Below are 57,671 nucleotides of genomic sequence, written 5' to 3' on the forward strand. Positions count from 1 at the left end.
AGCGGGGCTACCGAATTGGGCATGCGGGAGCTCAGCTTGCCGAAGGTCGTGAGGGCCTGTTGGTTCTCGCCGGCGGCCACCTGGGCGCGGGCAAGGAGTTCAAGCAGGGCCGGATCGTCCGGCGAGCCTGCCTGGGCTTCCTGGGCCAGCAGCAGCGCGCGCTTGGTGTCACCCGACTGCGCCAGCATCGCCACCAGCGCGGTGCGGATCGGCAGCGAGGTCGGCACGGCGGTCAGGCCCTTTTCGAGCAACGCCTGGATGTCCTTGTTCTGACCACCGGTCATGGCCTGGAGTTCGGCGTACTGCATGTAGCCCTGGGCCACCTTCGGGTTGGCGGCAACGAAGGTCTCGAAGCGCTTGCGGGCCGCATCGATGTTCTTGTCGGCCATGTCGAGGCGGGCAAGGTTGCTCACCGCCGGCAGGAAGTCCGGACGCAGTTCGAGCGCCTTTTCGAAGGCCTTGCGGGCACCGGCCGTATCCTTGCTGGCGAGCAGCACGCCGCCCTTCATGTTGTAGGTGACGGGATCGTTCGGCTTCTTCTTCTCGAGGGTCTGAACTGCGGCAACCGCCTTGGCCACTTCGTTGCGGCGCAGGTGGGCCATGATCAGGGTGATGTCGGCCTGGATGTTGTCCGGGTCGAGGGCAGACGCGGCTTCCAGATCCTGGAAGGCCTGGTCGGCTTCGCCGCCGACAAGGCGCGAGACGCCGAGACGGGTGCGGTACTGGGCGTTCTTCGGATCAGCCTGGGTGGCGCGCTGGAAATATTGCTCGGAACGGTTGAAGTCACCGTTCATCGCATAGACCTGACCGGCGAGGTTGAGCACGGCGACGTCCTCGACCTTGTCCTTCAGCAGCGGCTGGAGCGCTTCGAGGGCGCGGGACGGCTCACGCGTGCCGATGTAGGCGGTCACGAGCAGGCGGCGGGCCATCTGCAGATTGGGGGCGCGCTCGATGACCTTCTTGGCGTTTTCCTGGGCCTGGACGAAATCCTGGCGCTGCAGTTGCAGGGTGGTCGCCAGCAGGAGAGCCGGGATGTAGTCGGGGGCCACGCGCAGCACCTGCTGCACGCCGTCGTAGGCTTCCTTCGCCTTGCCGCTGCGCAGATTGATGTAGGACTGCAGGTAGACCGCCATCGGGTGACCGCCGAGGGCCTTGCGCATCTCGGTCACCTTGGCCTGGGCCAGGTCGACCTTGTTCTGGCGCAGCAGCACCGAGATGAGGTTCTGGTAAGCACCCACATCGGTGGGCTTGGCGGCAATCACCGCCTCGAAGGCCGGGATCGCTTCTTCGACGCGGCCCATGGTCAGCAGCAGGTCACCGCGCAGGGAGTGGGCTTCGGGCAGGGTCGGCGCATCCTTCAGCACCGCATCCACATCGACCAGCGCGCCGTCGAAGTCGCGGCCGATCGCCCGCAGGCGGGCCAGGCCCACACGGGCGAGCGGGTAGTTGGCCGATTCGCGCAGGGCCGAATTGAAGGCTTCGCGGGCCTCGTCGATCTTGCCCTTGCCGATCAGGTTGGTGCCCTGCATGGTGAGGATGGCAGCCCGGCTCTCGGGCTTCTCGAGCCGACGGTTGGCGAGCTCGGTGGCGATTTTGTCACCCTGGCCGGTGGCGACCAGCGCCTTGGCCAGCAGCGGCACGACTTCATCGGGCGAATAGCCGGCATCCAGCGCGCGGCTCAGTTCCTTTTCGGCACCGGCGTAGTCGCCCTGCTCGTAGTTGATCTTGCCCAGCAGGAAACGGGCTTCGCCGAGGTTGGCATCTTTCTGGAGCGCGTTCTTGAGCTGGATCGACGCCGCGTTACGATCGTTCTTGGCGATGTATTCCTTGGCGGACGTGACCATGGACTCGGTACTTGCACCGCATGCAGCCAGAAGGAAGGCGCAAAGGGTGCTGATGGCAGCATTCCGCACGGTACGGCGTTGATTTTGAACACGCATTAGCATGGTTCCTTGAGTCACGTTGAAGTCTCTTTCTTGATTCCGAACCGGTTCATCAGATCGTAGAGCGTCGGACGGCTGATTCCCAGCACCTCCGCCGCCCTGGCCACGTTGCCATTGACCCGGGCCATCACCCTCACCACCGCACGTCGTTCGGCTTCCTCGCGGACGACACGCAGGTTGAGGGCTTCCAGTTCTTCGTCGGGATTGACGTCAAGGCCGATGTCCTCGGCCGTGATGCAGTTGCCGTCGGCCATGATGACCGCGCGCTTGATCGCGTTCTCGAGCTCACGGATGTTACCCGGCCAGCGATGGGTTTCGATGCTGTGGACGGCGTCGTCCGTGAGGGTCATCGCACCACGCCCGTGATCGCCCGCGAAACGCTGGACGAAGGCGTGGGCCAGCAACACCGCGTCGCCGTCCCGGTCGCGCAGGGCCGGGATATCGACCACGATCTCGGCGAGGCGGTAGTAAAGGTCTTCCCGGAAACGGCCGGCCTGGATCAGGCCCTTCACGTCCTGGTGGGTGGCGCAGATGATGCGAACATCCACGGGGATTTCCTCGCGCCCGCCGATGCGCTCGATCACCCGCTCCTGCAGGAAGCGCAGCAGCTTGGCCTGCAGCGGCATCGGCAGATCGCCGATTTCGTCGAGGAACAGCGTGCCCTTGTTGGCCACTTCGATCTTGCCGAGGGTCTGCTTGACCGCGCCGGTGAAGGCGCCCTTCTCGTAGCCGAAGAGTTCGGATTCGAGGAGGTTTTCGGGAATCGCCGCACAGTTGATCGCCACGAAGCGCTCGTTGCGCCGGGGCGACAGCTCATGCAGGCCGCGGGCCAGCACTTCCTTGCCGGTTCCGCTTTCTCCCAGCAGCATGGCCGTGACGTTGGCGGAAGCCACGCGCTCGATGAGGCGGCACACCTTGAGCATGCCCGCGTCGCGGGTGATGAGACCCGACAGGGCGCTGCCCTGCTGGATCTTCAGGCGGCGGTTGTCCTGCTGCAGATCGTAGAGGCGCAGCGCGCGATCGAGGGTGAGCGCCAGCAGCTCGGGCTCGAAGGGCTTGGCGAAGAAATCGTAGGCACCCATGCCCACCGCACGCACGGCGTTCTCGCGGTCGTGCTGCCCGGTGAGGACAACCACCTTGGTGTCGGGGGCCAGCGCGAGGATTTCGCCCAGCAGCTTGAAGCCTTCCGTCACGTCGTCCGGCGCGGGCGGCAGACCCAGGTCCATCGTCACGACGGCAGGTTCGTAGCGCCTCAGCTGCGCAATGGCCTCTTCACGATTGTTGGCAACCACCGTCTCGTACTGATCGAAGGCCCAGCGCATCTGTTTCTGAAGCGCCGGATCATCCTCGACGATCAGCAAAGTCCTGCGTTTATCAGTCATATCCCTATTCTGCTACCGCTTTGTTACCGGCATTCTGAGCGTTCGCGGCAATGGGCAACCTGATCTCGAAGCAGGTTCCGACACCCACCTCGCTCTGAACGGTCAGATTGCCACCCAGTTCCTGAACATATTGGTGCGCCTCGTAGGCGCCAATCCCCATTCCGCTCGCCTTCGTTGTCTGGAATGGCTTGAAAAGCTGGTCCCGGATGAATGCGGTCGACATGCCCGACCCGGTATCCCGAACGGTGATGCACGCCTGATTACCCTCCTGGGATAGCCGTACTGACACACTACCATGCTCCAAAGTAGCGTCTAGGGCATTTTGCACGATATGCCCAAGGATACGTTCGAGTCGTTCGGAATGCGCAAAAACTGCCAGCTCCGGCGCCCCTTCCTCAAAGGTGGGGCACGGACGGAACATCCTTTTCGACTGGACGATGTGCTCGAGCAACCCCTTCAGCAAGACCGGCTTGCGCTGGTTGATCGGGGTCTTTTCCATCAGCTGGGCCATCAGCCCACGCATCCGCGATTCCACATGCCGGACGGTGTCGAGCATGTCGGCCTGGAACTCCGGATTGTCCTTGTGTCGCTCGGCATTGCGAAGCATCAGCGACATCTGTGCAACAAGATTCTTCAGATCATGGACCACAAAGGCCGACATCCGGTTGAAGGCGTCGAACTTCTGGGCCTCGAGCAGGGCTTCGGTGGCCTGCATCCGGGCAAAATAGCTGGCGGCCTGCCGGCCCGCCATCTTGAGCAGATCCAGGACTTCCCAGTTCACATCCACCGGCGTGCGCGGGGTAAGCAGCACCACAAAGCCCACCAGCACGCCCGACGAGATCAGCGGCACGATCAGCCACATGTCGGCGAGCTCGGACGCCCACTCGGGCAGCGGCGCCGTCACATCGGGCGAGAAACCGCTGCGGGCCTCCTGCAGATTGACGATCCACTCGCGCTCCAGCATGAAGCGGGCAAAATCGGAATCCTCCCGCTCCTGCAGGCCATAGTGCGGCATGTTGAGCCGCGCCTGCTGGCTGAAGCAGCCGTTGGCATCCCGCAGCCACACGCCACCACCCGGGCTCTCGACCAGATCGGCCAGCGCCTTGACCACCGATTCGCCGAGGCTGAGCCCGTCCCCCGCCACCGACAGGGCCTGGGTCACGCCCAGCCACTCGGTGCGGTAGTCGTACCGGTAGGCGAAGAAATGCTTGGCGAGGAACACCCGCAGCCGGGCCCGGAAGGCCCCGGAGAAGAACACCACCCCCAGGAACAGCACGCCACCAAACAGCAGCGCCAGCTGCAGCGCCTCGCCCCACTCGCCGCCGAAGTAGCGCATGTAGTAGCCGGCACCGGCAATGATCAGCAGGTACAGGCCCGACCCGGCCAGCGCGGTGGAATGGAACACCACGTGCCGCGAGACCGAGATCCGGAAGGTCCATTCCGGATTGCGCGACGCCGATACCGCCACCAGCGGCAGCGCCAGGGCGTGGGCAAAGCCGCGTACCCCCCAGATCACCGGGTGGATGCGGCTGAACAGCAGCATTTCAGAGTACAGGTAGACGTCAAAGGCGAACAGCCCGCCCAGCGCCAGCACCAGCGGCTTGACGCCCCAGCGGGAGCGCTCGATGACCGCCCGGTAGAAGAGTTCCAGCAGCACCAGGCCGAACACCGCGGTCATCAGCGCCGTGGCGGCCCAGGTGCGCAGCGGCGTGCCGTACAGCGGCACACCCAGGGTGAAGCAGATCACGCCGATCGCCCCGAGGGTGACGATGGCCAGCATGCCCGGCTTGGGCCACGCCGGTAGCCCGGAGTCGGGCCCGTCACCCGACGCCTGGGACAGCATGCTCAGGAGGAAGCCGAACCACGCTGCCATGCGCAGCACGTCCAGCAGATTGGCCAGCTGGAACATCCAGACCCAGCCCGAGGTGGAAAACACCCAGTTCGCCACCGCCCACAGGGCACTGGCCACAACCGCCGCGATCAGCAGGATGCCCTGCCGGCCCCTGCGCCAGGCCACGCCGAGGTAAAGCGCAAACAGCCCGTGCAGCACCGCAGCAAAGGCGTAGCTCCACGCCGAGACCTGCGAAAGGATTGATTCCATCGAGCCTCAATAAAAGCAGACGCTCCCGGCAAGGGGAGCGTCCTGGGTTCAGACCATCCCCTGCCGGGGAACGCGACGCCTGACTGTTTTAGTGTGCACCGTCTCCGGTCAGCACAACCCGCACCGTCTCGAACAGGACCACGGTATCGAGGAACAGAGTGTGATTCTTGACGTAGTACAGATCGTACTGCAGCTTGTTGATCGCATCATCCACCGACGAACCGTACTGGTAACGGACCTGGGCCCAGCCGGTCACGCCCGGCTTGACGCAGTGGCGGACGGCGTAGAAGGGAATGTCGCGGGTGAGCTGATCGACAAAGAAGGGACGCTCCGGACGCGGGCCGACGAGACTCATGTCGCCTTTCAGCACATTGAACAGCTGCGGCAGTTCGTCAATGCGGCACTTGCGGATGAAACGGCCGACGCGGGTCACGCGGTCATCGTTGGCGGTCGCCCAGCGGGGCTTGCCATCACGCTCGGCATCCCGGCGCATGCTGCGGAACTTGGTCACCTTGAACAGGCGGCCACCCAGGCCGACACGCTCCTGGCGGTAGAACACCGGCGCGCCGTCCTCGATCACGATCAGGAGCGCCGCCAGCACCATCACCGGCGCCGCAAGCACCAGCAGCAGCAGCGACACGAAGATGTCGAACACCCGCTTGACCAGCGTGCGGCCCCAGCCCTGACGGAAGCCTTCGCCGTAGATCAGCCAGCTGGCACGCAGGGAATCGATGCGCACCTGACCACGCACACGCTCGAAGAAGCTGGAGAGGTCGAGCACCTTGATGCCGGCCATCTTGCAGTCGAGCAGCTCACGCAGCGGAATGGCACCACCGCGACGCTCCTTGACCGCCACGATGATCTCATTGACGCGCAGGTGATTGGCCGCGGCAAGCAGGTTGCCATCGAAATGGATGACCCGCTTCGGATCGATGCGAATCTCGTCGCCGGCGCCGGCAGGGTAGAAACCCACCACCTGAAGGCTGGAGTTGGCGGGATGGGTCAGCGCATGCTCGACGGCTGCGGCGTCAGACCCGGTCCCGATCACCATGATACGTTTCACAAAAACCCCTGCACCCGTCCGCCGGGCAGTGAAACCACGGACGGCGACCACGAAACCAAGAAGGGCGATCACGTTGAGTTCAAGCGCCTCATGTGCGAACTCGCCCCACGGAAGGACCTGAAATATACCGTAAGCCACAGGAACGCTCAGCACGATCGACATGCCGACACGCATCAGGGTCTGCCGGAAATCCGAGCCGAAACCCGCCCGATACAGGCCAAGGGCGCCGTTCAGGATCATCATGGTCACCGCGAAGGCAAAGGCCGACGGCACCACAGTCGCCACCAGGCCACCATCCACCCGGGCCTGCAGCACGAACACGACAACCACCGCCACAAAGAGCAACAAGGCGTCAAAGACCAGTCGCTGGATCGTGCTGGACGGAACGTAATGATTGAAGAGTTTGAGCATTCTGAGCACCGGCCGCCCTTGAAGGACAGCCTCCCATGCAAATTTGATCAAGCCGAGTGGCGGACAACTCAACCACAAGCCCCTACGAAAACCGCTTTTCCGAGCGGCCAGGAACGGCTACCGGACATGCCAGGCACGCGACGCATACTTGCAAAATGCGTGAAAATTCGTGCAGTCGAACGATAGCGCTTAAGTACCCTGCCTCCTGTGATGCCCGTCACAAGGGGGATGACTTCGCCGACCCGACGTTCTACCACAACAAAATATCACCATCGAGACACCCGCCCGATTTACGGTCGGAAACACATCCAAAATGAACCGGCCGGCAACGGCAGACAAGGCAGCGTCCCGCGCTTCCTCGCCCGACGACCCGGACCGGTTTCTGGCCGACGTTAAAGCCTGTCAGCACCAATTATTATAACGTCGTAATGCCCGCTTTAGGTACTCTGCCAGTTGTCTAAAATTGTCAAAGCTCGACCTGCGTACCGAACTCGACCACCCGGTTGGGCGGGATGCTGAAGAAGTCGGCGGCGCTGTGGGCGTTCCGGAACATCAGGATGAACAGCCGGTCCCGCCACAGGGTGAGCGGCGAGGTCTTGCGCGGAATCAGCGTCTCCCGTCCAAGAAAGAACGAGGACTCCATCAGCTCGAAGGGCAAGCCCTGATCGGCGCACATCGCCAGCGCCGCCGGAATGTCCGGGTCGTCCTTGAAGCCGTAGCGCACGAACACCCGATAGAAGCCGAAATCGAGCTCCTCCACCCGCACCCGCTCGCACACAGGCACGCACGGGATGTCCTCGGTCACCACATTCACCAGCACCACCCGGGCGTGCAGCACCTTGTTGTGGAGCAGATTGTGGAGGAGCGCCCGGGGCACGCCGTCCGGCGCAGTGGTCATGAACACGCCGGTGCCTGGCACGCGCAACGGGATATCGTGGAACATCGACTGGATGAACAGGGCCAGCGGCATGGTGTCCTGGCGCATCCGTTCAGCCAGCGCCTCGCGGCCGCGCTTCCAGGTCATCAGCAGCCCGTGCACGCCCAGGCCCATCGCCAGCGGAAACCACCCACCGTCGAAGATCTTCACGCTGTTGGCGCTGAAGAACGCAAAGTCGACGATGAAGAACAGGATCAGGAAGCTCACCGACGCCAGCCAGCCCCAGCGCCACAGGGCCCGCACCACCACGAAGGCGAGCAGGGTGTCGATCATCATCGTGAGCGTCACCGCGATGCCGTAGGCCGACGCCAGCGCGCTCGACGAATGGAAGCTGATCACCAGCGCCACCACCGCCCCCAGCAGCATCCAGTTCACGTTGGGCACGTAGATCTGGCCAATCTCCCGCTCGGAGGTGTGGATCACGTGCATCCGCGGGGAGTAGCCCAGCTGGATCGCCTGCTTGGTGAGGGAGAAGGCGCCGGAGATCACCGCCTGGGACGCGATGATCGTCGCCAGCGTGGCGAGGCCCACCATCGGCAGGATCAGCGCGTCGGGCACCAGATTGTAGAAGGGGTTCTTGACCGCAGTCGGGTCGTCGAGGATCAGCGCGCCCTGCCCCAGGTAATTGAGATACAGCGCCGGAAACACATAGCCGAACCACGCCACCTTGATAGGCCGGCGCCCGAAGTGGCCCATGTCGGCATACAGCGCCTCGCCGCCGGTGATCGCCAGCACCACCGCCCCCAGCGCCAGAAAACCGTGCCACTGGTTGTTGGCGAAGAAATCCATCGCATAGACCGGATTGATCGCCCGCAGCACGTCCGGGTGGCGGGTGATGTTGACCGCCCCGAGCACCCCGAGGGTGGTGAACCAGAACAGCATCACCGGCCCGAAAACCGCCCCGACCTTGGCCGTGCCCTTGCGCTGGATCACGAACAGCCCGGTGAGCACCGCCAGGGAGATCGGCAGCACGTAGGGCCGGAAGGCCGGCGTGGCCACTTCAAGGCCCTCGACCGCGGAGAGCACCGAGATGGCCGGCGTGATCACCCCGTCGCCATAGAACAGCGCCGCCCCGAACAAGCCCAGTGCCGCCATGCCCGCCCCGAGCCGGGGCGAGTTGTTGGTGCGCAGGGCCAGCGAGGTGAGCGCCATGATGCCGCCCTCGCCCCGGTTGTCGGCCCGCATGATGAACACCACGTACTTGAGCGACACCACGATGGTCAGCGCCCAGAAGACCAGCGACAGGATCCCGATCACGTTGTCCGGCGTCACCGGCACCGCGTGGGGGCCGTTGAAGACCTCCTTCATTGTGTACAGGGGGCTCGTGCCGATGTCCCCGAATACAACACCCATCGCCGCCAGCGCAACGGGCAACACCCGCTCCGGCTTGGCGTGGGTGTTTTGTCCTTCAGCAAGCACCGTGGACATCCAGACCTCCAGAAACTGCACGGGCCCGCCAGTCATGCACGGGCGCCAAATCCATCAGCAGAGACTGGTCGCCTCCGCGCGGACCGCGATACTACCGCATTGCAGCATTTGCGGGCGCCCTCCTTCGGGCACGGTATCTGCATGGTTCCGGGGGTCACGGAACGTCCCAGACGCACCCGAGCAGTTACAATGCAGCGATTGGCTGCCAGACACCCGCCTACCGTACTCAAACCGACCCGATGCGCATCGCACCTGGCATTCGCCCGCAACTGGGCATCGCCCTCGCCTATACGGTCTGCGGGCTCATCGCACTTCACCTTGCCATCCCGCCGGGCTACGTGGCGCCGCTGTTCCCGGCCGCCGGGGTCGCGCTCGCGGCGATGCTCATCTACGGCTACGGCATCTGGCCGGCAATTCTTGCCGGCTCGATCGTCACCAACATCTACGCGGGCTTTCATGCCGGGCTGCCCGACCGCAGCCTGCTGCTGCCGCTTTACGTCGGCGTCGGCGCCTCGCTCCAGGCCTTCGCAGGCACCTTCATGGCCCGGCGCTGGATCCGTTTTCCGATCACCCTCGACACCGCGGATTCCATCGTCCGCCTGCTGTTTGCCGCCGCGCCGCTGAGCTGCCTCGTGGGCGCCACCATCGGCGTGGCCGCGCTGGTCGTGCTGGGCGGATTACCCCCGGCTGAAGCCGCCTTCAGCTGGTGGAGCTGGTGGGCCGGCGACGCCATCGGAATCCTCATCGCCGCGCCGCTCACCTTCGTCTTCATCGGCACCCCGCGCAACGAATGGGCACCGCAGCCGGCTGCCCATCGCCCTGCCCCTGGGCATCGCCCTCGTCCTGCTGGTGGGGCTCGAGATCCAGGTTGCCCGGTGGGAACAACAGCGCCTGCAATCCCGCTTCGAGCGCGACGCCAGCCACCTCGCCAGCCTCGTCCGCACACGCTTTGCCGACTACCTGGACGTGCTCCAGGCCAGCGAGCGCGTGATGGTGGCCTCTCCCGCCATCGATACGCCCACTTTCGAACAACTCTCGTCCACCTGGCAGTCGCGCTACCCGGGGCTCCAGGCCATCGGCTGGATTGCCCTCACCCCCGCTGCCGGGGTTCCCGCCCTTGAACGCAGCGCCCGCACCTCGCCTGCCACCGCGGATTTCCGGGTTGTCGACCGGGACGGCCACAACCAGCTGGTCCCCCTCGCCCCGCGGGACGAATACTTCGTCATCCGCCACATCACCCCGCTCAGCCGCAACCGCCGCGCCCTGGGCGTCAACGTCAGCTCGATCCCCAACTCCTTCGACGCCGTCCAGCGCACCGTGGCCAGCGGCACCGCCGCCGCCACCCGCGCCTTCGAACTCACCCAGGAAACCGAGCACAAGCTCGGCGTGGTGATCTACCAGCGCACCCTCGCCCCCGGCAGCACGCTCCAGACCCCGCCGGCCGGCCTCGTGTTCGTCGCCCTGCGGCTCGAAGAGGCGGTCGAGAGCGTCCTCAGCCAGCAACCGGTGCCCGGGGTGGGCTACTGCCTCGAAGAAGTGACCATTGCCCAGCCCCGCGGCAAGCGCCTTGCCGGCCTTGCCCAGTGCCCCTCGGTGGGCCAGGCCGGCCCCGGCGGCATCCACACCTGGCAGGAAACCTTCGACTTCGCCGGCCAGACCTGGCGCCTCGGCTTTGCCCCCACACCGGCCTACGCCGCCCTCAACCGCGGCTGGGAAACCTGGACCCTGATCGCCATCGGCCTGGTGTCCACCGGCCTCCTCGGCGCCTTCCTCCTCGCCACCACCGGGCGTGCCCGACGCATCGAGGAGATGGTGGGCCAGCGCACCAGCGAGCTCGCCGACACCAGCCGGCGCCTCCAAGCCCAGCAGGCCATCCTCACCCACGCCGAGCGCATCGCCCGCCTCGGCTCATGGGAGGCCGACCCCATCACCGGCGCCAGCCACTGGTCGGCCGAGCTCTACCGGGTGCTCGGCATCCCCGCCGAGTGCGACAGCCAGCTCGGCGCCCTGCTCGACGCCGTGCTCCCGTCCGACCGCTCCACCCTTCGCGATGCCCTCCACCGGGTGGCCAACGGCCAGCCCAATGCCAGCCTCGACGTGCGCCTGCCCCCCGAAAACGGCGAGAGCCGCACCGTCCATTTCACCATCGAGGCCACCCCCAACCCCGCCGGCGGCACCCTGCTGCGGGGCACCGTGCAGGACGTCACCGCCAGTCGCGCCGCCGAAGCCCACATCCACTACCTGGCCCACTACGACACCCTCACCGGCCTGCCCAACCGCACCCTCTGGATCAACCGCGCCGAACAGGCCCTCGCCTTCGCCCGCCGCAACCAGCTGCGCCTGGGCGTACTGTTCCTCGATCTCGACAACTTCAAGACCATCAACGACACCCTCGGCCACCCGGTGGGCGACCGCCTGCTCTCGGCCGTGGCCAAGCGGCTCTCCGGCAGCCTGCGCGACGAAGACATCCTGGCCCGCATCGGTGGCGACGAATTCGTCGTGCTGCTGCCCCAGCTCGGCCGCCCCGACGACGCCGCCACCGTCGCCCGCAAGCTCATCGCCAGCCTCAACGCCCCCTTCCACGTGGGCAACCAGGATCTCGTCACCTCCACCAGCGTCGGCATCGCCCTCTATCCGGGCAACGGCGCCGACATCAACACCCTGCTCAAGCACGCCGACACCGCCATGTACGACGCCAAGAGCGAAGGCCGCAACGACTTCCGCTTCTTCACGCCCGACATGAACAGCCGCGCCTACGCCCGGCTCAAGCTCGAAAACGCCCTGCGCCGCGCCCTCGACCGCAACGAACTCATCCTCGAATACCAGCCCCAGTGGCAGATGCCCGGCCAGACCCTCGTCGGCGTCGAGGCCCTGGTGCGCTGGAACCACCCCGAGCGCGGCCGCGTCTCGCCCCACGAGTTCATCCCCATCGCCGAAGAGACCGGCCTCATCCAGCCCCTGGGCGACTGGGTGCTGCGCGAAGCCTGCCGCCAGCAGGCCGAATGGCAGACCCTGGCCCAGCGCACCGGCCACACCTGCCCGGTGGTCGCCATCAACATCTCGGCGCTGCAGTTCCGCAAGCCGGATTTCCTCACCCGGGTCCGCCAGATCATCGCCGACAGCGGCGCCACCCCCGACCGGCTGGAGCTCGAACTCACCGAGAGCGCCCTGATGCAGCCGACCCCCGAGATCGAAGCCCAGCTGGGCGCCCTGCGCGCCATGGGCATCGGCCTCGCGCTCGACGACTTCGGCACGGGCTACTCCAGCCTCGCCTACCTCAAGCGCCTGCCCCTCACCCACCTCAAGATCGACCGCTCCTTCGTGCGCGACCTCCCCGGCGACGCCGAAGACGCCGCCATTGCCGCCGCCACCCTCTCCATCGCCCGCGACCTGGGCCTCAAGGTCATCGCCGAAGGCGTCGAGACCGAAGCCCAGCGGGATTTCCTCCTCGAGCGCCAGTGCAGCGTGATGCAGGGCTTCCTGTTCGCCCGCCCGCTGCCTGCCGAAGCAATCGCGCAGCTACTCGCCGCCGGCTCAACCGCCCAGCAGACGGCGGGCCAGTAGCGATTGCATGTCGCGGCGCCCGTCGATGATCAAATGAATGATGACCTCGCTGCCCGTGACGCGGTAGATCACGCGGTAGGGCTTGAAGAAGGTCTGGCGGAATTCCTTGATGCCGAGGCCAAGCAATTCCCTCGGATGACTGCCACGCTCGGGTGATATCGCCAAACTCTCCACCACGTCCATCAGCGCATCCAGCACGTAATTGGCGTTGGCCACGCAGTCAAACTCGGCGATGTAGTCGTGGATGGACTCCAGGTCGCGCTCTGCCCCTTCCGTAAGCAGAACATCGAACCGGGCCGGTGCGCCAGCCATCAGGCCGAGGTCCGCTTGGCGCGCAGGCGGGCGACGACATCGGCCACCGGCTTGACCTTGCCAGCCGCCACCTCCTGGGTGCCCAGGGCCAGTATCTTGAGCAGGGCCAGGGTTTCCTGGGTCTCTTCGAATGAAGCGACGTCCTGCAGAACCGCCTTGGCTTCGCCATTCTGGGTGATGACCAGGGGTTCCCGCTGTTCGGCAAGCTGTGTCAAGACCTCGGCGGCATTGGCCTTGAGATAGCTGATTGGCTTGACTTGAGATGAATAGCGCATGATCGTGCCCCGGGAAAGAATGGGCTTAATATAGTCTTTTTATGGTCTTCAAACAAGCTCGTGGAATAGGCCCGGAAGGTGCCATCACTCCGTTGTTCAATCGTGCCCCGCCTAGCCTTCGCCGCCGCCCATCCGGATCCGCGCCATCGCCACCGACGCGGCGGCGGTGCGGTTTTCGACGCCGAGCTTGGCGAAGACGTGCTCCAGGTGCTTGTTCACGGTGCGCGGGCTGGAGCCCAGGATCTCGCCGATGTCCGGGCTGGTCTTGCCCTTGATGACCCAGTAGAGCACCTCGGCCTCGCGGGTGGTGAGGCGGAAGGCGGCCTGGAGGGCCTCGATCATCGCGGTGTCGGATTCTTCGCGCAGGGCCAGCAGCCATTCGTCCTCGCCGGCCCGCTCGTGGAGCGTGAACACCAGCCGCTTGGCGCCGCTGCTGATGGTGAGCGGCGGAAAGGCGTGGCCGTCGCGGCGGGCCTTGGCGGATTCGGCGATCCACGCGCGCACGGCCTGGGGGGCGTTGTCGTCGTCGATGCCGAAGTATTCGCCCAGCAGCTTGCGGGCCAGCGGCGTCTGCCACACCAGCCGGCCGGTCTCGGGCTGCACGGCCAGGGTGGCCTGGCCGAAGGCATCCAGCGCGCTGCGGGCCTGGCGCATCAGGCGGGCGCTCTGCATGTGGGCGGCGATGCGGGCCAGCACCTCCTGGGGGCGGATCGGCTTGGTGACGTAATCGGCGCCGCCGGCGTCGAAGGCGGCCACCACGTGCTCGGTCTCGGTGAGGCCGGTCATGAACACGATGGGGATGTGCTGGGTGGTGAAATCCGCCTTCAGCCGCCGCGCCACCTCGAAGCCGTCCATGCCCGGCATCACCGCGTCGAGGAGGATCACGTCCGGCACGCTGTGGCGGGCGCGCTGCAGCGCCGATTCGCCGTTGGTGGCAACGAGCACCGTGTAGCCGGCCTCGTCGAGGGCGTCGTGGAGCAGCGAGAGGTTCTCGGGGATGTCGTCCACGATTAACACGAGATCGGAGTTGAGCCGGTCGAAATCAGGCATGGCGGGCTTTGTCCAGCAAGGGCGGAATGGCGTCGAGGCGGAAGTTGCGGGTGAGGTCGCGGAGCTCGGCAACAAAGGGCGCGTAGGCAGCGTCGAGCGCCTCGATCTCGTCGAGCCGGCGCAGGATGCCCTTCACGTAGCCCATCTCGACCTGCTCGGCCAGATCGGCGACCACCTCGGGCGGCGGATAGACCATGTCGACAGGCAGCGCCGGGGGCGGCTCGGGCTGGTTGGGCTCGAGCCAATCGAGCGACAGGCGCCGGCCGATCCAGTCGATCAGTTCGGCCACCTGCACGGGCTTGAGGAAGAAATCGTTGCTGCCGATGGCGAGGTCGTTGTCGTCGGAATGCAGGCCGCGCTCGTAGGCGTTGGCCGAGATGATCGCCACCGGCACCGCGGCCATCTCGGCACCGCCCTCGCCCGCGCGGATGCGCCGCACGACCTCCCAGCCGTCCATGCCCGGCATCGCCAGATCCATGAACACCAGATCGGGCTTGAAGCGCGGCAGCACCCTCAGGCATTCCTGCCCGTTGGCAGCCTGGGCCAGCGAAAAACCCAGGGGCTCCAGCAGGGTGATGAGGAACTCCCGATCGACCCGCTCGTTATCCACCACCAGGATGCGCCGGCGCTCGCCCCGGTAGCCGACGCGGTTGCGCGGCAGCTCGCGCACGGCCACCTCGCCGCGCACCTGGGGCAGGAACAGGCGCACCCGGAAGGTGCTGCCCGCGCCCGGCTGGCTCTTGACGGTGAGCTCGCCGCCCATCACGTCGGCGAACATCCGGCTGATGGTGAGGCCCAGCCCGGCGCCGCCCGCCCCCTGGGCCGAGGTGCCGCGGGAGAAGGGATCGAAGATGCGTTCGATCTCGGCCTGGGAGATGCCCGGGCCGGTGTCCTCCACCTCGAAGGTCGCCATCTCCATGCGGTAGGTGAGGCGCAGGCAGATCGAGCCCTTGGCGGTGAACTTCACCGCGTTGCCCAGCAGGTTGATGAGGATCTGGCGCACCCGCTTGCCGTCGGCGCGCACCACCGGCGGAATCTCGCCGATGGGCTCGAAGCGGAAGCTGAGGCCCTTGTTGCGGGCCTGGACCTCGAACATGCCGACGATCTGCTGGAGGAAATCCTTGAAATCGATCGGCTTCACATCCAGCGCCAGCTTGCCGCCCTCGATGCGGGCGATGTCCAGGGTGCCCTCGATCACCGACAGCAGGTGGTCGCCGCTGCGCCGGATGACATTGATGGCCTGCCGCCGGTGGGGCGGGATCGCGTCGTCGCCGTCGAGGATCTGGGCGTAGCCGAGGATGCTGTTGAGGGGCGTGCGCAGCTCGTGGCTGATGGCGGTGATGTAGCGGCTCTTGGCCTGGTTGGCCAGCTCCGCCGCCTGCTTGGCCCGCTGGAGCTGCTCGTCGGTGCGGCGGTGGGATTCGATCTCGCGCATCAGGAGGCTGGTCTGGCGGTTGGATTCCTCCTGCGCCACCTGCCGGCTCTTGTGGGTGAGCACCAGCCACCACACCACCAGCCCACTCACCAGCAGCAGGCTCATGTAGGCCTTGATGAAGGCCAGGCGCAGGGCTTCGACGGCCTCGGCCCCGTCGGTGCCGAGCAGCTGGACGCCCTGCTGGTAGAGCAGCCACACCAGCACCGCCAGGGCCGGCGCCAGCACGCCCATCAGCAGCAGGTAGTGGCCGAGGCCGCTCTCCACGTAGGGCCACGCGGCCTCGGGCAGCACCCGGCGCATCGCCCCGGCCCACTGCACGGAGAGTCGCGCGTCCGGCTTGCACAGATCGTTGCAGCGGGCGTCCAGCGAGCAGCACAGGGAGCAGATCGGCCCCTGATAGGCGGGACAGCGGGCCAGGTCGTCGGCTTCGTATTCGCGCTCGCAGATCACGCAGCGCCCGTCGCCGGTGGCCGCGTGGGGCGGGCGGGCGAGGTAATAACGCCCGCCGGTGGCCCAGGCGATCAGCGGCGAAGCCACAAAGGCGGTGACCAGCGCGATGAGCGCCGAGAACGCCTGGGGCCCCGGCCCGAAGGCGCCCGCCCAAGCCGCCACCGACAGCAGCGAGGCAATCCCCATCGCCCCCACACCCACCGGATTCACGTCGTAGAGGTGCGCCCGCTTGAACTCGATGCCCGGCGGCGACAGGCCCAGGGGCTTGTTGATGACCAGATCGGCCACCACCGCCATCATCCAGGCGATGGCCACGTTGGCGTACAGGCCCAGCACCTTGCCGAGGGCCTGGAACACGTCCAGCTCCATCAGCATCAGCGCGATGGCGGTGTTGAACACCACCCACACCACCCGCCCGGGATGGCTGTGGGTGAGCCGGGCGAAGAAGTTCGACCACGCCAGCGAGCCGGCGTAGGCGTTGGTCACGTTGATCTTGAGCTGGGAGATCACCACGAACAGCGCCGTAGCCGCCACCGCCCAGCGCAGGTCGGGGAAGACGTATTCGTAGGCGGCGAGGTACATCTGGTTCGGGTCCACCGCCCGCTGGATGGGCACCGCGTTGCTGATTGCCAGATAGGCCAGCAGCGCCCCGCCGAGCATCTTGACCACGCCCAGCAGCACCCAGCCGGGGCCACCCACCAGCACCGCAGCCCACCAGCGGCGGGTGTTGGTGGCGGTCTTTTCGGGCATGAAGCGCAGGTAGTCGGCCTGCTCGCCCATCTGGGTGATGAGCGCGATGCCGACCGTGAGCGCCGCGCCGAATGCGTGCAGGTTGAAGCCCGCCCCCACGCCGTGCTCACCGCCGTAGCCGGCCAGCTCCGAGAGGATGCCGGGCCGGGCGGCGAACACGAACACGAAGGGCACCACCAGCATCAGCACCCACAGGGGCAGCGTGATGGACTGGAGCCGGCTGATGGCCGTAACCCCGTGGGTGACCAGCGGGATCACCACCACCGCGCACAGCAGGTAACCCCAGGCCGGCGGTATGTCGAAGGCCAGCTCCAGGGCGTAGGCCATGATCGCCGCCTCGAGGGCGAAGAAGATGAAGGTGAACGAGGCGTAGATCAGCGAGGTGAGCGTCGAGCCGATGTAGCCGAAGCCCGCGCCACGGGTGAGCAGATCCATGTCCACCCCGTAGCGGGCGGCGTAGATGCTGATGGGCAGGCCGGCCAGGAAGATGATCAGCCCGGTGGCGAGGATCGCCCACAGGGCGTTGAGGAAGCCGTAATCCACCAGCAGCGTGGCGCCCACGGCCTCCAGCACCAGAAAGGACGCCACCCCGAAGGCGGTGTTGGCCACCCGCAGCTCGGACCAGCGCCGGAAGCTGCGCGGGGTGAAGCGCAGGGCGTAGTCCTCGATGGTTTCGCGGGCGACCCAGGTGTTGTAGTCGCGGCGGATCTTGACGACCCGCTGGACGGCATCCGGTTCGCTGTCCATCACTCCTTGATGCCCAGCCGTTCGAGCCGGTAGCGCAGCGAGCGGAAGGTGACGCCCAGCGCCCGGGCCGCGGCGGTGCGGTTGCCGCCGGATTTTTCGAGGGCCTCTTCGATCACGTGGCGCTCCACCTGGTCGAGGTATTCCTGCAGGTCGGCGCCGCCCGGGGTGGCCGGCGCTGCAGGGCTGGCCTCGCCCATGTCGGAGGGGTCGAGGAGCAGGTCGTCGGCCTCGATGAACTCGCCGGATGACAGGGCCATCGCCCGCTCGAGGATGTTCTCCAGCTCGCGTACGTTGCCCGGGAAGGCATAGGCCTTGAGCGCCCGCAGCGCCCCCTCGCTGAGGCGCACCGGCGGCAGGCCGGACGATTCGGACAGCCGGGCGAGGAGGATTCCGGCGAGCTGGGGGATGTCTTCGGCGCGCTCGCGCAGCGGCGGCATGCGCAGCTCGATGACGTTGAGGCGGTAGAACAGATCCTGCCGGAAGCGGGTGGCCTCGACCATCGCCTTGAGGTTTTGATGGGTGGCGCTGAGGATGCGCACGTCAACCTGGGTCTCGGTGGTGTCGCCCAGGCGGCGGAACTTCTTCTCCTGGATCGCCCGCAGCAGCTTGACCTGCATCGGCAGCGGCAGATCGCCCACCTCGTCGAGGAACAGGGTGCCGCCGTGGGCCGCCTGGAAGAAGCCTTCCCGGTCGGCGTCGGCGCCGGTGAAGGCGCCCTTCCTGGCCCCGAAGAACTCGCTCTCCATCAGGTTCTCGGGGATCGCCCCGCAGTTGACCGCCACGAAGGGCGCCGCAGCACGCGGGCCGAGGTCGTGGATCATCCGGGCGGCGCGCTCCTTGCCGCTGCCGGATTCACCCGAGATGAACACCGGCGCCTGGCTGCGGGCGAGCTTCTCGATCAGCGAGCGCACCTGCACCATCGCCGGCGACTCGCCGGTGAGGCTGGAGGTGTCCTTCTTGCTGTCGTCGTCATCCTTGGCCGTCACCGAGAACACCGACTTGACCAGCGCCCGCAGCTGGTCGATGGAGACCGGCTTGGAGAGGTAGTCGAAGGCCCCGGCCTTGAGGGCCGTGACCGCGTTGTCCATGCTGCCGAAGGCGGTGATCACCGCCACCGGCAGGTCGCGGCAGGTTTCGGAGATGTAGCGCACCAGCTCGAGCCCGTCGCCATCGGGCAGGCGCATGTCGGTCAGGCACAGGCGGTAGCGCTTCTGGCCGAGCAGCGCCCGGGCCTCGGCCAGGGTGGCGGCGCCATCGCTGGAAAGACCGAGGCGCAGCAGGCTCAGTTCGAGCAGCTCGCGGATGTCGTCCTCGTCATCGACGATGAGCACGTCGGGGCCGCTGGAGCGGGCCCGTCTTTCGATCTGGGTCATGGTTTCACGCGTCCGATGATCCGGAAATGGGCTCCCGGCAGGGCTGCGGTGGTGCCGGCTTCGGCCGGCGGCGTCACGCACAGTTCGAGCACCGCGCCGTTGGCTTCGGCGAGTTCCCGCGAGATGTAGAGCCCGAGGCCGGTGCCTTTCGAGTGGGTGGTGAAGAAGGGTTCAAAAACCTGCGCCCGCAGCGCCTCGGCAATCCCCGGGCCGTCGTCGGACACATCCAGCGCTACGCGTCCATCATCTCGCAGCGCAGCATCGATTTTTACCGCAGCAGGCGCGCCGCTGCAATGACGTCGTGCATTGCCGACGAGATTCCACAGAATCTGGCGCAGATGGGCCCGGTCCATGGCCATCTCGAGCCCCGGCGGCACGCGATTCACCACCACTCCGCGGGCACCGCTCTCGGCCACGTCGAACTCCTCGATGAACTCATCGACAAACTCCGCCAGCGGCAGCGCCTCGGGCAGCGCCTCGTCGCGCCGGCCGAGGGCCAGCACGTCGGCCACCAGCCGGTCGATGCGCTGGGCGTTGTTGCCGATGATGCGGATCAGCCGGGCCTGCATGTCGCCGCGCTTCTCCTCGCGCAGCAGCTCGGCCGCCTGATAGACGGACGCCAGCGGGTTGCGGATCTCGTGGGCGATGCTGGCGGTGAGCCGCCCCAGCGCCGCCAGCTTGACCTGCTGGATCTGGCGGTGGATGCGGTCGAAGTCTTCCAGGTAGACCAGCGTTTCGTTGGCCTCGCCGGCGGGCAGGAAGCGCGCCAGCAGCATCTTGCCGCTGCCGTCGGCCCGCAGGCTGTGGGCCGAATCGCCGTGCTCGGCCCGGCGCCGGAGTTCGCGCTCCAGGGCCGGGGCGTGTTCGCCGAGGGTTGCGCCCTCGCGCAGCTCGGCCCCCAGCAGCGCCACCGCCTGGGGGTTGAACTGGCGCACCACGCCACCGTCGCCCACCACCAGCACGCCGTCCTGCATGTCCTGGATGATCTGGCGGTTCAGGCGCAGCTGGCTGGCCAGATCGACGCCCCGCTGGCGGGCCAGATTCTCGTTGGCGATGGCCCGCAGCGCCAGCAGGCGCGCCACCTGGGCAATGGCGAAGAAGCCGATGCAGGTGATGCCGACGGTGAAGAAATCCACCGTCTCGCGCCCCGACAACAGCCGGAACATGTTCTCCAGCAGCACCGCCACGGTGGCGTAGGCCGCGTAGAACAGCACCATCCGCCCCTGCCCCACCAGCCCGGCGCCGGCGAGCGCGATGAGGATCAGGATCGGGATGCCGCTGCGGTAGCCGCCGCTCGCCCACATGATGAGGGTGAGCGAGGTGACATCCACCAGCACCTGGACGGTGACCAGGCGGTTGTGCCCGAGCAGCCGGGCCGCATCGGGAAAGCCGAAGCTGAGCACCGCCGCCACGTAGGCAAACGAGACACCGAAAAAGATGGTGGGCGAATCGCTGCCCAGATGCAGGGACGGCCCCGCCACCAGAAACAGCCCGGCGAGGGTCAGGCGAAACAGGTTGAGATAGCGCAGCGGCTCGGAGCGGCTGAAGTCGTCGGCCAGGCCGACATCCCGCTGGGGCAGCTCGAGCTTCACGGGCGCGGCTTAGCTGCGCGGGCCGAGACGGCGATGCTCCTCGGAGCAGTAGAAGCTGCCACCGCCCCGCACGCTCTCGCTCTCGGGCACGTGCAGGCCGCAGTGGGCGCAGGCCACCATCTGTTCGATCTCGGCCACCGGGGCGCCGCGCTGGGGCGCCGGCTCGTCATCCTGCCGCGGGGCCTGGGGGCCGGGCGCGCCGGGCCGGCGCAGGGCGCGCCGCACGTAGTAAAGGCCGATCAGGAACAGGATGAACAGGAGGATATTGCGCACGTCGAGGGCTCCAGCGGTAAGCCGCCGAGTTTAGCAGAAGCGCCGGAGCCGCTCGAAAGCCGCCTCCAGCGTCTCGTCGCGCTTGGCAAAGCAGAAGCGGATCACCCGCTCGTCGCGCCCGTCGCCGAAGAAGGCCGACAGGGGGATCGCCGCCACGCCCACCTCGCGGGTCAGCCACTGGACGAAGTCGGTGTCGGGCGCATCCGAGATCGCCCCGTAGCGGACGGTCTGGAAGTAGGTGCCGGTGCACGGCAGGAGCTCGAAGCGCGTGCCCGCCAGCCCGGCCCGGAAGACATCCCGCTTGGCCTGATAGAAGGCCGCCAGCCCCAGGTGGCGCGACGCATCCATCATGTAGTCGGCCAGCGCCAGCTGCACCGGGGTGTTCACGGTGAACACGTTGAACTGATGCACCTTGCGGAACTCGGCCATCAGCGCCTGCGGGGCCAGCACGTAGCCCACCTTCCAGCCGGTCACGTGGTAGGTCTTGCCGAAGCTCGACACGATCACGCTGCGCTCGGCCAGATCGGGATACAGCGCCGCGCTCTCGTGGCGCCGGCCGTCGAAGACGATGTGCTCGTACACCTCATCGGCCACCACGATGATGCCGGTGCCGCGCACCAGATCGCACAGGGCCCGCATGTCGTCCGGCGACCACACGGTGCCGCTCGGGTTGTGGGGCGTGTTGATCATGATCATGCGGGTCTTCGGCGACACCAGCGCCCGCACCGCGGCCCAGTCGGGGCGGTAATCCGGTGCCGACAGCCGGGCGCGCTTCACCACGCCGCCCGCCAGCTCGATGGACGGCACGTAGGAGTCGTACACCGGCTCGAAGACGATCACCTCGTCGCCCGGATGCACCAGCGCCGCCACCGCGGTGAACAGCGCCTGGGTCGCCCCCGCGGTCACGGTGATCTCGGTTTCCGGGTCGTAGCTCGCACCATAGAGCGCGGCGACCTTGGCGGCGATGGCCTCGCGCAGCGCCGGCACGCCAGACATCGGCGCGTACTGGTTGTGGCCGGCGCGCATCCAGTGGGAAACGCGCTCGAAGAGCAGGTCTTCCGCGCTGAAATCCGGAAAGCCCTGGGAGAGGTTGATCGCCCCGCACTCCTGGGCCAGGCGCGACATCACGGTGAAGATCGTGGTGCCCACCGCGGGCAGACGGGAAACCACAGGGGCGGGAAAACGGGGCATGACGATCACTCCGGGCTGGATCAACGCAAAAAGGCGGGCCGATTCTGGCAGATGACGCCCCCGCCGGCCAGCCACCCGGTGCGCCGGCCCCGATACAATCGCGCCTTCGCCCATCCTCCTGAAGCACCCCACCGTGTCCGACGCCTGCCCCACCATCACCCGCAACGGCGATGAGGTCGTGATCCTCGACCAGACCTGCCTGCCCTGGACTGAACGCTTCGTCCGCCTCGACACCCTCACCGACGCCGCCGTCGCCATCCGCGACATGCAGGTGCGCGGCGCGCCGCTGATCGGTGCCACCGCCGCCTTCGGCGTGGCCCTGGCCCTGAAGACCGAGGCCTCCGACGCCGCCCTAGCCCACGCCGACACGGTGCTGCGCGCCACCCGCCCCACTGCGGTCAACCTCCACTGGGCCCTCGACCGGATGCAGGACGCCCTCGCCCCGCTGCCCGCCTTGGAGCGCCCCGCCGCCGCCTGGGCCGCCGCCGAGGCCATCCGCGCCGGCGACGCCGCCGCCAACGCTGCCATCGGCGAGCACGGCAAGGCGATCCTCGAATCCCTGGCCCAGGCCAAAGGCCGGCCGCTCCAGCTGATGACCCACTGCAACGCCGGCTGGCTCGCCACCTGTGGCCACGGCACCGCGCTGGCGCCCATCTACGCCGCCCACGCCGCAGGCATTCCGCTGCACGTTTATGTAAGCGAAACCCGCCCGCGCAACCAGGGCCTCCTCACCGCCTGGGAACTCGCCCGCGCCGGCGTGCCCCATACCCTGATCGCCGACAACGCCGCCGGCTGGCTGCTGGCCGAAGGCCGGGTCGATCTGGTCATCACCGGCGCCGACCGCATCGCCGCCAACGGCGACAGCGCCAACAAGGTCGGCACCTACCTCAAGGCCCTGGCCGCCCGCGCCCACGGCGTGCCCTTCTACATCGCTGCGCCCCGCTCGACCATCGACTTCGCCTGCCCGAACGGCCGGGCGATCCCCATCGAGGAGCGCAGCGCCGACGAGGTGCGCCTCATCCACGGGCTGGACGAACAGGGCGGCGCAGCCTGCCTGCGCATCGCCAGCGACACCACCGCGGCCTGCAACCCGGCCTTCGACGTCACGCCTGCCGGGCTTCTGGCTGGCATAATCTGCGAGTTCGGCGTGTTTGCTGCCGACGCCCTCGCCGCCATCGAGCACCGTTGATCCCGGACTGGAGCAAGTGATCATGAACGAGAACGTATTGCGGGCCGGCCTCCTCGACACGGCCCGGGAGATGGCCCACTGCGGACTCAACGCTGGCACCGCCGGCAATGCCAGCGTGCGCTGCACCAGGGGCTTCCTGATCACGCCCACCGGCCGCCCCTACGACGAACTCAGCCCCGACGACATGGCCCTGATGGGGATGGACGGCAGCTGGCACGGGCCCTTCGCTCCGTCGTCCGAGTGGCGCATCCACCGGGACATCCTCGCCGCGCGGCCCGACGTGGGCGCCGTGCTCCACGCCCACTCGCCTTTCGCCACCGCGCTGGCCTGTCACCGACGCGCCATTCCGGCCTTCCATTACATGATCGCCCGCTTCGGCGGCACCGACGTGCGCTGCGCGCCCTACGCCACCTTCGGCACCCAGGCGCTCTCCGACGGGGCCATCGCCGCCCTCGAAGGCCGCCGCGCCTGTCTGCTCGCCAATCACGGCATGCTGGTGCTGGGCGGCGACCTGCGCGGCACCCTGGCGCTGGCCGTCGAGTTCGAGAACCTCTGCGAGCAATACTGGCGCGCCTGTCAGCTGGGCGAGCCGCACATCCTCTGCAGCGCCGAGATGGACGAAGTCCTCACCCTGTTCAAGACCTACGGCCAGCCCCGCCCGACCGCCCCGACCCCGCTGGCGGCCGAACCCGGCCCGGCCTGAACGCCCCGCTCCGATGTCCAGCCCCGCCACCAACAGCCCGACGCCCCGACGCCCGCCCGCGCGCCTGGTGCGCAGCCTGCTGTGGCGGATGCTGCTGATCTTTGTGGCGAGCATCGTGGTGTTCGGCGCCGCCATCCAGTTCTTGATCTTCGCCCCGGCCACCCAGTCCCTCGCCCGCACCCGGCTCGACCTGGCGGTCACCCAGGTTCAGTCCGAAGCCGAACGCAACTTCCGCCGCATCGAGACCCAGCTCCACACCGCCCGCAGCTGGGGCCAGAGCCGCCGCCTGCGCCTGGACGACGTGCCGGGTTTCAACGCGATACTGACCCCCCTCCTCACGGGCGACAGCCAGATCTCGTCGATCCACCTGGCGGACACCGATGGGCGTGAAGTGCTGGTGCTGCGCGACCCCAACGGCTGGTTCAACCGCATCACCGACCCGCAGATCTCTGGGAAGGGCAGCCGCTGGCAGTACTGGTCGAAGAGCGGCAAGCTGATCTCCGACACCTGGAAGGAGCCCCGCTACGACCCCCGCTCCCGCCCCTGGTTCGAGGCCGCGCTGGCCCTGCCGGCCGACGAAGGCGCGGTGGGCTGGACGGCGCCCTACCGCTTCTTCACCACCGGCGACGCCGGCATCACCGCCTTCACCCGCTGGACCGCCGACGACGGCAAGCGCTACATCATCGCCTTCGACCTGCAGCTGGCCGAGCTCTCCCGCCTCACCGTCGATTCGCCGGTGGGCGAACGGGGCGGCAGCGCCGTGCTCTCCGACAAGGGCGAGGTCATCGGCCTGCCCCGCTACCCCCGCTTCGCCAACCTGTCCGACCGCCGCGACGCCGCCCTGCGGCCTGCCGCCGAGCTGAACGTGGATTTCCTCACCCGCGGCTACGCCCAGTGGCTGGTGGATGGCCGCCCGTCCGGCGAAATGCTCGGTTTCGAGAACGAAGGCGAAGCCTGGCTGGCCCAGTTCGTACCCATCAGCCTCGGCCAGCAACGCTGGTGGATCGGCGGCTTCGCCCGCGAGCGCGACTTCATCCCCACCCGCCTGCAGGACATGGCCCCGACCCTCGTCGGCCTGATCCTCCTCAGCATCGCCATCACCGCCGGCATCGCCCGCCGGCTCGGCCGCCGCATCGAGACCAGCCTTTCGGCCCTGATCGACCAGAGCGAACGCATCGGCCGGCTCGATCTCACCCCGCCCGAACCCTTCGTCACCGACTGGCGGGAGATCGCCGACCTGGCCGATTCCCACGAGCGGATGCGGGCCCACCTGAGCGCCGCCGCCAGCGCCCTGGAGCGCAGCCGCGCCGAGCTCGAAGAAAAGGTCTCCGAACGCACCAGCCAGCTCGCCGAAAAATCCACTGCCCTGGCCGACCAGCTGCTGTTCATCCAGGTGCTCCTCAACACACTGCCCAACCCGGTCTTCTACAAGGGGCCGGATGCCCGCTACCTGGGCTGCAACCAGGCCTACGAGAAAGCCTTCGGCACCACCCGCGCCTTCCTCGTCGGCAAGACAGTGCTGGAACTGCCCTTCCTGCCGCCCGAGCTGCGCGCCGCCCACCACGACAACGACCTGCAGACCATCGCCACCGCCGGCACCCTACACAAAGAGGTGCGCCTGCCCTTTGCCGACGGCGCCACACACGACACCCTGTACTGGGTCAGCAGCTTCCGCCTGGCCAATGGCGAACTCGGCGGCCTGCTTGGCGTGCTGGTGGATATCAGCGCCCAGAAAGAGGCCGAGCGCGAAGCCCGCAGCGCCGACGAATGGAGCCGGCGCATCCTCGAATCCAGCCCCATCGCGGTCATCATCAACCGCCCCGGCGGCAACCCGCTGTTCGTCAACAGCCGCGCCGCCGAAGTGGCCCGCACCAGCCGGGAAGACTTCATGCAGCGGCCCGTGGTCAGCTGGTTCCGCAACCAGGCGGTGGCCGACGCGGTGCTCCTGCAGCTACGCGACGGTCACCCGGTGCGCGACCAGGAGATCGAGTTCCGCGCAGCCGACGGCACGCCCCTGTGGGTGCTGGTCACCATCGAGATGATCGAATTCCGCGGCGGCCCGGCCCTCATCAGCTGGTGCTACGACATCACCCGCCGCAAGGCCGCCGAGCGCGATCTGCGCACCCTGTCGCTGGCGGTCGAACAAAGCGCCACGATGCTGGCCATCACCGACCCGTCGGGCATCATCCAGTACGCCAACCCCCACCTGTGCCGCGAAACCGGCTACGCCGCCCCCGAGCTCACCGGCACCGTGCCCGACCTGCTGGACCCCGGCGGCCAGTTCCTCGACTTCCACGCCGAACAGTGGCGCGCCCTCAAGGCCGGCAGCGTGTGGCGACGCGAATGCCAGCTGCGGCGCAAGAACGGCGACGCCCTGTGGGTCGGCATCTCGGTCAGCGGGCTCACCGAGACGGCCGACGCCCGCGGCGAGATCACCCACTGCGTGTGGGTGCTCGAAGACCTGGCGGTCCATCGCCAGGCGCTCTCCACCCTGCGCGAAGCCAAGCGCCTGGCCGAGGAGGCCGCCGAATCCAAGGCGCGCTTCCTGGCCAACATGAGCCACGAGATCCGCACCCCGCTCAACGCCATCATCGGCCTGGCCAACCTGTGCCAGGGCACCGGCCTCGACCCGCGCCAGCGCGACTATCTCGACAAGATCCAGGCCTCCGGCACCACCCTGCTGGGCGTGGTGAACGACATCCTCGACTTCTCCAAGATCGAAGCCGGCAAGCTCAACCTCGAACACACCCCCTTCACCCTCGACCAGGTGCTCGACCACGTCATCACCTTCGTCGCCCAGAAGGCCCAGGAGAAGGGGCTCGAGCTCATCCTCGAAGTCGCCCCCGAGGTGCCCCAGCAGCTGGTGGGCGACCCCCTGCGGCTGGGCCAGGTGCTCACCAACCTCCTCGGCAACGCCGCCAAGTTCACCGACACCGGCGACATCCGCCTGCGGGTCGGCCTCGTCGAGCGCAACAGCCACCGGGCCACCCTCGCGTTCGAGGTGCGCGACACCGGCATCGGGATGACTCCGTCCCAGCTCGAGAGCCTGTTCGAAGCCTTCGCCCAGGCCGACACCTCCATGTCGCGCCGATTTGGCGGCACCGGCCTCGGCCTGCCCATCGCCCGCCACCTGGTCGAGCTGATGGGCGGCGGCACGATCGACGTGGACAGCACCCTGGGCAAGGGCAGCGCCTTCCGCTTCAACGCCCGCTTCGAACTGGCCGGCGAAAGCGCCCCCAAGGTGCTGCCCGGCATCCTCGATGGCCTGCGGGTGCTGGTGGTGGATGACCACCCGGTGGCCCGCACCGTGCTGCTGCACCTGCTGGCCAACTTCCCGTTCCGCAGCGAAGCCGTCACGTCCGCTGCCGAAGCCATCGCCGCGGTGCGCCGGGCCGACAGCGGCGACCGCTTCGGGCTGGTCCTGATGGACCTGCGCATGCCCCAGGTGGACGGCATCGAGGCCACCCGGCGCATCAAGGAGGATCGCAGCCTCTCCGCCCCGCCCAGCATCATCCTGCTCACCGCCTACGGCGACGACCACGTCGTCAGCCGCGGCGTCGATGCCGGCATCGATGGCTACCTGCACAAGCCCGCCACCGCCTCGACCCTGCTCGACGCCATCGTCGGCGCCTTCGGCATGCGCGCCGCCCACAGCGTCGCCGCCCTGCCGGTCCCCAGCCCTGCGCTGCAGCTTGCGGGCCTGCGCCTGCTGGTGGTGGAAGACAACGACATCAACCAGCACATTGCCCGGGTGCTGCTCGAAAAACACGGCGCCACCGTGCAGATCGCCGACAACGGCCGCATCGCCGTCGAGACGCTCCAGGCCGCCGGCCCCGAGGCCTTCGATCTGGTCCTGATGGATCTCCAGATGCCCGAGATGGACGGCCTCGAGGCCACCCGGCTGATCCGCGCAGACGCCCGCTTCGCCGGCCTGCCCATCGTCGCGATGACCGCCCACGCCATGGCCGAGCAGCGCCAGCAGTGCATCGACGCCGGCATGAGCGACCACGTGGCCAAACCCATCGTCCCCGAGCGGCTGGTCGAGACGATCCTCCGCCACGCCAACCGTCAGAAGCCCGAGCCCATCCCCGCCAGCACGCTGCCCGACCTGCCCGATCTGCCCGGCATCGACGTGGCCGGCGCCCTGCGCCGGGTCAATCAGGACGGCGCCGCCTACATCCGGCTGCTCCGCCGGCTGGTCACAGGCCACGCCGACAGCGCCGACCAGATCAGCGCAGCGCTCGCCGCCGGCAAGCTCCACGAAGCCGAGCGCATCGCCCACACCCTGCGCGGCGCCGCCGCCAACCTCGGCGCCAACGCCCTGCGGGACGCCGCCCGCAACCTCGAAGCCACCCTGCGCCGCGGCGCGACGGCCGGCGAAGCGCTGGCCGAGCTTCCGGCCCTGTCGGCCGAGCTGCTGAGCCTGGTCACACTGCTCGAAACCCGGCTCCCCCCCGAAACCCCGGACGGCGCCGCCACCCTCGACGACGCGGCCTTCCGCGAGGCGGGCGCGCAGCTGGCCCAACAGCTGCGCGACGCCGACGGCGCTGCACCTGCCACCTTCCGGGCCCTCCGGCCCGATCTCATTACCCGAATCGGGATTGAAAAAACCGCACAAATTTCCAACGCCATCCAGCACTACGATTATGATGAGGCACTAGCCCGCCTGAGCGAGACGCTCGACAAGACGGCCATGCCCGGAGACCACGCCTGATGCATCCCATCGACAGTCATCGCCCTCTCATCCTCGTCGTGGATGACGCGCCGGAGTCGATCGAGCCGATCGTCGACTGCCTGCAACGCGCCGATTTCCGTACGCGCATCGCCACCAGCGGCAACCGCGCCCTTCAGCTTGCCAGCAGCAAGCCGGTGCCCGATCTGATCCTCCTCGACGTGAGCATGCCGGACATGGACGGCTACGAGGTGTGCAGCCAGCTCATGAATGACCCGGTCACCGCCAACATCCCGGTGATCTTCCTCACGATCCGCAACGAAGAGATGGACGAGCAGCTCGGCTTCGACGCCGGTGCGGTGGACTACATCACCAAGCCCATCAGCCCGCCGCTGGTGCTCACCCGCATCCGCAACCACCTCACCCTCAAGGCCGCCAGCGATTTCCTGCGCGACCGCAACAGCTACCTCGAACAGGAAGTCACCCGCCGCACCCGCGAGCTCTCCCTGATCCAGGACGCCACCATCGTCGCCATGGCCTCCCTGGCCGAAACCCGCGACAACGAGACCGGCAACCACATCCGCCGGACCCAGTCCTACCTGCGCGTGCTGGCCCGCCACCTGCAGTCCAACCCCCACTACGCCGCCGAGCTCACCGACGAGAACATCGACCTGATGTACAAGTCGGCGCCGCTCCACGACATCGGCAAGGTCGGCATTCCCGACCGCATCCTCCTCAAGCCCGGCAAGCTCACGCCCGCCGAGTTCGAGGTGATGAAGACCCACACCACCCTCGGCCGCGAAGCCATCAGCCGGGCCGAAGCCCTGTTCGGCGTCTCCGCCCGCTTCCTGCGCTTCGCCAAGGAGATCGCCTACTCCCACCAGGAGAAATGGGACGGCAGCGGCTATCCGCTGGGCCTCTCGGGCGAACGCATCCCCCTCTCGGCGCGCCTGATGGCGGTGGCCGATGTCTACGACGCGCTGATCAGCAAGCGTGTCTACAAGGCGGCAGTGAGTCACGATGAGGCGGTCGAGGAACTCCGCGCCGGCAGCGGCACCCACTTCGACCCGAACATCATCGAGGCCTTCCTGGCCCTGCAGGACGAGTTCCGGAACATCGCCCAGCGCTTCGCCGACGTGGACGTGGACGAAGCCGCCGAGGCAGCGCGGCTGCGGCTCGTCTTTGGCGACTGACGCGCCCTTCCAGAACTCAAGATTCAGCACTGGCGTCCGTAAAAGACCAGCCGGCCTGAGGGCCGGCAAAGTCCGCTTTACGTCCGACAGGAGACCTGATGCCCCACCGCCCGACGCCCCGACCGGTCGCCGCCCACCTTCGCCGTTACGGGCTGGCGCTTCTGGTCTTCGCGGTTGTGCTGGCCCTCACCGTGGACAACTATCGCACCGCGCTGCTCGAGGAGGCCACCGCCACCCGGGAACGTCTGCACCTGCTCGCTCAGGAACAGGTCATCCACCTGCGCGAGCGCACCGACAGCCTCCTGCGCCAGGCCGACATCCTGAGCGGCCAGCTGGCCATCGCCCCCCATAGCAGCCGCGCCCAGCTCGGGCGCATGGTCACCCCGGTCTTCACCCACAACCCCGAGATCCTGCGGATCGGCATCGTGCATGTGGATGACGGCAAGGCCGCGATCACCGCCAGCACCACCCGCGACGCCGCAGACAGCAGTCCGCCAGCAACCGCGAGCAGATCCGCCATTCACGATGCCCTCCTCGCCGCCGCCGTGGCCGCCGAGCACACCGAGGCCATCAGCGCCACCATCCCCTTCGCCCTGCCCGCCATCGGTGGCCCCCAGCAGACCTCGGTGCTCATCCTCAGCCCGATCCCCGGCGACCACACCCACGCCGGCGGCCGGGAGCTGCTGTTCATCCAGATGTCGGTGAGCACCCTGCTCGAACAAGCTTTTGCGGTCACCTATCCGACCAACGGCCCCCGCCCCTTCGAGCTCGAGATCGTCGATGCCGACGCCAGCGCAAACCTGCCGGTCCATCGCAGTCCGTCCTTCCGCATCGGCAAGACCTCCTTCGCCGACAGCGTCTCCTTCGCCGATCGCCGCTGGCTGGTGATCGCCGCCGCAGACAATGAAATGGACAGCCTCGTCGTCGGCCGGGACGCGGGCGCCCAGCTGCTCTCGGGCCTCGCCCTGGCAACCCTGGCGGCGCTGATGATTTATGTGCTGCAGACCCGCGCCGACGCAGTGCGCCGGCAGGTCGACGAAAAGACCGTCGCCCTGGGCGACGCCAACGCCTCGCTGGAACAGTACGTCAAGGCCCTTGGCGACACCAACCGCCTGCTCGAGAGCGAAGTCGAAAAGCACGCCCGCTCCGAATCCCTGCTGCGCGAGACCACCACGCTCCAGAGGGCCATCCTCGACTGCGCCGAATACGCCATCGTCTATACCGACGCCTCCGGCATCATCCGCGTCCTCAACCCCGCGGCCGAGCGGATGTTCGGCTACCGCGCCGACGAACTCATCGGCAGCGAGACCCCGCTCATCTTCCACACCCCCGAAGACATCGCCCGCTGGGCGCTCACCGACAAGACCGGCGGGTTCGCCGCGATCTCCGCCGCCGCCATGGGGCCCACCCACGAAGTCAGCCTGCGGCGCCGCGACGGCAGCATCTTCCCGGCCAACCTCAGCATCTCGGAAGTGCGCGACGCCCACCGCCACGTGCGCGGCTACCTGGGCATCGTCGCGGATGTCACCCAGCGCCACGACGCCGAGCGGCGCATCCGCCACCTGGCCCACTACGACAGCCTCACCTCCCTGCCCAACCGCACCCTGCTCAACACCCACCTCACCGAGGTCATCAACACCGCCCGGGAACGCCGCCGCGGCGCCGCGGTGCTGTTCACCGACCTCGACCGCTTCAAATACGTGAACGACACCCTCGGCCACCACGCCGGTGACGAGCTCCTGCTTGCCGTGGCCCAGCGCCTGCGCGGCTGCGTGCGCGACGGCGATCTGGTCGCCCGCACCGGCGGCGACGAGTTCGTGATGGTCCTCGACAACCTCGACAAGGGCTCGATGCCCGAAGACGTGGCGGAGCGCATCCTGGCCAGCCTGTCCCGCCCCTTCGAGCTCCACGGCCGCCAGTTCACCATCTCGCTCTCCATCGGCATCGCCCTCTTCCCCAACGACGGCCACGACGGCGCGGCCCTCATCAAGCACGCCGACGCCGCCATGTACCTGGCCAAGGAACGCGGCCGCAACAACTACCAGTTCTTCGACCACGGCCTGTCCGAACGCTTCAGCGAACGCCTCGACCTGGAAAACCGCCTGCGTCAGGCCGTCGAGGAAGACCAGTTGGCCCTGTTCTACCAGCCCCAGGTGGACACCCTCAGCGGCGAACTCATCGGCATGGAAGCCCTCATCCGCTGGCGCCAGCCCGACGGCAGCATGATCCCGCCGGACGTGTTCATCCCCATCGCCGAAGAATCCGGCCTGATCGTGCCCATCGGCGCCTGGGTGCTCCATCAGGCGTGCCGGCAGAACCAGGCCTGGCAGTCCGAAGGCCTCAGCCACGTGCCGATCAGCGTCAACCTCTCGGCCCGCCAGTTCGACGACGCCGGCCTCCTCGACACCATCCGCAAGGCCCTCGCCGAAACCGGCCTCGCCCCCGCCTTCCTGGATCTGGAGCTCACCGAGAGCCTCGTGATGCGCAACCCCGAGCACACCCGCAACCTGCTCGCCGAATGCAAGAAGCTCGGACTGCAGCTGTCGGTGGATGACTTCGGCACCGGCTACTCCAGCCTCGCCTACCTCAAGCGCTTCCCCATCGACCGGCTGAAGATCGACCGCTCCTTCATCGACGAGATCGTCACCAAGGCCGACGACGCCGCCATCGCCCAGACCATCGTCGCGATGGCCCACACCCTGCGCCTGGAAGTGGTCGCCGAAGGCGTCGAGACCGACGCCCAGCTCGCCCTGCTGCGCCGCTGGCGCTGCGACGCCTACCAGGGCTACCTGTGCAGCCGCCCCATGAGCGCCGACGACATGACCCGCCTCCTGCGCACCCGCCGCGCCACCCGCGAGGTCTCCCTCGCGGTCGCCTGATCAGGCGCCGGGTTTCAGAGCAGCCACTTGAAGCAGTAAAGCGCCGCCATCCCCACCCCGATGGTGGCCAGCACGCTGCCGGTGCGCCACGCCACCAGCGCGGCTACCAGCGCCGCCCAGGGCTTGGGCGCCATCAGTGACAGCACCACCTCGCCCCCGTGGATGAACAGCTCGCCGGCGGTCAGCGCCGCAAAGCTCGCCGGCGCAATGTGCCTGCACAGGGCGTGCAGCCAGCCCGGCAGACGCCGCCCGGCAAACAGCCCGATCATCGCGTAGCGGTACAGAAAGGTGACGATGCCCACCGTCACCAGCAGGCCGACCAGTGCCCCCGTCGTCATGGCCGACTCCGCTTCGCGGCCATCACCCCGGCCAGCAAGCCAAGCACGATCGCCACCACCAGCCCCAGCCGGAAGGGCAGCGCCGCCAGCGCCAGCGCGGCCACGGCCGCCACCAGCGCCGCCGCCTGCCCGGCCCGCTCGCGCATCAGCAGGGTGAGGAGCGCGATGAAGGTGAGCGGCACCGCAAAGTCGATGTCCCACTCCGCCGGCACCGTCGCGCCAAACAGCAGCCCGGCCGCGGTGGAGAGCTGCCAGGTCGACCACAGGGTGAAGCCACAGCCCAGAAAGTACCAATGCCGGTTGTCCGGCCCGGCCTCGGGTTGCGGCCTGGACTGATAGCGCAGGATCGCCACCGCGTAGGCCTCGTCGGTCAGCAGGTAGGCCAGCAGCATCCGCCAGCGCCGGGGCAGATGGCGCACATGCTCGGCCATCGACACGCTGTACAGCACGTGACGCAAATTGAGCAGGCCGGCGGTGAGCCCGATCGGCAGCGCCCCGGCACCCGCCGCCAGCATCTGCACGATGACCAGCTGGGCCGCCCCGGCAAACACCACCGCCGACGCCGCCTGGGCCAGCCAGGGCGGCATCCCGGCCGCCAGCGCGCCGATGCCGTAGAGCATCCCGAAGGGCACCACGCCCAGCTGCAGCGGCGCCTCGTCGCGGCAGCCCGCGAGGAATTCGGACAATCTGGAAGACATGCAGAAGATCCAGCCGGCCTCCCAAAACGGAAAGGCCGGCGGCAGGGAATCGAAACTAGAACTGCTCGGAAGGCGCCTTGGCAGGCCGCCCGTCGCGGAAAAGCTTCGCCGGGTCGAGCTCGCCCTTTTGGTCGAAGTCATAGCCACCAAAATTGCCCGTCACCAGCCGCCCCTTCAGCCGGTATTCCAGCTTGTCCAGCCCCTTGCCCAGGTTCTTGAACTGGCGCATCACCAGCCCGGCGATGCCCGCGGTGGCCTTCACCTCCACCAGCGCCTCGCCCAGCGCGGGGATCGTCACCGGCTTGTTGCCCACGCCGCGTGCAAAGGGCTCGCCGGCCACGTCGAGCGTGAAGCTCAGCCCCTCGACGGGGATCTCGAAGCGGTTGGGGTTGGTCACCCGCAGGGTCAGCAGGAAGCGCTGCTCCAGCAGGTTGCCGCCCTCCCCGCGGATGTCCGCCACCGAAACCTCGGGCTTGAGCGGCCGGAAGGTGGAGCCGGCACAGCCTCCCAGCAGCGCCCCGGTCAGCGCCAGCACAACAAAACGACGACGATCCATCACAGCCCTCACTCCAGTCTTTCCAGCGGCGATTCGAGCACCCTCAGCAGGCTGGACGTATCCAGCCTGCCCCCGCCCAGCCCCATCAGCGCGTTGAGCTGCTGCCAGGTCTGCACCGCGATGGGCAGCGGCGCGCCAAGCGCACGGGCTTCGTCCATCAGGATCGCAAAATCCTTGTGATGCAGGCGCGACTGGATGCCGGCAACGAAATCCCGCCGCGCCATGCGCCCGCCCATTACATCCAGCACCCGCGATCCGGCCGACCCGCCCGCCAGCGCAGCGATCACCTTGGTCGCGTCCAGCCCGTGGGCGCCCGCCAGCCGCATCGCCTCGGCCGAGGCCTGGATCACATTCACCATGATCATCTGGTTGCACGCCTTGGCCACCTGACCGGCGCCGGCCTCGCCGATGTGCACCACCGTCTTGCCGAGGCAGTCGAACAGCGGACGCACCTTATCCAGCACCGCCGCCTCGCCGCCCGCCATGATCGCCAGCGTCGCGTCCCGCGCGCCCACCTCGCCGCCGGAAACCGGCGCATCCAGCCAGCCGATGCCCCGCTCGGCGTAGGCCGCAGCCAGCTTGCGGGCCGTGGCCGGGGCAATGGTGCTCATGTCCACGTGGATGCCGCCCGGCGCAAAGCCGCCGATCAGCCCGTCCGGGCCGAGGGCCAGGTTTTCCACGTCGGCGCTGGCGGTGATGATCGAGATCACCACCTCGCTACGCGCGGCCAGCTGGGCCGGGGTTGCGCACACGGCGGCACCGGCAGCGGCGATGTCAGCGGTGGCTTCCGGGCGTCGCGCCCACACCGCCACGTCGTGCCCGGCCCTCAGCAGGTGGCCCGCCATCGGCAGGCCCATCACGCCCAACCCCACAAAACCGACGCGCATTTCAGCCCCCCGACAGGCCTTCGAGCAGCTTCAGCGCGGCGATGGAATCCTCCTCGCCCAGGCCGCTGCCGACCATCCCGTTGAAGAGCTGCGCCGTGGCCGCGCTGGTGGGCAGCATCAGGCCCAGGCGGTGCGCCTCCTGCACCACGATGTTCATGTCCTTCTGGTGCATCCAGGCCTTGAAGCCAGGCTTGAAGTTGCGCTCGAGCATGCGCTGGCCGTGGTTCTCGAGGATGCGGCTGTAGGCAAAGCCGCCCAGCAGCGCCTCGCGCACTTTGCCCGCATCCACACCGCTCTTGCGAGCAAAGTTGAAGGCCTCGGCCACCGCCATCACCGTCACGCCGGTGAGGATCTGGTTACAGGCCTTGGTCACCTGGCCGGCACCGGCGCCGCCGATCAGATTGACCGACTTGCCCATGCAGGCCAGCACCGGCTTCGCTTTCTCGAAGGCCGCCTCATCGCCGCCCACCATGATGGTGAGCCCGGCGTTGATGGCGCCCACCTCGCCGCCCGACACCGGCGCGTCGAGCATGGTCACGCCCTTTTCGGCGAGCCGCGCGGCGATCGACTGGGCCGCCGCCGGCGCGATGGTGCTCATGTCGACGTAGATCAGGCCCGGCTTCGCGCCTTCGGCCACGCCACCAGCGCCGAGGGCCACCGCCTCCACATCCGGCGCGTCGGAAACCATCGACACCACGATGTCACAGGCCGCGGCCACCTCGGCCGGGCTGGCCGCGCCCTTCGCGCCGGCCTCCAGCAGCGGGGCCATGGATTCGGCCCGGCGCGCCCAGACGGTCAGATCGAACCCGCCCTTCAGAATGTTGAGCGCCATCGGACGCCCCATGATGCCCAGACCGACGAACCCGATTTTCATGCCCTGCTCCCGCGCTCAAAAAAGCGAGAGGTTAGCGGCCCGCCCCAGGCAAGGGAAGTAGGGAAACCGGCAGGCCGCCGGCCTGACCATCAGTTCACCTGGAACTTCAGCGTCTCCAGCTCGAATCGGGCGATCGCCGTCACGGCGCCGCTGCTGCCGCCGCTCGGATCGAAACTGAACCCCGAGAGGCCGATGGTCTGGAAGCTCAGGTTCGCCAGCACCGTCTTGAGGGTGGTGTCGCGCAGCTCCACGCCGATCGCCACCAGATCGCCGTGCGCCCCGCTGGCGGTCAGCTTCAGCACCGCGTCGCGCCACTGGGCGCAATCCTGGCCGGTCACGGTCAGGGCCAGCGGCGAGAAGCCGAGGGCGCCCACCAGCCGCCGTCCGCCAAACCGGTCGTCCTCCTGCACCAGGCTGCGCGAGAGCGTGACCGCGCCGATCCGGCTGATCCGCCCGCTCGGCAGGCCCGGCACCGTCACCACGAAGTTCGACGCCAGCCACTTCTTGGCGCGTCCCGGTGCGGCCGACTTCACCGCCCCGCCAAGCGGCCCGGCCTCCACGCGCTCCGGTTCGAACACCGCCTCGATCGCGTAGATCTCCTTGCCCGCCGCCAAGCACTCGGGAAGGCGCAGCTCGGTGAGGATGCAGCCCTTCAGAACGAGATGGTGGCGCACCTTGCCGTTCCCGTCGGTGTGCAACACGCCCAGATCGACCGGATCGCCCCGGCCGCTCGTCAACCCTTCCAGCCAGCCCGCCAGCGGCGCCATCGACGGCGGCGTGAAGCGCACCGTCAGCTGCCCGAAGCGAACCTGCCTGAGCCGGCGCCCGCCGTCCTGTGCCGGCAGCGGGATCACATCCCAGCTGATGTCCGGCAGCACACAGGCCATCAGCGGATAGGCCAGGCCATTCACGTCAAGATAAGTCGTCCCGATCTGGGTTGTGGCAGCAACGGGTGGCATGGGCCTGCTCCTTCCGGCGGTGATTTCTGGGAATTGGAAACCGCCCGGCATCACGCGGCGGCCTCAAGGCAAGATAGCTCCCCGCCAGCGCAATGGAAAGGGTGACGGAAAGTAAGCCTTACGCGCGTCCCCTCGCCCGGGCCTTCCGCTACACTCGGTGGCTCATCCCACTGCACCTGATTCCCGCCATGTCCTACGCCCCCTTCATCAAGGAGATCGGCCGCGGGCCGAAAGGCTCCAAGCCCCTCAGCACCGAACAGGCCGAATCCCTCTTCGGCGACATGATGGACGGCCGCGTGCCCGATCTCGAACTGGGCGCCATCATCCTGTCGATGCGCATCAAGGCCGAATCCCAGGACGAACTGCTCGGCTTCCAGCGCGCCCTCGACGCCCGCACCGCCCGCGTCGCCGTGCCCGCTGGCCCCCGGCTGGTGGTGCTGCCCACCTACAACGGCGCCCGCCGCCAGGCCAACCTGATGCCGCTGGTGGCCCTGCTGCTGGCCCGCGCCGGCGTGCCGGTACTGATCCAGGGCCGTCATGACTTTGAAAGCCGGGTGAGCCCCTTCGAGCTCCTCGACGCCCTCGGCATCCAGCCCGCCGCCAGCATCACCGAGGCCGAAACCCAGCTTTCCGATCGCCGCCTGGCCTGCCTGCCCCTCGACGTGCTCGCCCCGGGGCTCGAACCGATCCTCGCCACCCGGGTGCGCCTGGGCGTGCGCAACAGCGCCCACACCCTCGCCAAGCTCCTCGACCCTGCCCCCGGCCACAGCGTGCGGGTGGTCTCGGTGACCCACCCCGAATACCTCGAACGGATGCACGCCCACCTGGTGGCCCAGGGCGGCACCGGCATGCTGCTGCGCGGCACCGAGGGCGAAGCCTTCGCCAACCCCCGCCGCCGGCCCCAGCTCGAAGCGTTTGCCAACGGCGTTGCGAGCATCGCCTTTCCGGCCGAGGAAGGGGGCGCACCGCCCGTCGAGGGCCTGCCCGACAACCCGGAAGTTTCCGCCAACGCGGCCCTGATCCAGGCCATGCTGGCCGGTGATATCCCCGTTCCAAAGCCCGTTCTCGACCAGGTCAGCGCCTTGCAGGCCCTCGCCGCCGTGCCCCGGCAGTAAGGGCACAAAGGTTTTCTGTCCCTAGGTCAACCCTTCATCGGATAGCCATTGATCTTTCATGCAGCTCTGCTTAACTGAGCTCAGAGCGTTTGTCATTTCCCGGGCCGCTCCGTCGCGGACGGCCCATTCCCCGGAAGGAGATCGACCATGACCAAGAAGGCACTGTGCATCGGCATCAATGATTATCCCGGCACCCAGAACGACCTCAACGGCTGCGTCAACGACGCCAACGACTGGGCCGCGGCGCTTGCTGCCCGTGGCTTCGCCGTCACCAAGCTGCTCGACGCCCAGGCTACCAAGGCGGCCATGGTGAGCGCGATGAGCGGCCTCATCTCCGGCGCCGCCAAGGGCGACACCGTGGTCATCACCTATTCCGGCCACGGCACCTGGGTGCCCGACCAGAACGGCGACGAACCCGACGGCCGCGACGAAGCCCTGTGCCCGTGGGACATCGGCTCGGGCAAGGTGCTGCTCGACGACGAGATCGCGGTGATCTTCACCAACCACGCGCCCGGCGTGCGGGTGCTGCTGATCTCCGACAGCTGCCACTCGGGCAGCGTCACCCGCGGCGACGACAGCGACCTCGACCCCGGCATGCCCCGCGCCCGCTTCCTGCCGCCTGGCGTATGGATGAAACCCGACGCCCTGGCCCCCGCCGCCAAGGCCCTCACCCTGCCCACCCTCAGCGGCCTGTCGCGCAGCGGTGGCGACCTGCTGATGGCCGGCGCCAAGGACAGCCAGTTCAGCTGGGACACCAGCTTCAAGGGCCGCCCCAACGGCGCCTTCACCTATTACGCCCTCAAGGCCCTCGCGGCGCTGCCGGCCAACGCCAGCTACGCCGACTGGTTCAAGGCCATCACCCCCACCTACCTGCCCACCAACCAGCTGCCGCAGGATCCGCAGCTCTTTGGCAGCCGCACCGCCAAGGCCTGGAAGGTCTTTTCCTGAGCCCAGCCTCACGTAACCCCCACCCAACCCCGGCCCGCCGTTCGCGGGCCGGTTTGCCAATCGGCCCCCGATCTGGAGTCCCGTTGTGAATACCCCGGCCCTGCCCACCCTGCGCCTCGTTGCCGCCCCCGAAACCGACGCCAGCCACAAGCCGGCACGCCTCGCAGCCCTTGCCCAGGCGGGCAGCCGGGGCGACAGCGGCGACCTCCTCGACCCGCTGCTGTCCACGGTGATCGTGGCGGAGAGCTGGGAGATCGGCCCCCGCTCCCGGGGCGACGACAGCCGCCAGGTGGACGTACCGCCCGACACCCGCCTGCTGGCCCTCGAGGCCGACGACGGCACCACGGTCTTCATCCGCGCCGACACGCTGGCCGAACGCCTCGCCAACCTGGCCGTCACCCGCCCCGAACTGCGCGGCGACGACAACACCCTCGACCTCACCGCCCTGCGTCCCCGGGACGCCCGGAGCCGGGGCATCGGCGAATGGGTGTGGCGCCGGCTCTCCGCCCTCGTCGTACAAGAGGACGCGATCACCAAGGCCGCCCACGCCAGGCTCGCGGATCTCACCGGCACGGTGGTCGAAGACCTCGTCGTCGCCGGTGGCACCTATGCCGGGGCCAAGGCCATCGTGTGGGCCATCGAAGTTCGCGGCCGCAAGGCCCCGGGCCTCTATACCTGGGACGGCGGCGCCATCGACGCAGAAACCCCGCTGGCGGACAAGGCACCAGCCGTCCTGGCGCTCACGGCGCACCCCGGCCTGATCTTCATCCACGGCACCGGCTCCCACACCCTGGGCGGCTTCGGACAGCTACCCGGCAGCCAGAGCTGGCAGAAGCTGGTGGGCCAGTTTGAGGGTGGCCTGTTCGGGTTCGAACACCACACCTTCTCCGAGAGCCCCATCGACAACGCCCTGGCCCTGGCCCGGGTGCTACCGGTCAATGCAAAGTTCAGCATCGTCACCCACTCCCGCGGCGGGCTCGTCGGTGATCTGCTGTGCATCGACGCCAGCCCCGACAACGCCGACACCCTCAACGCCCTGATCCGCGACTACCGCCCGGCGCCCCGCCAGGACGACAGCCTCGACCCCACGGCCAAGGCCGATCTGGAGCGCTTCATTGAGCAGGAGCAGGCCAAGCTCGGCGAACTCATCCAGCTGCTGCGCACCAAGCGCTTCCAGATCGGCCGCTACGTGCGCGTCGCCTGCCCGGCCCGGGGCACGGCGCTGCTCACCGACAATCTGGAAGTCTTTCTCTCCGGCCTCCTCAACCTCATCCGCAAGGCGGGTGGCTGGGCGGCCGGCGCTGCCATCGGCGCGGCCTCCGGCCCCATCGCCGGGGCCAAGGCGAAGGCCGCCACCGACAAGGGCGTCGCGGTGCTCACCCGCATCGTCATCGAGATCGCCAACCGGCGCCTCGACCCGCGGCTCCTGCCCGGCATCGAAGCCATGCTCCCCGACGCCGCCATGGGCATGCTGCTGGCGTCCGTCCCCCATCGCCCCGACACCCGCATGGCCATCATCGCCGGCGACATCGAGGGCGGCGGCCTCGCCAAGCGCCTCGGCACGATGTTCACCGACTGGATGTTCTTCGATAAAGCCAACAACGACCTGGTGGTGGACACCGCCTCGATGTACGGCGGCCTGGCCTACCAGGCGCAGGCCCGGGCGATCTTCGTCCAGGGCGAGAACGTCAATCACTTCCGCTACTTCCGCGACGACACCGCCACCGCCGACGGCCGCCCGCTGCCTTCCGCCGTGCACCGCTGGCTGACTGCCGACCAACCCACCGAATTGCCCGAATGGGCCACCCGCGCCCAGCCGGAAATCGATCGCGACGACCGGGTGGCGCCCCCGGCGGCCCCAAAATCCCGCGGCGACACCCGTGCGCCCATCCTCGTCTTCCTGCCCGGCATCATGGGCAGCAACCTCGACGCCGACGGCAACCGCGTCTGGCTCGATCCCCTTGGCCTTGCCCGCGGCGCCCTCAGCCGCATCGCCATCGACAGCAAGGCCAGGGTGGCCGAAGCCGGGCTGGTGGGCATGGCCTACGGCAAGCTCGTCAAACAGCTCGGCAAGACCCATCAGATCGAACTCTTCGACTACGACTGGCGCCAGCCCATCGCCAAGCTCGGCGAGCAACTGGCCGGCCGGCTGAGCGATCTCCTCGACAAGCACCCCGACACCCCGGTACGCATCCTCGCCCACAGCATGGGCGGCCTGGTGGTGCGTGCCGCCATCGCCCACAAGCCGGCCCTGTGGGACGCCATCATCGCGCGGCCCGAGGGCCGGCTGGTGATGCTCGGCACTCCCCACCACGGCTCGCACCTGTTCGTCGACACGCTGCTCGGCCAGTCCGACACCATCCGCCTGCTGGCGCGGATGGACTTCCGCCACAAGATGCAGCAGATCCTCGACATCGTCGCGGGTTTTCCCGGCGCAGTGCATCTGCTGCCAGCCCCGGGCTTCCTCGACACCGGCAACACCGCCGTGCGCGACTACTACCGCCCGGAAACCTGGGAAGCCCTCGCTGCCAACAACAACGATTTCTGGTTTGGTCGCACGCTGGGCGGCAGGCCTTCGGCCAAGGTGCTCACTCAGGCCGCCGATTTCTGGAACGCCGTCGCCGACACCAGCTGGGTGGCCAAGGCCCCCGAGCGGATCGCCTACGTCTTCGGCCAGAGCGACAACACCCCCTGCGGGATCGTCGAGCAGCAGGGCGGCGGCAGCATCGTGCTGCGCGGCACGCCCGAGGGTGACGGCTCGGTCACCTGGGCCTCGGGCCACCTGCCGGGCCTGCCCAACGACCGCAAGTGGCTCATGCCCGTCGACCACATGGGGCTCACCAGCACCGAAGCCTATTTCGACGAGATCGAGACCCTCCTCGAGCGGGGCGCCCCGCGCAAGCTCGGCCCCCTGCCGGTGAGCCGCGGGGGCGACGCCGCCGTGGTGCGGGAATACCGGGCCGGACCGCCCGCGGGCTTCCCGTCCCAACCCGAAGCCACCGCCCGCCTGCTGGGCGGCCGCCTGCGCCCGGTGGCGCCGCGCAGCCGCAACCGCAGCCTGAAGGTCTCGGTCACCGCGATGGACCTGCGTTTCGTGCATATCCCGGTGCTCTGCGGCCACTACCGGGGCGACCCGATCGCCGCCGCCGAAGGGGTGATCGACCGCTACCTCGTCCGTGGCGCCCTCAGCCAGCGCCAGCGCCTGGGCATCCACACCGGCGAGATCGGCAACGCCTCCATCGTGCTGATGCCCCGCAACCTGGCCGAGCGCCAGCGCCACACCGGCCGCGGCGCGGTGGTGGTGGGCCTGGGCGAGATGGGCAAGCTCACCGCCGACGGCGTCAGCGAAGCCGTGCGCGGCGGCGTGCTGCGCTACCTCCTCCACGCCGCCGACCGCTACGGCGAGGAGCAGGCCGGCAGCACCACCGACAGCCCCGACGGCGACACCCTCCACCTCAAGCTCGCCTCGCTGCTCATCGGCACCAATTCGGCCCTGCAGCTCGACGTGGCCGAATCGGTGAAGGCCGTGGCGCTGGGCGTGCTGATGGCCAACCGGGATTTCGCCACCGGCGAAGGCGGTTCGGCCCAGAACACCAACGCCCGCCGCGCGCTGGTGTCCGAGCTGCAGTTCATCGAGGTCTTCCACGACAGCGCGATCTCCGCCGCCCACGCGGTAAGCCAGCTGGGCTCGACCCTCGCGAGCGAGCTCAAGCAGATGAACTTCCAGCTCGAAACCGCCGACGAGCTGTTCATCGGCGAAGGCGTGCGCCAGCGCCTCAGCGTGTCGCCCTTCTCGGATTACTGGCCGCGCCTCGTGGTGTGCGACGCCGACCGCGAGGACACCGATTTTCCGGCCGACGCCACCACGCCGCGCTTCCAGCCCCCCATCCCGCCCGAAAACCTGCGCCAGCTGCTGCGCATCTACGGCTGCGCCGACAAGGTGAGCGACGGCAGCCTGCCGACGCCCTTCTGGCTCGAAAGCGCCCCGACGATCCGCTACGCCAGCCGGCTCAAGTTCATCTACATGGGCGACAAGGCCCGCGCCGAGAGCATCGTCCAGATCCGCCAGCCGGGCCTCGTCGAAAAGCTCTGCGACGACCGCCTGAAGAGCCGCAACCCCACCCTCTACGCCAAGGATTCCGGCTTCGGCACCACCCTGTTCCAGCTCCTGGTGCCGCGGGATTTCAAGGCCGCCGCCCGCCAGGCCAACAACCTGCTGCTGATGGTGGATGAGACCACCGCCAACCTGCCCTGGGAAATGCTCGAGGTGGACGGCCGGCCGATGGTGCTGCACACCCGCGTGGTGCGCCAGTTCATGACCAGCCGCTTCCGCCGCCAGGTGGTGCGCACCGACAGCCTCTCCGCCTGCGTGATCGCCGAGCCCTCCACCGAGGGCTTCCACGCCCAGTTTGGCGGCCCCGGCTGGAAGCCCCGCATCGGCGCCGACGGCCAGCCCGAGTCCGACTGCCTCGACGCCCTGCCCGGCGCCGCGGCCGAAGGCAGCACCGTCACGCGGGTGCTCTCCGAGGTCGGCTACGAAGTGACCTTCGTCCCGCCCGACGCCCAGGCCGCCGACGTCTTCACCCGCCTCTACGCCCGGCCCTACCGCCTGCTGATGGTCTCGGCCCACGGCATCCACGGCAAGCGGGCGGCGGACGGCACCTGCCGCAGCGGCGTGGTGCTCTCCAACGGCCTGCTCCTCACCGCCGCCGAGATCGGCCAGATGGAAAACGTGCCGGATCTCGTCTTCCTCAACTGCTGCCACCTGGGCAAGATCGGCACCGGCAGCAGCCGGCTCGCCGCCAGCCTCGCCCGGGAGCTCATCGACATGGGCGTGCGCTGCGTGGTGGCCGCCGGCTGGGAGGTGCACGACGGCGCGGCCCGCACCTTCATCGAAACCTTCTTCGAGCAGATGGCCCAGCGCAACGCCAGCTTCGGCGAGGCCATCACCGTGGCCCGCGCGACCACCTTCGAAGCCTTCCCCGACCACAACACCTGGGGCGCCTATCAGGCCTATGGCGACCCGGCCTTCCAGCTCAAGGTACGGCGCAACCCGGCCAGCGACGATGCCCCCATGCGCGCGCCCAACGAGCTCATCGACTGGATCGAGCAGCGGCGCATCGAATCCCGCCTGCCCGACGCCAGCCAGATGCTCCAGTCCGCCGGCAAGGACAGCGGCTTCAAGCAGATCGCCCAGCGCATCAAGACCCGCCTGCGCCATGTGCCCGAGCGCTGGATCAACCTGCCGGAGGTGCAGCAATCCCTCGCCCGCCTCCATGCCGAGTTCGGTCGCGATGGCTTCGACGAGGCCCGCAAGGCCTGGTTGCGGGCCATCAGCGACGATTCATCCCGCGGCCTCGTGCCCCTCTCGGCCATCGAACAACTCGCCAACCTGGAGGCCCGGCAAGCCGAACGCCTCAGCGCCGATCCCGCAAACCTGGACGCCGCCCAGGCACTGGCCGACAGCGCCCTGACCCGGCTGCGCTTCCTCATCGCCCTTTCAACCGAACGCCCGGACGCCACAGCTGCCGGCAGCGCAAGCGGCAACCCCGAACGGCTGGCGATCCTCGGCAGCGCGCTCAAACGCAAGGCCATCGTCCTCGTCCGCAGTGGCAAGCCCTGGAAGGAAGCGGTCGCGCCGCTGCTGGCCGAAGCCCGTGATGCTTACGCCCACTGCGAGGGCAGCCCTGACGGATCTCCCGACTGGAACCCCTACAACTATCTCAACCGACTGCAACTGGACGCCCTGCTCGACACCCGGACCGACTACGAGACCGCATCCCGGGCCTGCCAGGGCGCCGCTCACGCGCGCTTCGAACGCACCTTCGACTTCTTCGATGCCGTCATGTCGGCCGATGCCCAGCTTGCCTGCTGGCTGCACACGGAGGAAGGCACAGCCGATACGCTGGCGGCCCTCTATCGCGACGCGATGAAGGACGTCACCGTCACGCCCCGGGAGCTCGAGTCCGTCACCGCCCAGATCCGCATCCTCGGCGCGCTGCTCAGGTGCCGCGGCACTCCGGGCGACGCCGATCGCGCCCAACAGCTCGAAACGCTGATCAACATCCTCCACAGCCCCAATCGAGCCGCCGCAGCCCCTGCCACCTCACGATCCGTCGCAGCGCCGACGGCCGCAAAGTCCAGATCGAAGAAAGCAGCAGCCGGCACGCCCAAAGCTGGTGCAGGCAAGAAGAAGGAAAACTGAGCGACGCACCGGTCTGGCTCACCGATTCCCCATCCTGGTGCCAGAATCCGCCAGGATGGGCGGAAAACAAGGCTCCGAGGCATGGCACATGGTTTGCTTGTGACATGCATCAAAGGAGCATTCATGGCCGAAACGAAATCCACCTGCTGTTACTGCGGCGTCGGCTGCGGTGTTGTCATCGAACACGAAGCCGGCCGCATCACCGGCGTCCGGGGCGACCCGGATCACCCGGCCAACTTCGGCCGGCTGTGCACCAAGGGCTCGACCCTGCATCTTTCGGCCTCACCCGAAACCCTCGCCGCCCGCGCCCTCTACCCCGAGCTGCGCGCCAGCCGCACCGACGCCCGTGCCCGCGTGAGCTGGGACGAGGCCCTCGACACCGCCGCCGATAAATTCGCCGCGATCATCGCCGAGCACGGCCCCGACGCCGTGGCGATCTACGGCGCCGGTCAGTTGCTCACCGAGGACTACTACGTCTTCAACAAGCTGATGAAGGGCCTCATCGGCAGCAACAACCTCGACACCAATTCGCGCCTGTGCATGTCCAGCGCCGTGGCCGGCTACAAGCTGAGCCTGGGCGCCGACGCGCCGCCCTGTAGCTACGAAGACATCCGCCACACCCAGGCCCTGTTCATTTCCGGCAGCAACACCGCCTTCGCCCACCCGATCGCCTTCCGGCGCGTCGAGGATGCGCGAAAGGCCAACCCGGACATGAAGCTGGTGGTGATCGACCCCCGCCTCACCGACACCGCCGAAGCGGCCGACCTGCACCTGCCCCTCATCCCCGGCACCGACATCGCCCTCTACAACGCGATGCTCCACGTGATGCTGTGGGAAGGCTGGGTGAACCGCGACTACATCGACGCCCACACCGAAGGCTTCGACGCCCTGAAAAAGATCGTTCGCGAATACACGCCTGCCATGGCCGCGTCGATCTGCGGGCTCGACAAGAACGCCATCGAGCAGGCCGCGCAGATCTTCGCCACCTCGAAGGCGACGATGTCCATGTACTGCCAGGGGCTCAACCAGTTCTCCTTCGGCACCCATAACAACTCGGCGCTCATCAACCTGCACCTGGCTACCGGCCAGATCGGGCGTCCGGGCGCCGGACCGTTCTCGCTCACCGGCCAGCCCAACGCCATGGGCGGGCGCGAAGTGGGTGGCCTCGCCAACCTGCTCTCGGCCCACCGGGACATGGCCAACCCGGCCCACCGCGCCGAAGTCGCCGCCCTATGGGGCGTGGACAGCGTGCCCGCCACGCCGGGCAAGAGCGCCGTCGAACTCTTCAAGGCGCTCAAGTCGGGCGAAGTGAAGGCCGTGTGGATCGCCTGCACCAACCCGGCCCAGTCGATGCCGGACCAGGCCCTGATCCACGAAGCCCTGAAGAACGCCGAATTCGTCATCGTGCAGGAAGCCTTCGGCCACACCGAAACCTGCGCCTACGCCGATCTCCTCCTGCCCGCCACCACCTGGGGCGAGAAGGAAGGCACCGTCACCAACTCGGAACGCGCCATCACGCGCGTCCGGGCCGCCGTGTCCGCGCCGGGTGAAGCACGCCACGATTGGGCGATCGTGGTGGATTTCGCCCGGCGTCTGGGCACTCGCCTGGGCAAGGGAGCGCTCGCCGAGCGCATGTTCCCTTACGCCAGCCCCGAAGAAATCTGGAACGAGCACCGGGAATCCACCCGAGGCCGCGACCTCGACATCACCGGCATGAGCTACGCCATGCTGGAGCAGGCCGGCCCGCAGCAGTGGCCCTTCCCGGAAGGCGCCAGTGCCGGCAAGGTGAGGCTCTACGAAGACGGCGTGTATCCCACGCCGACTGGCCGCGCGCGCTTCGTGGCCACCGAACACCGCATCACCGCCGAATCCCCGTCGGCGCGCTATCCGCTGCACCTCAACACCGGCCGCCTGCGCGACCAGTGGCACGGCATGAGCCGCACCGGCCTCGTCGCCCGCCTCTACAGCCACGAATCCGAACCCCTGCTGCACATGCACCAGGACGACATGGAACGCCGCCGGCTGGCCGATGGCGATCTGGTCAAGGTGAAGAGCCGGCGTGGTGATGTTGTGCTGAAAGTGCTGCAATCCGCCACGGTGCGCCCGGGGCAATGCTTCGTGCCGATGCACTGGGGCGGCAACACCATGGGCGGCCAGGGCGTGAACGTGCTGATGCCCTCCGACTTCGATCCGACCTCAAAACAGCCCGAACTCAAGCACGCCGCAGTGCAGGTGGAAAAGTACACCGCCGGCAAGTCGCTGGTGGTGATGCGCCGCAGCGAGGCCGACGCCGACGGCAAGCTCCAGCCCAATCCGCTGGCGGTGATGGACCGCCTGCGCCAGTGGCTGCCACACTTCCCCTATGCCAGCCTCACCCTTTCCGGCCGCAACTCGCCGGTGGTCGTGCTCAAGGCCCGTGGTGAAGAACTGTCGCCCGAACTCATCGAGGCCCTCGACCGGGAAATCGCCCTCGACGACCCAACCCGTGTGCTCTCGTACCAGGACAGCCGGAAGGACGTGGCCAAGCGCGCCCTCGTCGAAGGCGATTCACTCACCGCGGTGCGCCTCGCCGGCGAGACCAAGGCCGCCGACTGGCTCGCCGACATGATGGTGCAGGGGCACTCCGCCGCTGCTGTGCGGCAATGGCTGCTCGCCCCGCTCACCCAGCCGCCTGCCGGCCAGGCAGCCCGCGGCAAGGTGATCTGCAACTGCTTTGACGTGGCCGAAGACGACATCCTCGCCGCCTTCCGGGCGGGCGAATCCCTCGACGGCCTGCAGGCTCGCACCAAGTGCGGCACCAACTGCGGCTCGTGCGTGCCGGAGCTCAAGCGCCTTCGCCAGAGCGTCAGCAACTGATCCGGGCCAATCCGTGCGGCGAGCGCTGCGCGGCTCCAAGAACAAAACGCCGGGCTTGACCCGGCGTTTTTTGGTTCAGGGCGTCTTCGACGCGGAGCCCGGCAGATCAGGCCTGGGCTGCCAGCTTTCCATCCACGAACTCGACCAGAGAGCCCACGGAAGCGAAGGTGGAACCATCGATTTCGTCATCCTCGATCACAAAACCGAAATGCTCTTCGATGAAGTTGATCAGGCCGACCACCGCCATCGAATCCAGATCCGGCAGCGCACCCAGCAGAGGCGTGTCGAGATCAAACTGAGCCGCAGCGCCGCCCAGGCTCAGAACCTCGTCGAGAATCGACAGCACTTCCTTCTTCGTATCCAAAAGTCACTCCAGTCCGAAAAACCCACCGCAAAACCTGATACCGCGCCTTGCGACCTTGCAAGCACAAGCCTTTATCATTATAAGCGACAAGGTCGCATTCTGAACCGTGATCTACGTCGTGCGCCACCCCTCCGGGGCTGTCAAAAACAGTGCATTCACCGGGCTGGCGCAGGATTCCGGCTGGCCAGACCCCATAACCGCTTCAAGATCGATGCCCAACACCTCGCTTCTGCACGAACTCATCACGGCATCCGCCGAGCGTGCCCCAGACAGCCCGGCCCTCACCGCCGGCACATCGACCCTCAGCTACGCAGGCCTGGACGAACAGGTGGGCCGGTTTGCCGGTGGCCTCGTCCGCCTCGGGCTTGACCGGGGCGAGCGCGTCGGCGTGTTTCTCGACAAGCGCTTCGAGACCGTCGTGGCGTGCTTTGGCGCAGCCCGGGCCGGGGGCGCCTTCGTCCCGGTCAATCCGATCCTGAAGCCCGAGCAGATCGCCCACATCCTGCGCGACTGCAACGCACGGGTGCTGGTCACATCCCCCGAACGCCTGCCCTTCATCGCCGAAGCCCTGGCCCACTGCCATGATCTGCGCCATATCGTCCTCACCAAGCCGCTGGCCAAGCCGATCGACCTCCCCGCCCAGCGCATCACCGACTGGGCCGAGCTGATCGCCAGCGCGAGCGGCGGCCATCGGGTCATCGACACCGACCTGCTGTCAATCCTGTACACCTCCGGCAGCACCGGCAAGCCCAAGGGCGTCGTGCTTTCGCATCGCAACATGGTGGCGGGCGCCAAGAGCGTCGCCAGCTACCTGGGCAACAACGCCGACGACACCCTGCTCGCCGCGCTGCCGCTCTCCTTCGACGCCGGCTTCTCGCAGCTCACCACCGCCTTTCACAGCGGCGCCCGCGTGGTGCTGCTCAATTACCTCTTCCCCCAGGACGTACTGAAGGCCGTCGTCAAGGAGCGCGTCACCGGCCTCACCGCGGTTCCGCCGCTCTATATCCAGCTGGCCCAGCTCCAGTGGCCCGAGGGCATCACCGAGCATCTGCGCTACTTCGCCAACACCGGCGGGCGGATGCCCCTGGAAACCCTCAAGGCCCTGCGCGCCCATCTGCCGAAGACCAAGCCCTTCCTGATGTACGGCCTCACCGAAGCCTTCCGCGCCACCTACCTGCCGCCCGAACAAGCCGACATCCGCCCAGATTCCATCGGCAAGGCCATCCCGGGGGCCGAGGTCATGGTGCTGCGCGAAGACGGCAGCGAATGCGGCCCCAACGAGCCCGGCGAACTCGTCCAGCGCGGCGCCCTCGTCGCGATGGGCTACTGGAACGACCCCGAAAAGACCGCCGAACGCTTCAAGCCACTCCCCGCCACGGCCCCGGGGCGCCAGCCGGGCTTCGTCCTCCCCGAAATCGCCGTGTTCTCCGGCGACACCGTCCGGCGCGACGAAGAGGGCTTCCTCTATTTCATCGGCCGGCGCGACGAGATGATTAAAACCTCGGGCTACCGGGTCAGCCCAACCGAGGTCGAAGAAATCCTCTACGCCACCGGTCTGGTCGGCGAATGCATCGCCTTCGGCGCTCCCCATCCCAGCCTCGGCGAAGCCATCTGCGTGATCGCCACCGGCAAGGACGGCCCGCTGGCAATAGAAGCGCTTCAGGCCGAATGCCGCCAGCGGATGCCCGCCTACATGCTGCCCGCCTCCATCGAAGCCCACAGCGGCCCCCTGCCCCGCAATCCGAACGGCAAGATCGACCGGAAATCCCTCTCCACCGAATTCCTGCAACGCAGCCCGACGACGCCATGAGCGACACCCTCCGCGAAAAGCCGACCCACGCCCCAATGGACCAGTTCCGATCCAAGGACGGCGAACTCATCATCGGCAACATCCCCCTTCGCCGCCTCGCAGCCCGGGTTGGCCAGACGCCCTTCTACGCCTACGACCGCGAACTGCTGACCCAGCGTGTCGCCGCGCTGCGGGCCGCACTGCCGGCCGGCATCAAGATCCATTACGCGATGAAGGCGAACCCCATGCCCGCCCTCGTCGACCACATGGCCAGGCTGGTGGACGGGATCGACGTGGCGTCTGCCAACGAGCTGAAGGTTGCCCTCGACAGCGGCGCAGATCCCCACGAAATCAGCTTCGCTGGCCCGGGAAAGCGCCACGAGGAGCTCCGCCAGGCGGTCGCTGCCGGCATCCTGATCAACATCGAATCCTTCCGCGAAATCACCGAACTCCGCGCAATCCGGCAGGCCACCGGCTGGCAGGTTCGCGTGGCGGTACGGGTCAATCCGGATTTCGAGCTGAAGAGCTCCGGAATGAAGATGGGCGGCGGCCCCAAGCAGTTCGGCATCGACGCCGAGCAGGCGCCCCAGGCACTCGACGAAATCCACAGCGCCGGACTCAGTTTCGAAGGCTTCCACCTCTTCGCAGGCTCGCAGAACCTGCGCGCCGAAGCGATCATCGAGGCCCAGCGCAAGAGCTACGAGCTGGCGCTGAAGCTCGCGGAGCACGCGCAAACGCCCGTAAAATTCCTCAACCTCGGTGGCGGCTTCGGCATTCCCTACTTTCCAGGCGAACGCCGGCTCGATCTCAGCGGGATCGCTGCCAACCTTGCGGAGATTCAGGCCGACGCAAAGATCAGGCTCCCAGAAGCACAGATCGTCATCGAGCTCGGGCGCTACCTCGTCGGCGAGGCCGGCATCTACGTCTGCCGGATTCTCGACAAGAAGGTCTCACGCAACCACTGCTTCCTCGTGACCGATGGCGGCCTGCATCACCACCTGTCGGCCTCCGGAAATTTCGGCCAGGTCATCCGGAAAAATTACCCGGTGACGATTGGCGACCGGATGGACCAGCCGCTCACCGATCCGGTATCCGTCGTCGGCCCGCTGTGTACGCCGCTGGACCTCCTCGCCGAGAAGATGGCGCTGCCCGAATGCGACCCCGACAACCTCGTCGTTATCTTCCAGTCCGGTGCCTATGGTGCAACCGCCAGCCCTCGCGGTTTCCTCAGCCATCCCGATCTCGTCGAGATCCTCCTCTGAAAATAAAAAAGGTAGTGCGAACATCGCACTACCTTTTTTATTCCAGCCTCACAAGCCACATCCACAGCGCGCGGCGGAAAATCCATCAATCAAAATAGCTGTCTGGCAGCGTCTCGACCTGCAGATCATTGTCTTTCGCAAAATTGCGCAGGAAGTTATACGCGAGTGGCTCGATGTCGTGAATCTTCGCATCCACGAGAACCGTCTTGTCACCCCTCAGATTACAGGCCGGCCGCACATAAGGCGAATAAGTCATCCGGTTATCCGAACCGAAAACCGACATGATCCCGCACAGCCGGTCCGCCCAATCACTCGGCCGAAAAGTCCTGCCGTCGCTTGTTCTCCCAACAATCACAAAATTTTCAGCTTTTTGAATCATGAGCGATTACGGACTTTGTTGAATGAAACTCAGGACAACTCGCCAGAACTGACGAACCGGACAACATTCGTTCAATTCTAACAGGAGGCATCTAGGCCTGGGTTGAACCACCACTTGCCAGATTCTCAACGGGCTCCAGCGGCGAAACTTGACCCAAATCGATAACCCGGCTGCCTGAAAACAAAACCCGGGAGGTTCCCGGGTGTTGTTGTGAAACGTTCAAACCGCACTTCGTTTCCAGAGATAGCGATACACGAAGCCCGGAAATACTGCCACCAGCATTACGCAGCCTGTAATCGCGTAAAACTCCCATCCCTGACTGTACGCCGAGCCATGTGAACTGGCCTCAAGCAGGCGCAACCCGAACATCAGCGCAATTGCGATGACCGCCAACTCGAGCAACCGGCCCCCGAGCCCCTTGCCCCCACCTCCCAGCCTGACCAGGCCAAAGAAGCGATCACTGACGAAGATCGCATTCACCAGCCCAACCAGCACCGAGAAGACAGCGTAGAACAAGATAATCTCGAACGTCGAAGATTACAGCGAGCCAAGCAGCGAGTACGCGCAGAGCGACATGAGCGCCTGCGGCACGAGCCCGAGCACCGCAACGGCAACACCATTCATCGACAGCAGCACGCGCATGTCAGCAGGCGCATTGATCGGGGTCGCGTCAGCCGGTTCGTCGAAGAACATCACCTTGACGACACGGAGATAGTAGAACGCACCGATGAGCGACATCACCACCGCAAGCACGGCAACCCAGTAGTAACGGGCGGCGACCACGGCCTGGAGCACGGAGAACTTGGCAAAGAAGCCGATGAAGAACGGAATACCGGCCATCGAGAACATGACCATCGCCATCACCCCGGCGAACCAGGAATTCCGCTTGTTCAGCCCCTTGAAGTCGTCGATATTCTCCGCTTCAAACCCGGCACGGGACAGCAGGATCAGGACACCAAAGGCACCCAGGGTCATCAGCACGTACGAAACAACATAGAACATCGACGAGCTGTACGCGTTCAGCGCGAAATGCCGATCACCACCCACAACGCCGGACATCAGGCCGAGGAGCATGAAGCCCATGTGCGAGATACCCGAGTAACCGAGCATGCGCTTGATGTTCGTCTGCGCGATGGCCGCGAGGTTACCCAGAACGATCGACAGCACGCCCAGGAACATCAGCATCGACTGCCATTGATCAGCCAGCTCGAACAGGCCATTTACCAGCAGGCGCATCGCCATGCCGAACGCAGCCAGCTTGGGCGCCGAGGCTATCATGAGCGTCACCGAAGTGGGCGCGCCGTGATAGACGTCCGGGATCCACATGTGGAACGGAACGACACCCAGCTTGAACGCCAGACCAGCCACGACAAACACCAGACCGAACATCAGGACATTCTTGTTGGCCGCCTGATGATAGACAGCCTGTGCAACGCCGGAGATCTCCAACGTACCAGTGGCACCGTAAAGCATCGAAATGCCGTAAAGCAGCAGACCGGAAGCCAGCGCACCCAGGACGAAGTACTTCATCGCTGCTTCAGTCGCACGAGCCGAGTCACGCTGAAGCGCAACCATCGCATACAGGGACAGGGACAACAGCTCCAGACCGAGATAAAGCGTCAGGAAATGGTTGGCCGCGATCATGACCATCATGCCGAGGGTCGCGTAGATCGCCAGGACGTAATACTCGGTCGTCTCCATGCGACGATCGATCATGTACCCACGGGAGTACAGCAGGACGACCGCCACGGCGAAGTACAGCATCAGCTTGAGGAAATCGCCCATCAAGTCGTCCACGTACATGTTGCTGAACGTGAATCCAACCTGACCGTCCATCGAAAACAGAGTAATGGCGCCCGCCCCGATCAGCGTCAGCTGCGTCAAATAGTACGCCAAGCCCTTGGAGTCCTTGGCGAAGGTTCCCGCCATGAGAACAACAAACGACATCGCAACAACAAACAACTCTGCTGCTGCTGGATAGAAATCGGGAATCACAAAGTTCATATCAACGCCACAGTCCTAAGGGATCTTTCGCGATTTGGATCAAAGCTTGCTGGTAGCAACGTGCTTGAGCAGATCATTGACCGACGCATGCATAACTTCCGTGACGGGGAAGGGATAGATACCCATCACGAGGACGCAAACAGCTAAGACGAGAAGGAACACAAACTCTCGATTATTGATGTCAGTGAGCTCCGCCACATGGTGATTGCTGATGGCGCCGAACACCACGCGCTTGTACATCCAGAGGGTATACGCGGCGCCAACGATGAGGGTCGTAGCAGCAGCAAAGCCCACCCAGAAGTTGAACTGCACTGCACCAAGCGCAACCATGAACTCGCCGACGAAACCGGAGGTCGCTGGCAAACCGGAGTTAGCCATGGCGAACAGCATGAACAGGGCCGCAAACTTCGGCATCACATTCACAACGCCGCCGTAATCCGCGATCTGGCGGGAGTGCATCCGGTCATACAGCACACCGATACACGCAAACATGGCGCCCGACACAAAACCGTGGGAGATCATCTGAACCAGCGCACCTTCGACACCAAGCGGATTGAAGATGAAGAAGCCCAGAGTCACGAAACCCATGTGGGAGATCGACGAATAAGCTACCAGCTTCTTCATGTCGGTCTGAACCAGCGCGACGAACCCGATATAGATCACTGCGATCAACGACAGCGTAATCATCATCGGCGCAAAGGCATGGCTGGCATCCGGTGCAATCGGCAGGGAAAACCGGAGGAAACCATACGCGCCGAGCTTGAGGCCGATCGCAGCCAGCACGATCGAACCGCCGGTCGGAGCTTCAACGTGTGCATCCGGCAGCCAAGTGTGCACCGGGAACATCGGAACCTTCACCGCAAACGAGACGAGGAACGCCCAGAACACTAGGGACTGAACATCCATGCCCAACTTCAGTTGGTGCCAGTCGAGGATACTGAAGCTACCACCCGACTCCATGAAGAGGTACAGCAGAGCGACCAGCATCAACAGCGAGCCGGCAAGCGTGTAGAGGAAGAACTTGATCGCGGCGTAAACACGATTCGGTCCGCCCCATACGCCGATGATGATGAACAGCGGAATCAGGGATGCCTCGAAGAAGACGTAGAACAGCACACCATCAAGAGCGCTGAAGATCCCGTTGATCAAACCAGACATGATCAGGAAACCTGCCATGTACTGCGCGACCTTCTCCTGAATCACTTCCCAGCCAGCCACAACAACAATCACAGTGATGAAACTGTTCAGCAGAACGAACAGCACGGAAATGCCATCCACCCCTAGAACGTAGTTAATGTTGAAGCGAGGAATCCATGGGTAGGACTCCAAGAACTGCATGGCACTGGTCGTAACATCAAACGACGTGTATAGCGGAATGCTTACCGCCAGACCTGCCAAGGCAGAAAGCAACGCCAAGAACCTCGCGGCCGAGGCATTACGATCAGAACCCGTCGCAAGTGTCAGCAACCCACCAACGATCGGGACCCAGATCGCAAGGCTAAGGAATGGAATAGGATTACCCGTCATCTCAACTGTCCGTTCTAAGCACTCAATTGCAGCGCAAAAGTCCTAAATCTCTTAGTTACGCATTACCACGACTGGCTCTGATCAACCACGGCTGAACCAGAAGGTCAGCAACACAAACACCCCGATGATCATCGAAAACGCGTACTGGTAGATGTGCCCGCTCTGGAACAACCGCGAAAGCTGAGCGATAAGACCAACAGCCTTGGCGGAACCGTTTACCACCATTCCGTCAATCAGCGTCTGATCGCCAATCTTCCAGAGCCCCTTACCGAGGAGACGAGCGCCACCTGCGAAAACAACTTCATTGAACTTATCGAAGTAGTACTTGTTCTCGAGCAGCGTATGAATCGGCTTGAAGGTCTTCATGATTGCAGCCGGAATTGAAGGCGCAACCATGTAGAAGACGAAGGCAACAACAACTCCACTCATCGCGAGGAAGAACGGCAGCGAGGTGAAACCATGCAGCGCCATACCAACGGCACCATGGAACTCCTCACCGAGCTCAGCCATAGCGTGGTGATGCTCCGCAAAATGGATCACGCCCTTGAAGAAGTCACCGAAAAGCATGGGCTCGATCGTGAAGAAACCAATCAACATCGACGGGATAGCCAGCAGAACCAACGGCAAAGTGACGACCCACGGAGACTCATGCGGCTTCTGACCCGGCGCGAGACCATGGTGGTGGTCGTCCCCACCGGCGTCATGCTCGTCGTGCGCATCTGCGTGGTGTTCATCCTCGTGATGCTCAGCGTGGTCATGGGCGTGACCGAAGCGCTCCTCGCCGTGGAATACCAGGAAATACATCCGGAACGAGTAAAACGCGGTAACGAACACACCAGCAATCACGCAGAAGTAGGCGTAGCCAGACCCCGGAATGTGAGAGAGCGCCACAGCTTCGATGATCGTGTCCTTGGAGTAGAAACCCGACAGGAACGGGAAGCCGATCAGAGCCAGCGAACCAACAAGTGACGTGAACCAGGTGATAGGCATGTACTTCCACAGACCACCCATGTTCCGCATGTCCTGATCATGGTGCATCCCGATGATCACGGAACCGGCACCGAGGAACAGCAGCGCCTTGAAGAAGGCGTGGGTCATCAGATGGAAAACTGCTGCCGAATACGCAGAAACACCCAGAGCAACCGTCATGTAACCAAGCTGGGAGAGCGTCGAATACGCAACGACGCGCTTGATATCGTTCTGAACGATCCCGAGAAAGCCCATGAACAGCGCAGTCGTCGCGCCAATCACAAGAACGAACGACAGTGCGGTCTCGGAGAGTTCGAACAGCGGGGACATCCGGGCGACCATGAAGATGCCAGCGGTCACCATCGTTGCCGCATGGATGAGTGCAGAAATCGGGGTCGGACCCTCCATCGAATCCGGCAGCCAAACGTGCAGAGGAACTTGGGCGGACTTGCCCATTGCACCAATGAACAGACCGATACAGATGGCAGTGATCAGCGGCCAACCCGTTTCCGGGACGACCATCGAGACAAGCTCGGGGCTCTTGGCAAAAACCTCAGCGTAATTCAGCGTTCCCGCGTAAGCGGCGACGAGACCAATACCGAGCAGGAAACCGAAGTCGCCAACACGATTGACAAGAAACGCCTTCATGTTTGCGAAAATCGCAGTCGGCCTCGTGTACCAGAAACCGATAAGCAGATACGAAACCAGACCAACCGCTTCCCAGCCGAAGAACAGCTGAAGGAAGTTGTTAGACATGACCAGCATCAGCATCGAAAACGTGAACAGCGAGATGTAGCTGAAGAATCGCTGGTAGCCGGGATCCTCGGACATGTAACCAATGGTGTAGATGTGCACCATGAGCGACACAAACGTGACGACGAGCATCATCATCACAGTGAGCGAATCCACAAGGAAGCCAACTTCAAGCTTCAGGGCTCCAGAGGTAGCCCAAGTGTAGAGGGTCCCGTTGAACACGTTCCCTGCGGCGACATCCTGGTAGATGTAGATGGACGCAACAAATGCAACAG

Annotated in this window: 38 protein-coding genes (2 of these 38 cut by a window edge); 13 read left to right on the plus strand and 25 right to left on the minus strand. The window is 66.6% G+C overall.

Annotated elements, in window-relative coordinates; genetic code table 11:
- From prsT to GH681_RS04750, 5 genes are all read right to left on the minus strand, one after another.
- A protein-coding gene (gene prsT / locus GH681_RS04730) for an XrtA/PEP-CTERM system TPR-repeat protein PrsT (RefSeq protein ID WP_153160283.1) crosses the window boundary here: on the minus strand, positions 1-1,946 show its 5' portion. Its footprint begins 844 nt before the window's first position; the window shows 1,946 of its 2,790 coding nt (coding positions 1-1,946); the start codon lies at positions 1,944-1,946; its stop codon lies off the left edge, out of view.
- An 11-nt stretch (positions 1,947-1,957) separates the two neighbouring features.
- The gene (gene prsR / locus GH681_RS04735; RefSeq protein WP_153160284.1) at positions 1,958-3,325 is read right to left on the minus strand and encodes a PEP-CTERM-box response regulator transcription factor; all 1,368 of its coding nucleotides are present in this window, start codon (positions 3,323-3,325) and stop codon (positions 1,958-1,960) included.
- Positions 3,326-3,329: 4 nt separating this feature from the next.
- On the minus strand, positions 3,330-5,426 hold the full coding sequence (gene prsK / locus GH681_RS04740; RefSeq protein ID WP_153160285.1) for an XrtA/PEP-CTERM system histidine kinase PrsK: 2,097 nt from the start codon (positions 5,424-5,426) through the stop codon (positions 3,330-3,332).
- An 88-nt stretch (positions 5,427-5,514) separates the two neighbouring features.
- The gene (locus tag GH681_RS04745) at positions 5,515-6,900 is read right to left on the minus strand and encodes a TIGR03013 family XrtA/PEP-CTERM system glycosyltransferase (RefSeq protein ID WP_153160286.1); all 1,386 of its coding nucleotides are present in this window, start codon (positions 6,898-6,900) and stop codon (positions 5,515-5,517) included.
- Positions 6,901-7,366: 466 nt separating this feature from the next.
- Positions 7,367-9,265: a potassium transporter Kup gene (locus tag GH681_RS04750; RefSeq protein WP_153160499.1), complete on the minus strand. Its 1,899-nt coding sequence runs from the start codon at positions 9,263-9,265 to the stop codon at positions 7,367-7,369.
- A 239-nt stretch (positions 9,266-9,504) separates the two neighbouring features.
- On the opposite strand from GH681_RS04750, the gene GH681_RS23580 reads away from it, so the two are divergent.
- Positions 9,505-10,386: an MASE1 domain-containing protein gene (locus tag GH681_RS23580; RefSeq protein WP_153160287.1), complete on the plus strand. Its 882-nt coding sequence runs from the start codon at positions 9,505-9,507 to the stop codon at positions 10,384-10,386.
- On the plus strand, positions 10,274-12,829 hold the full coding sequence (locus GH681_RS04760; RefSeq protein ID WP_228111792.1) for an EAL domain-containing protein: 2,556 nt from the start codon (positions 10,274-10,276) through the stop codon (positions 12,827-12,829). The genes GH681_RS23580 and GH681_RS04760 overlap by 113 nt, the downstream gene beginning before the upstream one ends.
- Here the strand turns inward: GH681_RS04760 and GH681_RS04765 are convergent.
- From GH681_RS04765 to GH681_RS04800, 8 genes are all read right to left on the minus strand, one after another.
- Positions 12,800-13,141: a type II toxin-antitoxin system RelE/ParE family toxin gene (locus GH681_RS04765; protein ID WP_153160289.1), complete on the minus strand. Its 342-nt coding sequence runs from the start codon at positions 13,139-13,141 to the stop codon at positions 12,800-12,802. The genes GH681_RS04760 and GH681_RS04765 overlap by 30 nt on opposite strands.
- Positions 13,141-13,416: a type II toxin-antitoxin system Phd/YefM family antitoxin gene (locus tag GH681_RS04770; protein ID WP_153160290.1), complete on the minus strand. Its 276-nt coding sequence runs from the start codon at positions 13,414-13,416 to the stop codon at positions 13,141-13,143. The genes GH681_RS04765 and GH681_RS04770 overlap by 1 nt, the downstream gene beginning before the upstream one ends.
- 111 nt (positions 13,417-13,527) lie before the next feature.
- Positions 13,528-14,466, minus strand: coding sequence for a response regulator transcription factor (locus GH681_RS04775; RefSeq protein WP_153160291.1), 939 nt, complete (start codon positions 14,464-14,466; stop codon positions 13,528-13,530).
- Complete coding sequence (locus GH681_RS04780) at positions 14,459-17,848, minus strand: ATP-binding protein (RefSeq protein ID WP_153160292.1); 3,390 nt, start codon at positions 17,846-17,848, stop codon at positions 14,459-14,461. Before GH681_RS04780 ends, GH681_RS04775 begins: the two co-directional genes overlap by 8 nt.
- Entirely contained in the window at positions 17,848-19,221 is a 1,374-nt protein-coding gene (locus GH681_RS04785) for a sigma-54 dependent transcriptional regulator (RefSeq protein ID WP_153160293.1), read from the minus strand. Before GH681_RS04785 ends, GH681_RS04780 begins: the two co-directional genes overlap by 1 nt.
- On the minus strand, positions 19,218-20,813 hold the full coding sequence (locus GH681_RS04790) for a PAS domain-containing sensor histidine kinase (RefSeq protein WP_228111781.1): 1,596 nt from the start codon (positions 20,811-20,813) through the stop codon (positions 19,218-19,220). The genes GH681_RS04785 and GH681_RS04790 overlap by 4 nt, the downstream gene beginning before the upstream one ends.
- A gap of 9 nt (positions 20,814-20,822) precedes the next feature.
- Positions 20,823-21,086, minus strand: a complete 264-nt coding sequence (locus tag GH681_RS04795; RefSeq protein WP_153160294.1) for a PP0621 family protein — start codon at positions 21,084-21,086, stop codon at positions 20,823-20,825.
- 30 nt (positions 21,087-21,116) lie between these two features.
- Positions 21,117-22,277 (minus strand): pyridoxal phosphate-dependent aminotransferase, encoded by a 1,161-nt coding sequence (locus GH681_RS04800; protein WP_153160295.1) that lies wholly within the window; start codon positions 22,275-22,277, stop codon positions 21,117-21,119.
- Positions 22,278-22,410: 133 nt separating this feature from the next.
- Between GH681_RS04800 and mtnA the strand changes: the two genes are divergently transcribed.
- From mtnA to GH681_RS04825, 5 genes are all read left to right on the plus strand, one after another.
- The gene (gene mtnA / locus GH681_RS04805) at positions 22,411-23,466 is read left to right on the plus strand and encodes an S-methyl-5-thioribose-1-phosphate isomerase (protein WP_153160296.1); all 1,056 of its coding nucleotides are present in this window, start codon (positions 22,411-22,413) and stop codon (positions 23,464-23,466) included.
- A gap of 22 nt (positions 23,467-23,488) precedes the next feature.
- Positions 23,489-24,169: a class II aldolase/adducin family protein gene (locus GH681_RS04810; RefSeq protein WP_153160297.1), complete on the plus strand. Its 681-nt coding sequence runs from the start codon at positions 23,489-23,491 to the stop codon at positions 24,167-24,169.
- Positions 24,170-24,182: 13 nt separating this feature from the next.
- Complete coding sequence (locus tag GH681_RS04815; RefSeq protein WP_153160298.1) at positions 24,183-28,883, plus strand: response regulator; 4,701 nt, start codon at positions 24,183-24,185, stop codon at positions 28,881-28,883.
- Positions 28,883-30,034, plus strand: a complete 1,152-nt coding sequence (locus GH681_RS04820; protein ID WP_153160299.1) for a two-component system response regulator — start codon at positions 28,883-28,885, stop codon at positions 30,032-30,034. Before GH681_RS04815 ends, GH681_RS04820 begins: the two co-directional genes overlap by 1 nt.
- Positions 30,035-30,132: 98 nt before the next feature.
- Entirely contained in the window at positions 30,133-32,913 is a 2,781-nt protein-coding gene (locus GH681_RS04825; protein ID WP_153160300.1) for a bifunctional diguanylate cyclase/phosphodiesterase, read from the plus strand.
- Between the two features lie 14 nt (positions 32,914-32,927).
- Here GH681_RS04825 and GH681_RS04830 read toward each other — a convergent pair whose 3' ends face one another.
- The 6 genes from GH681_RS04830 to GH681_RS04855 form a co-directional block, all read right to left on the minus strand.
- Positions 32,928-33,251 (minus strand): AzlD domain-containing protein, encoded by a 324-nt coding sequence (locus GH681_RS04830; protein WP_153160301.1) that lies wholly within the window; start codon positions 33,249-33,251, stop codon positions 32,928-32,930.
- Positions 33,248-33,949, minus strand: a complete 702-nt coding sequence (locus tag GH681_RS04835) for an AzlC family ABC transporter permease (RefSeq protein ID WP_153160302.1) — start codon at positions 33,947-33,949, stop codon at positions 33,248-33,250. Before GH681_RS04835 ends, GH681_RS04830 begins: the two co-directional genes overlap by 4 nt.
- Positions 33,950-34,004: 55 nt before the next feature.
- Positions 34,005-34,505 (minus strand): LEA type 2 family protein, encoded by a 501-nt coding sequence (locus GH681_RS04840; RefSeq protein ID WP_153160303.1) that lies wholly within the window; start codon positions 34,503-34,505, stop codon positions 34,005-34,007.
- Between the two features lie 8 nt (positions 34,506-34,513).
- Entirely contained in the window at positions 34,514-35,392 is an 879-nt protein-coding gene (locus GH681_RS04845) for an NAD(P)-dependent oxidoreductase (protein ID WP_153160304.1), read from the minus strand.
- Between the two features lies 1 nt (position 35,393).
- Positions 35,394-36,266, minus strand: a complete 873-nt coding sequence (locus GH681_RS04850) for an NAD(P)-dependent oxidoreductase (protein ID WP_153160305.1) — start codon at positions 36,264-36,266, stop codon at positions 35,394-35,396.
- A gap of 89 nt (positions 36,267-36,355) precedes the next feature.
- Positions 36,356-37,225: a hypothetical protein gene (locus tag GH681_RS04855; RefSeq protein ID WP_153160306.1), complete on the minus strand. Its 870-nt coding sequence runs from the start codon at positions 37,223-37,225 to the stop codon at positions 36,356-36,358.
- A gap of 188 nt (positions 37,226-37,413) precedes the next feature.
- Between GH681_RS04855 and ybiB the strand changes: the two genes are divergently transcribed.
- The 4 genes from ybiB (at position 37,414) to GH681_RS04875 (ending at position 48,349) form a co-directional block, all read left to right on the plus strand.
- A complete protein-coding gene (gene ybiB / locus GH681_RS04860; RefSeq protein ID WP_153160307.1) occupies positions 37,414-38,340 on the plus strand; it encodes a DNA-binding protein YbiB in 927 nt (308 codons plus the stop codon).
- A gap of 147 nt (positions 38,341-38,487) precedes the next feature.
- Entirely contained in the window at positions 38,488-39,288 is an 801-nt protein-coding gene (locus tag GH681_RS04865) for a caspase family protein (RefSeq protein WP_153160308.1), read from the plus strand.
- Positions 39,289-39,373: 85 nt separating this feature from the next.
- On the plus strand, positions 39,374-45,493 hold the full coding sequence (locus tag GH681_RS04870; protein ID WP_153160309.1) for a CHAT domain-containing protein: 6,120 nt from the start codon (positions 39,374-39,376) through the stop codon (positions 45,491-45,493).
- 123 nt (positions 45,494-45,616) lie between these two features.
- Positions 45,617-48,349, plus strand: a complete 2,733-nt coding sequence (locus tag GH681_RS04875; RefSeq protein WP_228111782.1) for a nitrate reductase — start codon at positions 45,617-45,619, stop codon at positions 48,347-48,349.
- Positions 48,350-48,455: 106 nt separating this feature from the next.
- Here the strand turns inward: GH681_RS04875 and GH681_RS04880 are convergent, their stop codons facing one another.
- A complete protein-coding gene (locus tag GH681_RS04880; protein WP_153160311.1) occupies positions 48,456-48,713 on the minus strand; it encodes an acyl carrier protein in 258 nt (85 codons plus the stop codon).
- A 211-nt stretch (positions 48,714-48,924) separates the two neighbouring features.
- Here GH681_RS04880 and GH681_RS04885 point away from each other — a divergent pair, with 211 nt between their 5' ends.
- The gene (locus GH681_RS04885; RefSeq protein ID WP_153160312.1) at positions 48,925-50,523 is read left to right on the plus strand and encodes an acyl-CoA ligase (AMP-forming), exosortase A system-associated; all 1,599 of its coding nucleotides are present in this window, start codon (positions 48,925-48,927) and stop codon (positions 50,521-50,523) included.
- Positions 50,520-51,764: a pyridoxal-dependent decarboxylase, exosortase A system-associated gene (locus tag GH681_RS04890; RefSeq protein ID WP_194271135.1), complete on the plus strand. Its 1,245-nt coding sequence runs from the start codon at positions 50,520-50,522 to the stop codon at positions 51,762-51,764. Before GH681_RS04885 ends, GH681_RS04890 begins: the two co-directional genes overlap by 4 nt.
- 85 nt (positions 51,765-51,849) lie before the next feature.
- Here GH681_RS04890 and GH681_RS04895 read toward each other — a convergent pair whose 3' ends face one another.
- The 5 genes from GH681_RS04895 to nuoL form a co-directional block, all read right to left on the minus strand.
- Positions 51,850-52,143, minus strand: coding sequence for a DUF3579 domain-containing protein (locus GH681_RS04895; protein WP_153160313.1), 294 nt, complete (start codon positions 52,141-52,143; stop codon positions 51,850-51,852).
- 219 nt (positions 52,144-52,362) lie between these two features.
- Entirely contained in the window at positions 52,363-52,659 is a 297-nt protein-coding gene (locus GH681_RS04900; protein WP_153160314.1) for a DUF2818 family protein, read from the minus strand.
- Between the two features lie 21 nt (positions 52,660-52,680).
- Positions 52,681-54,147: an NADH-quinone oxidoreductase subunit NuoN gene (gene nuoN / locus GH681_RS04905; RefSeq protein WP_153160315.1), complete on the minus strand. Its 1,467-nt coding sequence runs from the start codon at positions 54,145-54,147 to the stop codon at positions 52,681-52,683.
- Positions 54,148-54,186: 39 nt separating this feature from the next.
- Positions 54,187-55,674: an NADH-quinone oxidoreductase subunit M gene (locus GH681_RS04910; protein ID WP_153160316.1), complete on the minus strand. Its 1,488-nt coding sequence runs from the start codon at positions 55,672-55,674 to the stop codon at positions 54,187-54,189.
- 81 nt (positions 55,675-55,755) lie between these two features.
- Positions 55,756-57,671, minus strand: partial view of an NADH-quinone oxidoreductase subunit L gene (nuoL, locus tag GH681_RS04915; RefSeq protein WP_153160317.1) — the 3' portion only. Its footprint extends 127 nt past the window's final position; the window shows 1,916 of its 2,043 coding nt (coding positions 128-2,043); the start codon falls outside the window, past its right edge — the gene reads right to left on this strand; the stop codon is at positions 55,756-55,758.

The sequence above is a fragment of the Zoogloea sp. 1C4 genome, assembly GCF_009469605.1.
GTDB classification, from domain to species: Bacteria; Pseudomonadota; Gammaproteobacteria; order Burkholderiales; family Rhodocyclaceae; genus Zoogloea; species Zoogloea oryzae.

Bases quoted from the DNA above. Each gene is read 5' to 3' on its own strand.
- prsR (WP_153160284.1), bottom strand. From the start codon at position 3,325: ATGACTGATAAACGCAGGACTTTGCTGATCGTCGAGGATGATCCGGCG.
- prsK (WP_153160285.1), bottom strand. From the start codon at position 5,426: ATGGAATCAATCCTTTCGCAGGTCTCGGCGTGGAGCTACGCCTTTGCT.
- GH681_RS04745 (WP_153160286.1), bottom strand. From the start codon at position 6,900: ATGCTCAAACTCTTCAATCATTACGTTCCGTCCAGCACGATCCAGCGA.
- GH681_RS04750 (WP_153160499.1), bottom strand. From the start codon at position 9,265: ATGTCCACGGTGCTTGCTGAAGGACAAAACACCCACGCCAAGCCGGAG.
- GH681_RS23580 (WP_153160287.1), top strand. From the start codon at position 9,505: ATGCGCATCGCACCTGGCATTCGCCCGCAACTGGGCATCGCCCTCGCC.
- GH681_RS04765 (WP_153160289.1), bottom strand. From the start codon at position 13,141: ATGGCTGGCGCACCGGCCCGGTTCGATGTTCTGCTTACGGAAGGGGCA.
- GH681_RS04770 (WP_153160290.1), bottom strand. From the start codon at position 13,416: ATGCGCTATTCATCTCAAGTCAAGCCAATCAGCTATCTCAAGGCCAAT.
- GH681_RS04775 (WP_153160291.1), bottom strand. From the start codon at position 14,466: ATGCCTGATTTCGACCGGCTCAACTCCGATCTCGTGTTAATCGTGGAC.
- GH681_RS04780 (WP_153160292.1), bottom strand. From the start codon at position 17,848: ATGGACAGCGAACCGGATGCCGTCCAGCGGGTCGTCAAGATCCGCCGC.
- GH681_RS04785 (WP_153160293.1), bottom strand. From the start codon at position 19,221: ATGACCCAGATCGAAAGACGGGCCCGCTCCAGCGGCCCCGACGTGCTC.
- GH681_RS04800 (WP_153160295.1), bottom strand. From the start codon at position 22,277: ATGCCCCGTTTTCCCGCCCCTGTGGTTTCCCGTCTGCCCGCGGTGGGC.
- GH681_RS04810 (WP_153160297.1), top strand. From the start codon at position 23,489: ATGAACGAGAACGTATTGCGGGCCGGCCTCCTCGACACGGCCCGGGAG.
- GH681_RS04815 (WP_153160298.1), top strand. From the start codon at position 24,183: ATGTCCAGCCCCGCCACCAACAGCCCGACGCCCCGACGCCCGCCCGCG.
- GH681_RS04820 (WP_153160299.1), top strand. From the start codon at position 28,883: ATGCATCCCATCGACAGTCATCGCCCTCTCATCCTCGTCGTGGATGAC.
- GH681_RS04825 (WP_153160300.1), top strand. From the start codon at position 30,133: ATGCCCCACCGCCCGACGCCCCGACCGGTCGCCGCCCACCTTCGCCGT.
- GH681_RS04830 (WP_153160301.1), bottom strand. From the start codon at position 33,251: ATGACGACGGGGGCACTGGTCGGCCTGCTGGTGACGGTGGGCATCGTC.
- GH681_RS04835 (WP_153160302.1), bottom strand. From the start codon at position 33,949: ATGTCTTCCAGATTGTCCGAATTCCTCGCGGGCTGCCGCGACGAGGCG.
- GH681_RS04840 (WP_153160303.1), bottom strand. From the start codon at position 34,505: ATGGATCGTCGTCGTTTTGTTGTGCTGGCGCTGACCGGGGCGCTGCTG.
- GH681_RS04845 (WP_153160304.1), bottom strand. From the start codon at position 35,392: ATGCGCGTCGGTTTTGTGGGGTTGGGCGTGATGGGCCTGCCGATGGCG.
- GH681_RS04850 (WP_153160305.1), bottom strand. From the start codon at position 36,266: ATGAAAATCGGGTTCGTCGGTCTGGGCATCATGGGGCGTCCGATGGCG.
- GH681_RS04855 (WP_153160306.1), bottom strand. From the start codon at position 37,225: ATGCCACCCGTTGCTGCCACAACCCAGATCGGGACGACTTATCTTGAC.
- ybiB (WP_153160307.1), top strand. From the start codon at position 37,414: ATGTCCTACGCCCCCTTCATCAAGGAGATCGGCCGCGGGCCGAAAGGC.
- GH681_RS04865 (WP_153160308.1), top strand. From the start codon at position 38,488: ATGACCAAGAAGGCACTGTGCATCGGCATCAATGATTATCCCGGCACC.
- GH681_RS04875 (WP_228111782.1), top strand. From the start codon at position 45,617: ATGGCCGAAACGAAATCCACCTGCTGTTACTGCGGCGTCGGCTGCGGT.
- GH681_RS04885 (WP_153160312.1), top strand. From the start codon at position 48,925: ATGCCCAACACCTCGCTTCTGCACGAACTCATCACGGCATCCGCCGAG.
- GH681_RS04890 (WP_194271135.1), top strand. From the start codon at position 50,520: ATGAGCGACACCCTCCGCGAAAAGCCGACCCACGCCCCAATGGACCAG.
- GH681_RS04895 (WP_153160313.1), bottom strand. From the start codon at position 52,143: ATGATTCAAAAAGCTGAAAATTTTGTGATTGTTGGGAGAACAAGCGAC.
- nuoN (WP_153160315.1), bottom strand. From the start codon at position 54,147: ATGAACTTTGTGATTCCCGATTTCTATCCAGCAGCAGCAGAGTTGTTT.
- GH681_RS04910 (WP_153160316.1), bottom strand. From the start codon at position 55,674: ATGACGGGTAATCCTATTCCATTCCTTAGCCTTGCGATCTGGGTCCCG.